Annotated in this window: 42 protein-coding genes, 3 tRNA genes and 2 pseudogenes (1 of these 47 running past the window's edge); 26 read left to right on the top strand and 21 right to left on the bottom strand. The window is 74.7% G+C overall.

The window, feature by feature from the left end:
* Positions 1 to 348: 348 nt before the first annotated feature.
* From ACFWIC_RS30845 to ACFWIC_RS30860, 4 genes are all read right to left on the bottom strand, one after another.
* Positions 349 to 1,038: a nucleoside/nucleotide kinase family protein gene (locus tag ACFWIC_RS30845; RefSeq protein ID WP_329883741.1), complete on the bottom strand. Its 690-nt coding sequence runs from the start codon at positions 1,036 to 1,038 to the stop codon at positions 349 to 351.
* A 50-nt stretch (positions 1,039 to 1,088) separates the two neighbouring features.
* Positions 1,089 to 2,060, bottom strand: a complete 972-nt coding sequence (locus ACFWIC_RS30850; RefSeq protein WP_380520534.1) for an LD-carboxypeptidase — start codon at positions 2,058 to 2,060, stop codon at positions 1,089 to 1,091.
* A 93-nt stretch (positions 2,061 to 2,153) separates the two neighbouring features.
* On the bottom strand, positions 2,154 to 3,305 hold the full coding sequence (gene trpS, locus ACFWIC_RS30855) for a tryptophan--tRNA ligase (RefSeq protein ID WP_380520535.1): 1,152 nt from the start codon (positions 3,303 to 3,305) through the stop codon (positions 2,154 to 2,156).
* A 92-nt stretch (positions 3,306 to 3,397) separates the two neighbouring features.
* Positions 3,398 to 5,014, bottom strand: a complete 1,617-nt coding sequence (locus tag ACFWIC_RS30860) for an APC family permease (RefSeq protein ID WP_380520536.1) — start codon at positions 5,012 to 5,014, stop codon at positions 3,398 to 3,400.
* 279 nt (positions 5,015 to 5,293) lie between these two features.
* Between ACFWIC_RS30860 and ACFWIC_RS30865 the strand changes: the two genes are divergently transcribed.
* Positions 5,294 to 6,415 carry an iron-siderophore ABC transporter substrate-binding protein gene (locus tag ACFWIC_RS30865; protein WP_355409170.1) on the top strand — a complete coding sequence of 374 codons (1,122 nt, stop codon included), beginning with the start codon at positions 5,294 to 5,296 and terminating at the stop codon, positions 6,413 to 6,415.
* Between the two features lie 203 nt (positions 6,416 to 6,618).
* Positions 6,619 to 7,842, top strand: coding sequence for a hypothetical protein (locus ACFWIC_RS30870; protein WP_380520537.1), 1,224 nt, complete (start codon positions 6,619 to 6,621; stop codon positions 7,840 to 7,842).
* 16 nt (positions 7,843 to 7,858) lie between these two features.
* Here ACFWIC_RS30870 and ACFWIC_RS30875 read toward each other — a convergent pair whose 3' ends face one another.
* Positions 7,859 to 8,395, bottom strand: coding sequence for an NUDIX domain-containing protein (locus ACFWIC_RS30875; RefSeq protein WP_329883735.1), 537 nt, complete (start codon positions 8,393 to 8,395; stop codon positions 7,859 to 7,861).
* Between the two features lie 159 nt (positions 8,396 to 8,554).
* Between ACFWIC_RS30875 and ACFWIC_RS30880 the strand changes: the two genes are divergently transcribed.
* Positions 8,555 to 9,565, top strand: coding sequence for an ATP-grasp domain-containing protein (locus tag ACFWIC_RS30880; protein ID WP_380520538.1), 1,011 nt, complete (start codon positions 8,555 to 8,557; stop codon positions 9,563 to 9,565).
* A 95-nt stretch (positions 9,566 to 9,660) separates the two neighbouring features.
* On the opposite strand, the gene ACFWIC_RS30885 is transcribed toward ACFWIC_RS30880, so the two are convergent.
* Positions 9,661 to 13,578, bottom strand: a complete 3,918-nt coding sequence (locus ACFWIC_RS30885) for an ABC transporter transmembrane domain-containing protein (RefSeq protein ID WP_380520560.1) — start codon at positions 13,576 to 13,578, stop codon at positions 9,661 to 9,663.
* Positions 13,579 to 14,220: 642 nt separating this feature from the next.
* Positions 14,221 to 14,856, bottom strand: a pseudogene (locus ACFWIC_RS30890) (TetR/AcrR family transcriptional regulator); the annotation flags it as partial.
* Positions 14,857 to 14,991: 135 nt separating this feature from the next.
* Between ACFWIC_RS30890 and ACFWIC_RS30895 the strand changes: the two are divergent.
* The 4 genes from ACFWIC_RS30895 to ACFWIC_RS30910 all read left to right on the top strand — a co-directional run bounded on the left by ACFWIC_RS30895 (position 14,992) and on the right by ACFWIC_RS30910 (position 21,617).
* Entirely contained in the window at positions 14,992 to 16,713 is a 1,722-nt protein-coding gene (locus ACFWIC_RS30895) for a carboxyl transferase domain-containing protein (protein WP_380520539.1), read from the top strand.
* Between the two features lie 188 nt (positions 16,714 to 16,901).
* Positions 16,902 to 19,286 carry an acetyl/propionyl/methylcrotonyl-CoA carboxylase subunit alpha gene (locus tag ACFWIC_RS30900; protein ID WP_380520540.1) on the top strand — a complete coding sequence of 795 codons (2,385 nt, stop codon included), beginning with the start codon at positions 16,902 to 16,904 and terminating at the stop codon, positions 19,284 to 19,286.
* The gene (locus ACFWIC_RS30905) at positions 19,283 to 20,281 is read left to right on the top strand and encodes a hydroxymethylglutaryl-CoA lyase (RefSeq protein WP_380520541.1); all 999 of its coding nucleotides are present in this window, start codon (positions 19,283 to 19,285) and stop codon (positions 20,279 to 20,281) included. Before ACFWIC_RS30900 ends, ACFWIC_RS30905 begins: the two co-directional genes overlap by 4 nt.
* A gap of 148 nt (positions 20,282 to 20,429) precedes the next feature.
* Positions 20,430 to 21,617 (top strand): acyl-CoA dehydrogenase family protein, encoded by a 1,188-nt coding sequence (locus tag ACFWIC_RS30910; RefSeq protein WP_329883726.1) that lies wholly within the window; start codon positions 20,430 to 20,432, stop codon positions 21,615 to 21,617.
* 105 nt (positions 21,618 to 21,722) lie between these two features.
* Here the strand turns inward: ACFWIC_RS30910 and ACFWIC_RS30915 are convergent, their stop codons facing one another.
* The 3 genes from ACFWIC_RS30915 to ACFWIC_RS30925 form a co-directional block, all read right to left on the bottom strand.
* Positions 21,723 to 22,514 (bottom strand): hypothetical protein, encoded by a 792-nt coding sequence (locus ACFWIC_RS30915; protein WP_380520542.1) that lies wholly within the window; start codon positions 22,512 to 22,514, stop codon positions 21,723 to 21,725.
* 22 nt (positions 22,515 to 22,536) lie between these two features.
* Complete coding sequence (locus ACFWIC_RS30920) at positions 22,537 to 24,339, bottom strand: hypothetical protein (RefSeq protein ID WP_380520543.1); 1,803 nt, start codon at positions 24,337 to 24,339, stop codon at positions 22,537 to 22,539.
* A 214-nt stretch (positions 24,340 to 24,553) separates the two neighbouring features.
* Positions 24,554 to 25,081 (bottom strand): universal stress protein, encoded by a 528-nt coding sequence (locus tag ACFWIC_RS30925; protein WP_380364626.1) that lies wholly within the window; start codon positions 25,079 to 25,081, stop codon positions 24,554 to 24,556.
* 685 nt (positions 25,082 to 25,766) lie between these two features.
* Here ACFWIC_RS30925 and ACFWIC_RS30930 point away from each other — a divergent pair.
* Positions 25,767 to 27,077 carry an HAD-IA family hydrolase gene (locus tag ACFWIC_RS30930; protein WP_380520544.1) on the top strand — a complete coding sequence of 437 codons (1,311 nt, stop codon included), beginning with the start codon at positions 25,767 to 25,769 and terminating at the stop codon, positions 27,075 to 27,077.
* 133 nt (positions 27,078 to 27,210) lie between these two features.
* On the opposite strand, the gene ACFWIC_RS30935 is transcribed toward ACFWIC_RS30930, so the two are convergent.
* The gene (locus tag ACFWIC_RS30935) at positions 27,211 to 27,990 is read right to left on the bottom strand and encodes a GNAT family N-acetyltransferase (RefSeq protein ID WP_380520545.1); all 780 of its coding nucleotides are present in this window, start codon (positions 27,988 to 27,990) and stop codon (positions 27,211 to 27,213) included.
* Positions 27,991 to 29,000: 1,010 nt separating this feature from the next.
* Here ACFWIC_RS30935 and ACFWIC_RS30940 point away from each other — a divergent pair.
* From ACFWIC_RS30940 to ACFWIC_RS30960, 5 genes and pseudogenes are all read left to right on the top strand, one after another.
* Positions 29,001 to 30,191, top strand: a pseudogene (locus ACFWIC_RS30940) (helix-turn-helix domain-containing protein); the annotation flags it as partial.
* A 587-nt stretch (positions 30,192 to 30,778) separates the two neighbouring features.
* Positions 30,779 to 31,381, top strand: coding sequence for an oligoribonuclease (gene orn, locus ACFWIC_RS30945; RefSeq protein ID WP_329951056.1), 603 nt, complete (start codon positions 30,779 to 30,781; stop codon positions 31,379 to 31,381).
* 121 nt (positions 31,382 to 31,502) lie between these two features.
* Positions 31,503 to 31,578, top strand: a tRNA-His gene (locus ACFWIC_RS30950).
* A gap of 189 nt (positions 31,579 to 31,767) precedes the next feature.
* Positions 31,768 to 32,214 carry a DUF4442 domain-containing protein gene (locus ACFWIC_RS30955; protein WP_380364193.1) on the top strand — a complete coding sequence of 149 codons (447 nt, stop codon included), beginning with the start codon at positions 31,768 to 31,770 and terminating at the stop codon, positions 32,212 to 32,214.
* A 173-nt stretch (positions 32,215 to 32,387) separates the two neighbouring features.
* On the top strand, positions 32,388 to 33,449 hold the full coding sequence (locus tag ACFWIC_RS30960) for a hypothetical protein (RefSeq protein WP_380520546.1): 1,062 nt from the start codon (positions 32,388 to 32,390) through the stop codon (positions 33,447 to 33,449).
* A 225-nt stretch (positions 33,450 to 33,674) separates the two neighbouring features.
* Here the strand turns inward: ACFWIC_RS30960 and ACFWIC_RS30965 are convergent, their stop codons facing one another.
* From ACFWIC_RS30965 to ACFWIC_RS30975, 3 genes are all read right to left on the bottom strand, one after another.
* Positions 33,675 to 34,139, bottom strand: coding sequence for a GNAT family N-acetyltransferase (locus tag ACFWIC_RS30965; protein WP_329951054.1), 465 nt, complete (start codon positions 34,137 to 34,139; stop codon positions 33,675 to 33,677).
* A gap of 112 nt (positions 34,140 to 34,251) precedes the next feature.
* Positions 34,252 to 35,190 carry a fused MFS/spermidine synthase gene (locus tag ACFWIC_RS30970; protein WP_329883717.1) on the bottom strand — a complete coding sequence of 313 codons (939 nt, stop codon included), beginning with the start codon at positions 35,188 to 35,190 and terminating at the stop codon, positions 34,252 to 34,254.
* 91 nt (positions 35,191 to 35,281) lie between these two features.
* Entirely contained in the window at positions 35,282 to 35,794 is a 513-nt protein-coding gene (locus ACFWIC_RS30975; protein WP_380520547.1) for a hypothetical protein, read from the bottom strand.
* Between the two features lie 376 nt (positions 35,795 to 36,170).
* Here ACFWIC_RS30975 and ACFWIC_RS30980 point away from each other — a divergent pair, with 376 nt between their 5' ends.
* Entirely contained in the window at positions 36,171 to 37,715 is a 1,545-nt protein-coding gene (locus tag ACFWIC_RS30980) for a tetratricopeptide repeat protein (protein WP_380520548.1), read from the top strand.
* 24 nt (positions 37,716 to 37,739) lie between these two features.
* Here the strand turns inward: ACFWIC_RS30980 and ACFWIC_RS30985 are convergent, their stop codons facing one another.
* Positions 37,740 to 38,390, bottom strand: a complete 651-nt coding sequence (locus ACFWIC_RS30985) for a histidine phosphatase family protein (protein ID WP_329883713.1) — start codon at positions 38,388 to 38,390, stop codon at positions 37,740 to 37,742.
* Between the two features lie 200 nt (positions 38,391 to 38,590).
* Between ACFWIC_RS30985 and ACFWIC_RS30990 the strand changes: the two genes are divergently transcribed.
* The 6 genes from ACFWIC_RS30990 to ACFWIC_RS31015 all read left to right on the top strand — a co-directional run bounded on the left by ACFWIC_RS30990 (position 38,591) and on the right by ACFWIC_RS31015 (position 44,488).
* A complete protein-coding gene (locus tag ACFWIC_RS30990) occupies positions 38,591 to 39,892 on the top strand; it encodes a hypothetical protein (RefSeq protein WP_380520549.1) in 1,302 nt (433 codons plus the stop codon).
* Positions 39,889 to 41,556: a hypothetical protein gene (locus tag ACFWIC_RS30995; protein ID WP_380520550.1), complete on the top strand. Its 1,668-nt coding sequence runs from the start codon at positions 39,889 to 39,891 to the stop codon at positions 41,554 to 41,556. The genes ACFWIC_RS30990 and ACFWIC_RS30995 overlap by 4 nt, the downstream gene beginning before the upstream one ends.
* Before the next feature lie 8 nt (positions 41,557 to 41,564).
* On the top strand, positions 41,565 to 42,920 hold the full coding sequence (locus ACFWIC_RS31000; protein WP_380520551.1) for an AAA family ATPase: 1,356 nt from the start codon (positions 41,565 to 41,567) through the stop codon (positions 42,918 to 42,920).
* 214 nt (positions 42,921 to 43,134) lie between these two features.
* A complete protein-coding gene (locus ACFWIC_RS31005) occupies positions 43,135 to 43,542 on the top strand; it encodes a hypothetical protein (protein ID WP_329883709.1) in 408 nt (135 codons plus the stop codon).
* Positions 43,543 to 43,763: 221 nt separating this feature from the next.
* Entirely contained in the window at positions 43,764 to 44,294 is a 531-nt protein-coding gene (locus tag ACFWIC_RS31010) for a bifunctional DNA primase/polymerase (RefSeq protein ID WP_329883708.1), read from the top strand.
* Between the two features lie 120 nt (positions 44,295 to 44,414).
* Positions 44,415 to 44,488: transfer RNA gene (locus tag ACFWIC_RS31015), tRNA-Lys, on the top strand.
* 129 nt (positions 44,489 to 44,617) lie between these two features.
* Here ACFWIC_RS31015 and pgi read toward each other — a convergent pair.
* Positions 44,618 to 46,279: a glucose-6-phosphate isomerase gene (gene pgi, locus ACFWIC_RS31020; RefSeq protein ID WP_355399280.1), complete on the bottom strand. Its 1,662-nt coding sequence runs from the start codon at positions 46,277 to 46,279 to the stop codon at positions 44,618 to 44,620.
* 323 nt (positions 46,280 to 46,602) lie between these two features.
* Positions 46,603 to 48,186 (bottom strand): Na+/H+ antiporter, encoded by a 1,584-nt coding sequence (locus tag ACFWIC_RS31025; protein WP_329883706.1) that lies wholly within the window; start codon positions 48,184 to 48,186, stop codon positions 46,603 to 46,605.
* 176 nt (positions 48,187 to 48,362) lie between these two features.
* Here ACFWIC_RS31025 and ACFWIC_RS31030 point away from each other — a divergent pair, with 176 nt between their 5' ends.
* Both ACFWIC_RS31030 and ACFWIC_RS31035 read left to right on the top strand, forming a co-directional pair.
* Positions 48,363 to 49,271 carry an NADP-dependent oxidoreductase gene (locus tag ACFWIC_RS31030; protein ID WP_380520552.1) on the top strand — a complete coding sequence of 303 codons (909 nt, stop codon included), beginning with the start codon at positions 48,363 to 48,365 and terminating at the stop codon, positions 49,269 to 49,271.
* A gap of 123 nt (positions 49,272 to 49,394) precedes the next feature.
* Positions 49,395 to 49,468, top strand: a tRNA-Lys gene (locus ACFWIC_RS31035).
* Between the two features lie 96 nt (positions 49,469 to 49,564).
* On the opposite strand, the gene hemC is transcribed toward ACFWIC_RS31035, so the two are convergent.
* On the bottom strand, positions 49,565 to 50,500 hold the full coding sequence (gene hemC / locus ACFWIC_RS31040; protein ID WP_355399274.1) for a hydroxymethylbilane synthase: 936 nt from the start codon (positions 50,498 to 50,500) through the stop codon (positions 49,565 to 49,567).
* 17 nt (positions 50,501 to 50,517) lie between these two features.
* Entirely contained in the window at positions 50,518 to 51,288 is a 771-nt protein-coding gene (locus ACFWIC_RS31045) for a DUF2306 domain-containing protein (RefSeq protein ID WP_380520553.1), read from the bottom strand.
* Positions 51,289 to 51,527: 239 nt separating this feature from the next.
* On the opposite strand from ACFWIC_RS31045, the gene ACFWIC_RS31050 reads away from it, so the two are divergent.
* Entirely contained in the window at positions 51,528 to 52,751 is a 1,224-nt protein-coding gene (locus ACFWIC_RS31050; protein WP_380520554.1) for a sensor histidine kinase, read from the top strand.
* Between the two features lie 14 nt (positions 52,752 to 52,765).
* Complete coding sequence (locus tag ACFWIC_RS31055; RefSeq protein ID WP_380520555.1) at positions 52,766 to 53,431, top strand: response regulator; 666 nt, start codon at positions 52,766 to 52,768, stop codon at positions 53,429 to 53,431.
* Positions 53,432 to 53,512: 81 nt separating this feature from the next.
* On the opposite strand, the gene ACFWIC_RS31060 is transcribed toward ACFWIC_RS31055, so the two are convergent.
* Entirely contained in the window at positions 53,513 to 54,712 is a 1,200-nt protein-coding gene (locus ACFWIC_RS31060) for an MFS transporter (protein WP_329883700.1), read from the bottom strand.
* A 65-nt stretch (positions 54,713 to 54,777) separates the two neighbouring features.
* Between ACFWIC_RS31060 and ACFWIC_RS31065 the strand changes: the two genes are divergently transcribed.
* Complete coding sequence (locus ACFWIC_RS31065) at positions 54,778 to 55,140, top strand: MerR family transcriptional regulator (RefSeq protein WP_329883699.1); 363 nt, start codon at positions 54,778 to 54,780, stop codon at positions 55,138 to 55,140.
* 37 nt (positions 55,141 to 55,177) lie between these two features.
* On the opposite strand, the gene ACFWIC_RS31070 is transcribed toward ACFWIC_RS31065, so the two are convergent.
* The gene (locus ACFWIC_RS31070) at positions 55,178 to 56,848 is read right to left on the bottom strand and encodes a chitinase (RefSeq protein WP_380520556.1); all 1,671 of its coding nucleotides are present in this window, start codon (positions 56,846 to 56,848) and stop codon (positions 55,178 to 55,180) included.
* A gap of 140 nt (positions 56,849 to 56,988) precedes the next feature.
* Between ACFWIC_RS31070 and ACFWIC_RS31075 the strand changes: the two genes are divergently transcribed.
* A protein-coding gene (locus ACFWIC_RS31075; protein WP_380520557.1) for a S41 family peptidase crosses the window boundary here: on the top strand, positions 56,989 to 57,671 show its 5' portion. It continues 2,698 nt past the right edge of the window; only the first 683 of its 3,381 coding nucleotides appear in the window; it begins with the start codon at positions 56,989 to 56,991; its stop codon lies beyond the right edge, outside the window.

Genomic DNA, 57,671 nt, shown 5'->3' on the forward strand with positions numbered 1-57,671 from the left:
CTTCCTTCAGGCGGCTTTCACACCGGCCCTCCGGGCGCTTCGTTCTTTCGTGTTTCCAGCTTACCAGACGTTTTCCGCTCCGTTTCCGGCGCTTCGTTCATCCAACTCGCTGGTGTCTTCTGCGGCTTGACGCCCCGTCCGACGTTTCAAACTCTAGCCGAACCCCGCTCCGAAAAGCGAATCCGGCCGCAATCCCCAGAAATGGGCACGCCTAATAAACCCTGGCCGGAACGCATCGAAACAAAGACGACACGACTCGGCCCGAATCAGGAAGAGGTGGTGTTTCAGAGGATTGGCCACTCCGGGACCGTCCGCGCTGATGCGTGTCCGGTTCTCCCTGCCGAGCGACTAGAGAACACTACGCCCGATCTGCTCCGAAGGCAAACCCGTCCCCCGGACGACGCGTGTGCAGAGCGGACGCCCGGTCTTTACGTACTCGCCGTTGGGGTGGTCGTTGGTGGTGACCCAGTGGCGGGCGGCGGCCTCGTCGCGGCCGGCGTCGCGGTGGCGGTCGAGGAGACGCCGCTCGCGCTCGGCGTCGTCGGTGTCCACGTACCAGAGTTCGTGGAGCAGCCCGCGGGCCTCCGGCCAGGGGTGGTCGCCGGCGGCGAGGTAGTTCCCCTCGGTGACGACCAGGCGGGTGTGCGGTCGGACGACGTGGCGGGCCGCCACCGGCTCGTCCAGGCCGCGGTCGAAGTCGGGGACGTAGATGTCCTGGAAGCGCTCGGTGGTGACCCGGCGCAGCAGGGCGACGTACCCGTGGGCGTCGAAGGTGGCCGGCGCACCCTTGCGGTGGCCCAGGCCCAGGCGGTCGAGCTGGGCACCGGAGAGGTGGAACCCGTCGAGCGGGAGGTAGGCCGCGCTGCCCGGACCCTCACGGCGTTCGACCTCGGCGACCAGGTGCCGGGCCAGGGTGGACTTGCCGGCACCGGGCGGGCCGGACAGTCCGAGGATGGCGCGCGGGTGACTGCCCGGACCGTGCAGGAGGCCGAGGGCGAGAGCGGTGAGGCTGTCCGCTGTGGGGCTGTCCGCGTTCATGGGCGCACCCTACTCACCCGTCCGTGGCGCAGTCTCCGCCTTCCTCGGCGTCAGCGGTCGAGGGGCGGCCGTTCGGCGAGGGCGGGCAGTTCCAGGGTGAGCGTGCCGGTATCGGCGTCGAGCAGCGCGGGCACGCCGAGGGGGACCGTCAGGGTCGACGGGCAGTGGCCGAAGCCCAGCTCCCAGAGGACCGGTACGCCCAGCGGGCCGAGCCGGTCGAGCATGACGTCGCGGACGCGGTCGAGCGGTCCGCAGCCCTCCCAGGAGCCGAGGGCGATTCCGGCGACGCCCTCGAAGGCACCCGAGCGCAGGAACTGGGTGAGGATCCGGTCCAGCTGGTAGGGGTGCTCGTTGACGTCCTCCAGGATCAGGATGTTCCCGGCGAACGAGGGGCGGGCGGCGGGCGTGCCGCGCTCGGCGGCGAGCACGTGGGTGCAGCCGCCCGCGGTGATGCCGCGGGCCCGGCCCGGAACGAGCGGACCGGCGCCGGGGGCGGTGACGACCGTGGTGGCCGCGGGGTCGAAGAGGGTGCGGCGCAGGTGCTCGGCGGTCGGGCCGTCGGTGATGAAGGAGGCCGTGGCGCTCATCGGACCGTAGAGGGTGGCGAGGCCGAGGCGCCGGGCGAAGGCCTCGTGCAGGGAGGTGACGTCGCTGAAGCCGATCAGCACCTTGGGCCGGACGGCCCGCATGGCCTCCCAGTCCAGCAGGTCGACGATGCGGTGGACCCCGTAGCCGCCTCGGGCGCAGATGACGGCGTCGACGGTGGGGTCGAGCCAGGCGTTCTGCAGGTCGGCGGCGCGGTCGGCGTCGGTGCCGGCCAGGTGACCGAGGACGGGGTGGGTGTCGAGGACGTGCGGCGCGACGGTGACCCGCAGCCCCCAGGACCGCAGGAGTGCGCTGCCGGCGGTGAGCCGCTGCGGATCGACGGGGCCGCTGGGGGCGACCACCACGACGTGGTCCCCGGGGCGGAGCTGCGGCGGACGGGTCAGGCCTCGGCCCGGCGTGGTCGGGAACTGGTCCATGGCCTGGCTCCTTCCGGGGTGGGGGCGGGGAGGGTGTCGTGCTCTCGGGGCGGCCCCGGCGGAGCCACCCCGAGAGGTTATGCCCTCACGCCTTCACACCGACCCCATCACGGTCCTGACCTCGTCGAGGGTGGCGTCGGCGACGGCATTGGCGCGCTCGGCGCCGTCACGCAGGACCTGCCGGAGGTGGCCGCGGTCGGCGGCGAGCGCGGCGCGGCGGGCGCGGATCGGGCGGAGGTGTTCGTTGACGGCCTCGGTCACGGTGCGCTTGAGCGCGGCGGCGCCGCCGTCGCCGATCTCCTCGGCGATCTCCTCCGGCGCCCGGTCCCGGCAGAGGGCGGCGAGCAGGACGAGGCCCGAGACCCCGGGGCGGGTGACCGGGTCGTAGGTGATCCGGCGGTCGGCGTCGGTCCGGGCTCCCTTGATCAGGCGGGCGGTGGTGTCCTCGTCGGCGGAGAGCGGGACGGCGTTGCCGCGGCTCTTGCTCATCTTGCCGCCGTCGGTGCCGAGCAGCAGCGGGGTGTCGGAGAGGAGGGGGCGGGGCGTGGGGAAGACGGCGCTGCCGTCGGCGTGCGGGTAGCGCTCGTTGAAGCGGCGGGCGACGGTGCGGGCGACCTCCAGGTGGGGCAGCTGGTCCTGTCCGACGGGGACGAGGTCGGCCTTGCAGAAGAGGATGTCGGCGGCCTGGTGGACGGGGTAGGTGAACATGAGCCCGTTGACGGCGGACTGGTCGGAGTGTGCGATCTCGTCCTTGACCGTGGGGTTGCGGCTCAGCTCGGCGACGCTGACCAGGCTGAGGAACGGCAGCAGCAGTTGGTTGAGGGCGGGGACCGCGCTGTGCGCGAAGATCGTGGCGCGCTCGGGGTCGAGGCCGGTGGCGAGGTAGTCGAGGACGAGGTTCTCGGTGTGCTCGGCGAGCCGGTCGGCGGTGTCCCGGTCGGTGATGACCTGGTAGTCGGCGATGACGACGAACATCTCGGCGCCCCGGCGCTGGAGGCGGACCCGGTTGCGCAGGGTGCCGAAGTAGTGGCCGAGGTGGAGCGGGCCGGTGGGGCGGTCACCGGTCAGGACGCGGTGGGCGCCCGGTTCGGGGGCGGTGCTCCCGTCGAGGGCGGGAGCGGGGCCGGGGGCGGCGGAACCGGTGGTGGGAACTGCGGTGGTCACGGGTTTCTCCTCGGTGCGGCGTGATGCGGCCGTCCGGGGCTCCGGGCCCGTCCCGTCGAGAAACGCGACAGGGCCGTCCATCCCGGACGGCCCTGGTCAGGCGTGGCTGGTGGCCGTCCTAGGACGGCCACCAGTCGAGACCTGCGAAGCGCTTCATGCGTTCGAGGATAGCGTCAGTCCTCCACGACGAGGGCGGGCGTGTCCTTGCGCAGCGTCTCGCCGCGGAAGAACTCCGGCCGGTACGCGCCGTACGAGAACATCAGCACCGCGCCGAGCAGCAGGATGCCGACGCCGATGACGAACACCGAGCCGATGCCGAACACGGCGCCGCTGCCGTACTCCGGGTCCCAGGCGTCGGTGAGGGTCTGCAGGAAGACGGCGGCGAGCAGCACGCCGCCGAGCAGCGGGGCGACTCCCTTGACCAGGAGGTCGCGCGGACCGTTGCGGAGCGAGCGGCGGAAGTACCAGACGCAGGCGAAGGCGGTCAGCGCGTAGTAGAAGCAGATCATCAGGCCGAGGGCCAGGATGGTGTCCTGGACGACGTTCTCGCTGATCACGCTCATGCCGACGTAGAAGGCGGCGGTGGCGACGCCGGCCGCGACCGTGGCGTAGCCGGGGGTGCGGAAGCGCGGGTGGACGGTGCCGAAGCGCGGCGGGACGGCCCGGTAGGCGCTCATGGCCAGCAGGGTGCGGGCGACCGGGATGAACGTGGTCTGCAGGCTCGCGGCCGCACTGGCGACGACGGCGAGGAACAGCAGGATGCTCCACGGCGAGCCGAGCACCGGGCGGGCCAGGGCGGCGAAGACGTTGTCGGCGGTGTCCGGGTTGCCCAGACCGGTACCGGCGGCGCCGACGCCGGCGAACATCTGGGAGGCGATCGCGACCAGCAGGTACGAGCCGACCAGGGTCACCATCGAGATCATCGCGGCCCGGCCCGGGGTCTTGGCGCTGCCGCTGGTCTCCTCGTTCATGGTGAGGCAGGTGTCCCAGCCCCAGTACATGAAGATCGACAGCGAGAGGCCCGCGGTGAACGCGCTGAACGAGCTGACTTCCAGCGGGTTGAGCCAGGAGGCGGAGAAGCCGATCGAGTCCGGCAGGTCACCGGCCGCGGCCTTGGCGACGGCGATGCCGGCGAAGAGGAGCAGCACCGCGAGCTGGAGGCCGACCAGGCTGTACTGGAACCACTTGGTGGCGGTCATGCCCCGGTAGCTCATCGCGGTGGCGGCGGCGATCAGGACGACCACCGTGAGCAGGTGGGCGGCCTTGTTGTCGTTCAGCTCCGCGACCGCGCTGTTGCCGGTCATCTCGCCGAGCATCAGGTAGAGGAAGTCGGTCGCCACGCCGGCCAGGTTGGAGAGCACGATGATGGTGGCCACCGTCAGGCCCCAGCCGGCCATCCAGCCGACCCGCGGGCCGAAGGCCTTGACCGTCCAGGTGAAGGACGTTCCGCAGTCCGGGAAGTCCTTGTTCAGCTCCTTGTACGCGAACGCGACGAGCAGCATCGGCAGGAAGCCGGCCAGGAACACCGCGGGCATCTGGACGCCGACGGCGGTCACGGTGGGACCGAGCGTCGCCGTGAGGCAGTAGACCGGGGCGACCGTCGAGATGCCCAGGACCACGCTGCCCAGCAGGCCGACCGAGTTGCCCCGTAGGCCCTTGTCCCCCGTTGCCCCCGCCGCCCCCGGGTCGGGGGCTCCACCACTGGCGCCACTGACCGGGGCACCCTGCGGAGCGGTGGGCGCCGTTGCCCGTCCGCTGCTTCCGTGCTCTGAGAGCTGCTGATCGACCACCAGCGCACCCTAGGTGGGGGTACCGAAGGTTGAGTAGGCCAACCCCTGGTGATCTGAGCCACTCCCTTCGATTCACCAGGGCGTGGCATCCGATGCCGCCCGATACATGGGACACAGGGGCGTGTACCTTTATTTCTAAGGGTTGTTACCGAATTGATTTGCCTCTTATGTCACGGTTTGAGATGTTCTTCCGCCGCCCGAAAGGGGTTCGGGCGGGAGGAATCGGGGCCTTCGGATAGGTTTGCCTCACCTAATCCCCCGACCTCGAAGGAGCGCCGCGTGGCCCCCACCTCCGGCAACCAGACCGTCGTCCCCCGCCCCTCCCGCCGGAAGCTGCTCACCGTGGGCCTCACCGGCAGCGCCGTGCTCGGCCTCGGCGGGCTGCTCACCGCCTGCGGCAGCTCCGGGGGCTCCGGAGACGGCTCGGGCGGCGGCGCGGCAGGGGGCGGCGCGAAGCCGTCCGGCGGCTCCTCCCCGGACCAGAAGTCGGTCAAGCAGGGCGGCGACGACTACGCCACCGTGATCGAGAAGATGAAGAGCTTCGGCACCGACGCCGCCCCCGGCGTCTACCCGCGGACCGTCCGCCACGCGATGGGCGAGACGGTCGTCCCCGCCAAGCCCGTCCGGGTCGTCGTACTGGACACCGGCGAGCTCGACAACGTCGTCTCGCTCGGCATCCAGCCGGTCGGCGTGGTCCACACCGACGGTTCCAAGACCATGCCGTCCTACCTCAAGGCCAAGGCCGGCAGCCCCGCCGCCGTGGGCACCATCAACAGCCTCAACCTGGAGGCCATCGCCGAGCTCAAGCCCGACCTGATCCTCGGCAGCCAGCTGCGCGCCCAGGACCAGTACGCACAGCTCTCGAAGATCGCCCCGACCGTCTTCTCGCTGCGCCCCGGCTACCCCTGGAAGCAGAACTTCCTGCTCAACGCGAGCCCGTTCGGCCTGGAGGCGGAGGCCAGGGCCCAGCTGGACGCCTACCAGGCCGCCGCCGCCGCGATCGGCTCCGGTCTCGGCGACAAGCGGCCCACGATCACGCCGCTGCGCTTCATGCCGGGCAAGATCCGGCTGTACGCGGAGCTGTCCTTCATCGGCACCATCCTCGGTGACATCGGGCTGCCGCAGCCCGGGATCGAGCAGGTCAAGGAACTCGCGGTGGAGATCAGCCCCGAGCAGATCGACAAGGCCGACGCCGACTGGATCTTCTACGGCGTCTACGGCTCGCCCAGCTCCACCAACCAGGACGCGGTCCTCGGCGGCGCGCTCTGGAAGACCCTCGGCGCGGTCAAGTCCGGCCAGGCCCGGCCGGTCTCCGACGAGACCTGGTTCCTCGGCCTCGGTGTGGCCGCGGCCAACGTCGTCCTGACCGAGCTGAAGGGCTTCGTCGCACCCGGGGCCTGAGCCCCGGACCCCGCTTCCGGCGGCCGACGGCAGGGGCCGGCCCCTGCCGTCCCGGCCCGTCCGACCGGCGCCTGACGTGCCGTCATGGTGCCGTGCGGGCGGGCCGGGACGGCGTCCTCGCCCGCAGCGGACGGAAAGGCGCTTGGAGCTGGTCGCAGGGTGCGGGAGGATCATCCGGACCGTACCCCGAAGGGCCCGTGCCGATGACCACGCTCGACCAGACCACCGCCGACCGCTCCCCGACCGACGCGCCAGCGCGTACGGCCGGCGAGCGGCCCCTGACCGCAGCACCGGCATCGCCGCGACCCACCGTGGAGGGCGGTGCCACGCGCTGCTCGATCGCGGCGGCGGGCACGGACTGCGCACCGGTCGGTGGCACCGGGGCCGGAGCCGCCCGGGACGGCTCGGTGCCGCGGCCGCGCGGCGGGGCGGCCGACGACGACGGGTCCGGCGCCGGCGGCTCCGGCCGGGGCGGCCCCGCCGGTGAGGGGGCGCCGGCGACCCGGGTCCGGACCGGACCGGGCGAGCGTCCGCAGGCCGCGCAGGGGCAGGTGCCCGCGCCGGACGGCCCCGCCGTCACCCACCGCCGACCGGCGGAGGCGGACCGCACGCCGCCGGCCGAGGAGTACGGCCACGACCGCACCGGCGCGGGTCACCCGGACGTTCCCCACCCGGACGTTCCCCATCCGGACATTCCCCACCCGGCCGGGACGGACGCGACCGGGACGGAAGCCGTCACCGCGGAAGGCGTCGGGAGGGGCGCCTCCGGGACGGGTACCTCCGGGACGGACCGGACCGGGGCGCAGCCCGTCGGGACGGGCGGCGTGGTGTTCGTCCGGCTCCAGCAGCCGCCGACGGTCGAGGACCGGACCGTCCCCGTGCTGCGCGCGGCCCAGGAGGAGCTGCGGACCGCCGTCACCCGGCGCCCTTCGCCCTCCCGCCGGCTGCGTCGGATGCACCCGCAGACAGCCGGTGCGGGCCCGGCGCGGACGAACCGCGCGAGGGCCCGGCAGGCGACGGACCTCCCGACCGCCACCGGCGACGCCGGGTCCACCGGTGAGTCCGCTCCACCGGCGCCCGCCGCCGAAACGCCGCTGGGCATCCTGATCGGCGGCACCCCGAACCTGCCGGAGACCGCCGGCCGCCCCGAGGAACGGCCGACCCTCCGGGCCTCGGCGGAACTGGTCCGTCTCGGTCGCGGGACCTGCCTGGTGATCCTGCCCGCGTGGCGGCCCGCCATCGCCGTCTCGGTACCGACCGAGCACCTGCTGGCGGCCACCGGGCTCGCCTACGAGCAGCTGGCCGACACGCCGCTCTCCGTCGTGATCAACCCCGGTGCCCTCCACGACCGGGAGCTGGAACTCCGGGAGTGGCAAGCCGGTCCGACCGGGCGGCAGGGCCGACGCGGCGGGCGTCGACAGCCCTGACCGGAGCCCCGCAGGCTCAGCTGACGACCGACCCGGCGTTCGGGACGTAGCCGAGGTCGACCGGCTCCGGTTCCCGCCGGTCGGCGAGCCAGCCCTCCCGCACGGCCGACAGCAGCTCGGGAAGCCGCGGCGGCCAGAGCGCGTCGGCGTTCTCGTCGGCGAGATCGGCCGGGGTCCACCAGCGCCAGTCGAGGATCATGTCGGCGGCGTGCATCGCGCTGACGTCACCGACGGGGCCCCGGTGCGGGCCGCTCGTGAGGTAGATGTGCTCGTGCTGGCGGACGGGAGTGCCGTGCCAGGTGAAGTCGTGCTCCCAGGTGCAGAGCAGCGGGCCGGGTTCGAGGTCGGTCCAGCCGGTCTCCTCCCACAGCTCGCGCCGCGCGCCCGTGTGCGGCGTCTCACCGGGCTCGATGCCGCCGCCCGGCATGGTCCAGTGCACGCCGACCTCGCTGTTGTCCGAGCGGAGGAGGAAGACCGAACCCTGCTCGTCCAGGACCACCGTACGGGCCGCGCGTCGCGGGGTCCTTCTCACGTTTCGCCACAGGTTTCGCATCGGGTCACTCTCGCAGCGGGCCCGGTCGGCCGTCGAGCGGATTGTCCGGCGCCGGCCCGACGCCGGCCCGGCCCGGGACGAGCCCGTTCGGCCCGTCGACCGGGCGGCGGTGGGGTGTTGACGGGCCGACGAACAGTCGGCGCACGTAGCCTGGCGCCCATGCCCGCACCCGCGTTCCTCCTCCCGGCCGACCCGCTCGACCCGCGCCGCCCCGATCCGCACTTCGCCTGGGAGGCGCGGCTGCTGCGCGGGCTGGGCGGCGAGCACCATCTCGTCGACCACGACGCCCTGCTCGCCGGTGACGCCCGGGCGGCGGTGGGCCGGGTGCCCGGAGGCCTCGGCCCGTTCTGGTACCGGGGGTGGATGCTGCCCGCCGACCGCTACGCCACCTTCGCCACCGCCCTGGCCGAGCGCGGCGCCCATCTGCTGACCAGCCCGCCCGGGTACGCCTCTGCGCACGAACTTCCGGGCTGGTACCGCGTGTTCGAGGGAGCGACGCCGACCAGCGTCTGGCTGCCTGCCTCGGCGTCGGTGCCGCCGGGGCCCGAGCAGTTGGCGGCGGCCGTCGCACGGCTCGGCGGGCGCGGTCCGGCGATCGTCAAGGACTACGTGAAGTCACGCAAGCACGAGTGGCACGAAGCCTGCTACGTCCCCGAGTTGGCGGACCTTCCGGGGGTGGCCCGGGTGGTGGACCGGTTCGTGGAGCTGCAGGGCGAGTTCCTGGCCGGGGGTGTGGTGCTGCGGCGGTACGAGGAGTTCGCCCGGGCCTCGACGGACCGACCGGACGACCGGGATGACGGACCGTCGGGCGGGGGCGGCGACGGCGCGGATCCGGTCGGGGACGCGGGTGCCGTCGGGGACGCGGATGCGGACGGCCCGCGTGGCGAGGGCGGCAGGGGCCGCGCGGTGGAGGCCCGGGTGTGGTGGCTGGACGGAGAGCCCGTACTGGTCGGGCCGCATCCCGACACGCCCGGCTGCGCGGCCGACCCTGACCTCGACGTGGTCCGGCCCCTGGTGCGGGCCCTCGGCTGCCGTTTCGTCACCACCGACCTCGCCCACCGGGCCGACGGTTCCGGCTGGCGCGTGGTCGAGGTCGGTGACGGGCAGGTGAGCGACCTGCCCCGGGGGGTCGACGCGTCCGGGCTGCTGGTCGCGCTGCTCGCGGCCTGAGGACGGCGCGGACGCCGCCCGGACGCGCCCCGCCCGGACCGGGCGGCAGGGCCCCGGTCCGGGCGATGGCCCTGCCTCCCGTCCGGACCGGACTGCTAGCCGACGGCCGTACCGGGCACCGGCGCCGGACGGCCCTCCTGAAGGCCGTCTCGAAGGCCCTCCTGAAGGCCGTCGTGAAGGTCCTGCCCGTGGTGCCTGTCGGCGACGAACGCCTGCCAGAGCCGGGTGTACACGCCGCCGAGGGCGAGCAGCTCGGCGTGCGTGCCGTCCTCGACCACCCGGCCGTGGTCCAGCACGACGACCCGGTCGGCGCGTTCGGCGGTGGTCAGGCGGTGCGCGATGACGAGCGCGGTACGGCCGCCGCTGAGCCGGTCCGCGGCGTGGTTCACCGCGGCCTCGGTGGCCAGGTCGAGCGCCGCGGTCGCCTCGTCCAGCAGCAGGATGTCCGGGCCGACCAGCTCCGCCCGGGCCAGCGCGATCAGCTGGCGCTGCCCCGCCGAGAGGTTCCGTCCGCGGCCGGTGACCTCGTGGTCGTAGCCGTCCGTCAACCGGAGGATCATCTCGTGCGCGCCGACGGCCCGGGCCGCCGCCTCCACCTCGGACGCCGGGGCCGTGGGCCGGCCGTACGCGATCGCCTCGCGCACCGTCCCGGCGAAGAGGTACGCCTCCTGCGGCACCACGCCGAGCCGGTGGCGGTACTGCGCCAGGTCGTACCGGGTCAGGTCGACGCCGTCCACCCGGACCGTGCCGGCCGTCGCGTCGTAGAACCGGGCGACCAGCTTGACCAGGGTCGACTTGCCGGCCCCCGTCTCGCCGACGAGCGCCACCGTCTGGCCGGCGGGGATCCGCAGATTCACGCCGGAGAGGACGTCCGGGGCACCGTCCGCGCCGCCGTTGTAGGCGAAGCCGACGCCGTCGAACTCGATCTCGCCGCGGAGCCCGTCCGGGACCGGCACCGGGTCGGCCGCCTGCGCGGTGCTGGTCGGGGTGCGCAGCAGCTCGCGGATCCGGCCCAGGCCCACGGCCGCCTGCTGGTAGCCGTCGAACACCTGGGAGAGCTGGTTGACCGGCGCGAAGAAGAGGTCGATGTAGAGCAGGTACGCCACCAGGGCGCCGACGGTCAGCGTCCCCGACTCGACCCGCGACGCACCGACGATCAGCACCAGCGCGGCGGCCACGCTGGAGAGGAACTGGACGAACGGGAAGTACAGCGAGATGTAGAACTGGGCCCGCACCCGGGCCTCCCGGTAGGCCATGCCCCGGGCGACGAACCGGTCGGTGTTGGTGTCCAGCCGGCGGAACGCCTGGACGATCCGCATGCCCGCCACGTTCTCCTGGAGATCAGCGTTGACGGTGCTGATCAGGTCCCGGGAGATCTCGTACTGGGCCTTGGACTTCCTGCGGAAGACCAGGGTCGCGACGATCAGCAGCGGCAGCACCGCGAAGACCACCAGGGCCAGCCCGGCGTCGATGACCAGCAGGGCGGCGAAGATGCCGAGGAACGTCAGCAGGCTGACCACGGCCGTGACCACGCCGGTCTGGAGGAACGAGGTGAGCGAGTCGAGGTCGGTGGTCATCCGGGTCATGATCCGGCCGGAGAGCTCGCGCTCGTAGTAGTCCAGGCCGAGCCGGTTGAGGTGGGCGAAGATCTTGAGCCGCAGGGTGTAGAGCACCCGCTCGCCGGTCCGGCCGCTGACCCGGCTCTCGGCGCCCTGGACCAGCCAGTCCAGCAGGACGATCGCCAGCGCGGTGAGTGCGGCGACCGCGACGCCGGACAGCATCGCCTTGCTGACGCCGTCGTCGATGCCGTGGCGGATCAGGATCGGCAGGACCAGCCCGGCCCCCGCGTCCAGGGTGACCAGCAGCAGGGCGAGGGCGAGCGGGGCGCGGAAGGGGCGGAGCAGGCGGCGGAGGGAGAAGTCCGGGTCGCCGGTCTCGGCCTCGCTCCGGGACACCGCAGGGGTGTCGGTGGCCGGCGGGAGGGCGGCGACCCGGGCCACCAGATCGGGGGCCGCGGTGCGGGCCGCCTTGGTCAGGGCCGGGGTGGGCATCGCGGGGGCCTCGGTCCGAGGCCGGTCGTCGGCGTCGGCGTCGGGTACGGCTTCGGCTCGCGTCCCGGCCTCGGTCCGGGCCTCGGCAGGCTCAGCCACGGCGCTGGTACCGACGGCCTCGGCGGTCTGCGGTGTTCCGGGAGCCTCCGGTGCGGCGGTCGCGGTCGCGGACGCGGACGCGGTCCGGCCGGCCTCGGGGTCGGAGATCAGGGCTCGGTACTGGGGACATCGGGCGTCGAGTTCCTCGTGCGTCCCGATGTCCAGCAGACGGCCGTGCTCCAGGATCGCGATCCGGTCGGCCAGCTGGAGGGTGGAGCGTCGGTGGGCGATCAGCAGGGTGGTCCGGCCCGCCATCACCGAACGCAGCGCGTCGTGGATCTCGGCCTCGATCTGCGGATCGACCGCCGAGGTGGCGTCGTCCAGCAGCAGGATGCGCGGGTCGGTGAGGATCGCGCGGGCCAGGGCGATCCGCTGGCGCTGGCCGCCGGAGAGGGTGAGCCCCTGCTCGCCGACCTTGGTCTCGTAACCGGCGGGCAGCTGTCGGACGAACTCGTCCGCCTGGGCCGCCCGGGCGGCGGCCACGACCTGCTCGTCGGTGGCGTCCGGCCGGCCGTAGGCGATGTTGGTACGGACCGTCTCGGAGAAGAGGAAGCTCTCCTCGGGCACGATGCCGACGGCCGCCCGGACCGAGTCGAGCGTCAGGTCCCGCAGGTCGTGGCCGTAGAGGCGGACGGCGCCGGCCGCCGGGTCGTAGAACCTCGGCACCAGCTGCGCCACCGTGGACTTGCCGGAGCCCGACGCGCCGACCAGCGCCAGCGTCTCGCCGGGGGCGAGCCTGAGGCTGAGCCCGTGCAGGACGGGTGCCGGGTGCTCGGGGTCGTAACGGAACTCGACCCCGTCGAACTCCAGAGCCACGTCGGCGGCGCGGGGGCCGACGGCGGGCGGGCCGCCGGCCGTCCCTGCGACGGCGCTCCCGGGGGCCGCGGCCTCCGCGGTGAGGTCGAGGGTGACCGCGTCCGGCCGCTCGCGGACCAGCGGGCGCTCGTCGACCAGCTGGAGCACCCGCTCGACGCCCGCCCTGGCCTGCTGGCCGACCGTGATGACCATGGTCAGCATCCGCACCGGACCGGTCATCTGCGCCACGTACGTGGAGAAGGCGACGAAGGTGCCGAGCGTGACACGGCCGTCGACCGCCAGCCAGCCGCCGAAGGCCAGCACGGCGACCTGGGCCAGCGCCGGGATCGCCTGCATCGCCGGGTTGTAGCGGCTGTTCAGTCGGATCGAGCGCAGCCGGGCCGCGAAGAGGCGGCGCGAGGCCGTCTCCAGCTTGTCCAGCTCCTGGGCCTCCTGCCCGAAGCCCTTGACCACCCGCACGCCGCCGATCGCCTCGTCGACCACGCCCGCGACGGCGGCCGCCTCCTGCTGGGCGGCCCAGGTGGACGGGAACAGCCGCTTCCGGCTGAGCACCGAGATCCACCAGAGCAACGGGCCCATCACCAGGGCGATCAGGGTGAGCGGAGGCGAGAGCCAGATCATCACGCCCAACGACATGACGAACATGACCAGGTAGCCGGTCATCATGGGCAGCATCGAGAGCAGCCCGTTGATCAGCTGGAGGTCGGAGGTGGCGCGGCCGACCACCTGCCCGGTGTCCAGCCGGTCCTGCCGGTGGCCGTCCAGCCGGCCGAGCGAGCGGAAGAGGTCGCTGCGCATGTCGTGCTGGACGTCCAGGGCCAGCTGCCCGCCGTAGTAGCGGCGCACCTGTGTGCAGCCGAACACCACGGCGGCGGCCAGCAGCAGGACGCCCGCCCACGGTGCCAGCGAGCGGGTGTGCGAGGTGATGACGTCGTCGATGATCAGCTTGGTGACCAGCGGCACCAGGGCGGTGACGGCCATGCCGACGAGCGAGGCGCCGAAGGCCAGCAGCACGCTGCGCCGCGACCGCCAGCAGTAGCCGAGCAGCCGCCGGAGCCAACCCTGCCCCTCGGCGTGCTCCGCGCCGGCGGGGCGGTCGGGACCGCCCGGTCCTTCGTCCGGGCCGGGGGCCGGGTTCGGCCCGGCGTTCCCGGTGCCGTTCGACGTGCTCGTGTCGCCCCGTGCGCCGCCGGTCGTGCCGGCCGCGCCCCGGGAGCCGGTTCGGGTGCCGCTCGGGGAAAGCTCCACCGTAGATCCGTGAGTCTCAGGCATATTTAGGGATGCTAACCATTCCGTCGGGTGGCCGCCATGGATTTCAGGCCGGGGCGAGCCGGGATTCCCGGCCCGGCGGAGGAACCAACAGCCCGCAACCTGCGGTGATTCCCGCGTCGGCCCGCCCTCCGCGCCCTCTACCAGGGTCGCCGACCGCGCGCGGAATGCCCACCTCCCGCCGACGCAGCGGGCGCACCGCCATTGGTCCTAGGGCTGTCGGCCGACCCCGACGACACGAGTCGGAGCTCAGTCCTGCGGCACGACGGTGTCGGCGACGGGCGCGGCGGCGGCAACGGGAGCGGTGTCGGCGACGGGCGCGGCGGCGGTGGTCGTGGCGGCGTCGGCGGGCGTGTCCGCCGATGCGGGCGCGACGACGGCGGAATCGGCACTCTCGTGGCCGCCGGTGGCCGCGACGGCGCCTGCGGCGACCGCTCCGGCGGCGGCCGCGAAGGCGCCGTGCGCGAGGCTGTGCAGCAGCGCGGCCATCGCGTCGCGCTGGAGTCCGGCCCGCTCGTCCTGGGCGGGGTTCGGGCCGAGGCTGTGCGGGGTCGAGTTGATCAGCCCGAAGACGGCGTGCACGGCCGCGCGGGCGACCGGCTCCGCCGCCGGGGCCGCGAGCGACGGGTAGGCCTGGCGGACCACGTCCACCCAGAGCTCCACGTAGCCGCGCTGGAGCCGGCGGACCGTCCGGCGGTCCTCCGTCCGGAGGTTCAGCAGCTCCCGGTCGTGCAGGGTGATCAGGTCGCGGTCGTCGAGCGCGAAGTCCACGTGCCTGCCGATCAGCGCGTCCAGTGCCGCGGCCGGACCGTCACTGCCACCCGCTCGGCGGCGCCCTTCCTCAAGGAGTCGCTCGCTGATGCCGATCAGCAGGTCGGCGAGCATCGCGTCCTTGCCCGCGAAGTGCCGGTAGAGCCCGGGGCCGCTGATGCCGACGGCCCTGCCGATCTCGTCCACCCCGACACCGAGGAAGCCGCGGGCGGCGAACAGCCTCGCGGCCTCCTTCCGGATCTGGTCGCGGCGCGGGAGCCCTGAGGCGGATGGGGCGTTCGACATGAGGCCCATCGTAGACAGTGGGGTTATCGGTCGTTAACCTGGGCGACAGAAGTTAACGTTCATTAACGTGTGGGGGCCGCAGGCTCACCAGGCTCTGCCGGCCCACCTGCCACCGAGGGCAAGGGAGCTCTTGGAATGGTCATCTCCACCGCCGGAGCAGCTGCCGGCGTCAACGGCAGCTCCGCGACCGGCACCCCGGCGACCGGCGCAGCCTTCGGGTCCGTCGCCCCTGGTGGCGCCGCACCGGCACCACGGCTGGACACCGCCGCCGACCCCGGGTCGGAGGCCTACCGGAGCAACACCGCCGCCCACCGGGCGCTGGTCGCCGAGCTCCGCGAGAAGCTCGGCGCCGCCTCGCTCGGCGGAGGCGCCAAGGCCAGGGCCCGGCACACCTCGCGCGGCAAGCTGCTCCCCCGCGACCGTGTGGACACCCTGCTCGACCCGGCCTCCCCCTTCCTCGAACTGGCCCCGCTGGCGGCCGACGGGATGTACGACGGCGCCGCACCGGCCGCCGGGGTGATCGCGGGCATCGGCCGGGTCGCCGGACGGGAGGTCGTCGTGGTCGCCAACGACGCCACCGTCAAGGGCGGCACCTACTACCCGATGACGGTCAAGAAGCACCTGCGCGCGCAGGAGGTCGCGCTGGAGAACCGGCTCCCCTGCATCTATCTGGTCGACTCCGGCGGTGCCTTCCTCCCGATGCAGGACGAGGTCTTCCCGGACCGCGACCACTTCGGCCGGATCTTCTACAACCAGGCCCGCCTCTCGGCGGCCGGGATCCCGCAGATCGCCGCCGTGCTCGGCTCGTGCACGGCGGGCGGCGCGTACGTCCCGGCGATGAGCGACCAGGCCGTCATCGTCCGCAACCAGGGCACGATCTTCCTCGGCGGGCCGCCGCTGGTGAAGGCCGCGACCGGCGAGGTGGTGACCGCCGAGGAGCTGGGCGGCGGCGACCTGCACTCCCGGACCTCCGGCGTCACGGACCACCTCGCCGAGGACGACGCCCACGCCCTCTCGATCGTCCGCACCATCGTCGCGGGACTCGGGCCGCGCGCGGCCCGGCCGTGGCCGCTCGCCCCGGCCGAACCGCCGGCCGTCGACCCGGCCGGCCTGTACGGGGCCGTGCCGGTCGACCCGCGCACGCCCTACGACGTGCGCGAGGTGATCGCGCGGCTCGTCGACGGCAGCCGGTTCGCCGAGTTCAAGGCCGAGTACGGCGCGACCCTGGTGACCGGCTTCGCCCGGATCCACGGCCACCCGGTCGGCATCGTCGCCAACAACGGCGTGCTGTTCGCCGAGTCCGCCCTCAAGGGCGCCCACTTCATCGAGCTGTGCGACCAGCGGGGCATCCCCCTCCTCTTCCTGCAGAACATCACCGGGTTCATGGTCGGCCGGCAGTACGAGGCGGGCGGCATCGCCAAGCACGGCGCCAAGATGGTCAACGCCGTCGCCTGCACCCGCGTCCCGAAGCTGACGGTGGTGATCGGCGGCTCGTACGGAGCCGGCAACTACTCGATGTGCGGCCGGGCGTACTCACCCCGCTTCCTGTGGATGTGGCCGGGCGCCAAGATCTCCGTGATGGGCGGCGAGCAGGCCGCTTCGGTGCTGGCCACCGTCCGCCGTGACCAGCTAGAGGCGCACGGCGAGGAGTGGCCGGCCGAGGCGGAGGACGAGTTCAAGCGCCCCGTCCGCGAGCAGTACGACCGCCAGGGCAACGCCTACTACGCCACCGCCCGGCTCTGGGACGACGGAGTGATCGACCCGATGGACACCCGGACCATCCTCGGCCTGGCCCTGACGGCCTGCGCCAACGCCCCGCTGCCGCCGCCCGGCCCGTTCGGCGTCTTCCGCATGTAGGTCGTCCGCCGAAGGCCCTCCACCGGCGGGCCTTCGGCAGGCGGCCCCGTGCGCGGACGCGCGGGCCGTCGACCCGCCGGACGCCCCCGTCCGACGGCGCCGCAGCGCCGCCACCGCGGTCCGACCGCCGCTCCCGCTCGACCACCTCCTCACGTACGGCTCCCCCTCGACCCGGAGGAACGCCTCCCATGTTCGACACAGTTCTGGTCGCCAACCGCGGCGAGATCGCCGTCCGGGTGATCCGCACCCTGCGGCGTCTCGGCGTGCGCTCGGTCGCCGTGTTCAGCGATGCCGACGCGGACGCCCCGCACGTCCGCGAGGCCGACGTCGCGGTCCGGCTCGGCCCTGCCGACCGCAGCGACAGCTCGGCCGCCGAAACCTACCTGCGGACCGACCAGATCCTCGCCGCCGCCCGCCGGACCGGCGCCCAGGCCGTCCACCCCGGCTACGGCTTCCTCGCCGAGAACGCCTCCTTCGCCCGCGCCTGCGCAGAAGCGGGCCTCGTCTTCATCGGTCCTCCTCCCGCCGCGGTCGAGCTGATGGGTGACAAGATCAACGCCAAGGAGGCCGTACGGGCCGCCGGCGTGCCGGTGGTGCCCGGCAGCCGTGCCACCGCGCCCAGCGACGACGCACTCGTCGCGGCCGCCGACGAGATCGGCTACCCGGTCCTGCTGAAGCCGTCCGCCGGTGGCGGCGGCAAGGGCATGCGGCTGGTCCGCGACCCGGCCGACCTGCCCTCCGAGATCGCCGCCGCCCGGCGCGTCGCCCGCACCGCCTTCGGCGACGACACCCTGCTGCTGGAGCGCTGGATCGACCGGCCGCGCCACATCGAGGTCCAGGTGCTCGCCGATGCCCACGGCACCACCGTCCACCTCGGCGAACGCGAGTGCAGCCTTCAGCGCCGCCACCAGAAGCTGATCGAAGAGGCTCCCTCCGTCCTGCTCAATGCCGAGACCCGCGCCGCGATGGGCGCCGCCGCCGTCCGGGCCGCCGAGTCCTGCGGCTACACCGGCGCCGGCACCGTGGAGTTCATCGTCCCCGGCGTCGACCCGGACTCCCCCACCCCCACCGAGGGGGTGCGGGACTTCTTCTTCATGGAGATGAACACCCGCCTCCAGGTGGAACACCCCGTCACCGAGCTGGCCGTCTCCGTGGGCGGCTCGCGCTCCCGGGGTTCGTCTGCGTCAGGTTCGACCGCGGGTGATCCGGACACGGACGGTCGGGACGCCGACGATCCGGCCGTCACCGACCCGGGAGCGGACCGGCCCCGGCGGCTCGACCTGGTCGAGTGGCAGCTGCGGATCGCCGCGGACGAACACCTCGCCTTCACCCAGTCCGACATCTCCTTCCTGGGCCACGCCATCGAGGCCCGGATCTGCGCCGAGGACCCGGAACGGGACTTCCTGCCCACCGGCGGACGCATCCTGCTCCTCGACGAACCACGGGGCGAAGGCATCCGGGTGGACTCCGGGGTCGCCCCGGGGACCGTCATCACCAGCTCCTACGACCCCATGCTCGCCAAGGTCATCGCCTACGGACCCGACCGGCCGACCGCGCTGCGACGCCTCCGCGCCGCACTGGCCGACACCCGGATCCTCGGCGTCACCACCAACACCGGCTTCCTGCGGCGACTGCTCGCCCACCCCGAGGTCGCCGCCGGACGGCTCGACACCGGCCTGGTGGAGCAGACCGCGCAGCAGCAGCCCGGGCTGCTCGCCTCGCCCTACTCCCCGGCCGCCGCGCCCGCACCGGACACCGAAGCCCCGGAAGCCCCGGCCTCCGGAGCCCCGGAGGCCGCGGCACCCGACGCGCTGCCGCCCGGGTCACCGACACCCGCCCACCTCCTCTACTACGCCGCCGCGCTCGCACGGCACCTGGACCTGACCCCCGCCGCCGACCACGACGGCTGGACCGACCCCTTCTCCCTTCCCTCCGGCTGGCGCCTGGGCGGCGCCCCCGCCTGGACCACCCACCGACTCCGTACCCCCGGCCAGGACCCGGTGTCGGTGCGCATCCGTTCGATCACTGCGGGCAACGTATCCGAGGCCACCGACAATCCGCCCGGCGGCGCCCCCGAGGTGGAGATCCGGCTCGGCGCCGGGCCGGTCCACCGCGCCCGGGCCACCCGGTCCGGCGACCGGCTCCGCCTCACCGTGGACGGCCTGCGGACGACCTTCGCGCTGGCCGCCGACCGGGCCCCCGGCACCGCGGCCGGTCCGGTGACGTGGCTCGGGATCGACGGCGACGCCTGGCCGGTGCACGGCCACGACGCCGTCGGCGGGAACGCCGCCGCCGGCGCGGCCCACCACGGCGCCCTGACCGCACCGATGCCCGGCACCGTCACGGTCGTGAAGACCACGGCCGGCGAGACCGTCCGCAAGGGCCAGCCCCTGCTCGTCCTGGAGGCCATGAAGATGGAACACGTGATCGCCGCCCCGCACGACGGGACGGTGAGCGAGCTGCGGGCCACCGCGGGCGCCACCGTCGCGATGGAGGAACTGCTGGTCGTGGTCACCCCCGCCGGGGCCGCACCGGCCCCCGCCGAGGGCGCCGGAGCCGAGGTGCGGCCGTGACCGCCGCCACCCCCGCGCACGAGCCCGACGCGCTCGACCTGGGCCTGCCGGCCCCGGTCCGGGCGCCCGGCCTGCCCGCGGAGGTCCGGATCCACGAGGTCGGACCGCGAGACGGGCTGCAGAACGAGAGCGCCCTCGTCCCGGTCGAGGTCAAGGCCGAGTTCATCGCCCGGCTCGCCGACGCCGGCCTGCGGACCGTCGAGGCCACCAGCTTCGTTCACCCGAAGTGGGTACCCCAGCTCGCCGACGCCGAGGAGCTGATGCCCCGGCTCGCCGGTCTGCCGAGCGGGCGTCCCGGGCTGCGCCTGCCGGTCCTGGTGCCCAACGAGCGCGGGCTGGACCGTGCGCTGGCCCACCGCGCCGAGGACGTCGCGGTCTTCGCCAGCGCCACCGAGACGTTCGCCCGACGCAACCTCAACCGGTCGGCGGACGGGGCGATGGAGATGTTCCGGCCCGTGGTGGAGCGCGCCACGGCCGCCGGGGTCCGGGTCCGCGGCTACCTGTCGATGTGCTTCGGCGACCCCTGGGAGGGCCCGGTCCCGCCCGCCCAGGTGATCGGTTTCGGGGTGCGGCTGCTGGAGATGGGCTGCACCGAGCTGAGCCTCGGCGACACCATCGGCGTGGCCACCCCGGGCCAGGTCACCGCCCTGCTGGACGGGTTCGCCGAGGCAGGGGTGCCGGCGGGACGGCTCGCGGTGCACTTCCACGACACCTACGGCCAGGCGCTCAGCAACACGCTGGCCGCGCTGCGCTCCGGGATCACGGTGGTCGACGCCTCGGCGGGCGGCCTGGGCGGCTGCCCGTACGCCAAGAGCGCCACCGGGAACCTGGCCACCGAGGACCTGGTGTGGATGCTGCACGGACTCGGCATCCGCACCGGTGTCGACCTCCGCGCCCTGGTCGCCACCAGCGGCTGGATGGCGAGACGGCTCGGTCGCCCGAGCCCGTCCCGGACGGTCCGGGCCCTGCTGGGCCCCGGCGCCGGCCAGGACTGACGCCGGCGGGGGTCCCCGGCCGCCCATCCGCTCGTCCGGGCCCCGCCCTTCCCCCCTCATCACACCGCGCGTCCGCCACACCACCGAACGGACGGCGGTCGTCCCGATCAAGCCCGCGCCCACCCGGCGGGGCCTCAGGAGGATCATCATGCTCGACCACCGGTTGAACACCGAGCACGAGGAACTGCGGCGCACCGTGGCCGAATTCGCCCAGGACGTGGTCGCCCCGAAGATCGGCGAGTACTACGAGCAGGGCGAGTTCCCCTACGAGATCGTCCGGGAGATGGGACGGATGGGCCTGTTCGGCCTGCCCTTCCCCGAGGAGTACGGCGGCATGGGCGGCGACTACTTCGCGCTCTGCCTGACGCTGGAGGAGCTCGCCCGGGTCGACTCCTCGGTCGCCATCACCCTGGAGGCGGCGGTCTCGCTCGGAGCGATGCCGATCTACCGCTTCGGGACGGAGGAGCAGAAGCGCGAGTGGCTGCCCCGCCTGACCTCCGGCGAGCTGCTCGGCGCGTTCGGACTGACCGAGCCCGAGGGCGGTTCCGACGCGGGCGCCACCCGCACCACCGCCCGGTACGACGAGGCCACCGACGAGTGGGTGATCAACGGCACCAAGTGCTTCATCACCAACTCCGGCACCGACATCACCGGTCTGGTCACCGTCACCGCGCTCACCGAACCGCTCGCTCGTTCGAGTGAAGGGGGCGAATTCTCCTCGCCACGGCGCGAGATCTCCTCCATCATCGTGCCCAGCGGCACCCCCGGGTTCCAGGTGTCGAAGAAGTACTCGAAGGTCGGATGGAACGCATCCGACACCCGCGAACTGTCCTTTACCGACTGCCGCGTCCCCGCGGCCAACCTGCTGGGTGAGCGCGGCCGCGGCTACGCCCAGTTCCTGCGGATCCTCGACGAGGGCCGCATCGCGATCGCCGCCCTGGCCACCGGCCTGGCCCAGGGCTGCGTGGACCAGTCCGTCTCCTACGCCGGTACGCGCCGGGCCTTCGGCCGGACGATCGGCACCAACCAGGCGATCCAGTTCAAGCTCGCCGACATGGAGCTGCGCGCCCACACCTCCCGCCTCGCCTGGCGGGACGCCGCGTCCCGGCTGCTGCACTCGGAACCGTTCAAGAAGGAGGCCGCGATCGCCAAGCTGTACTCGTCGGAGGCCGCCGTCGACAACGCCCGCGAGGCGACCCAGATCCACGGCGGGTACGGCTTCATGAACGAGTTCCCGGTCGCCCGCTTCTGGCGCGACTGCAAGATCCTTGAAATCGGCGAGGGCACCTCGGAGGTCCAGCGCATGCTCATCGCCCGCGAGCTCGGCGTCTCCTGAGAGAGCGCCCGCAAGCCCTGTCCGCACACGACGACACGTCCCCGTCCGTCGATCCTCCCGCCCCGTCCGCCGCGCACCGGCCGGCCGGTGGGCGGGGCCGGAGGGTCACGGGAGGGGCGGCCCGACCGCACCGCGGTCGCCGACGTCGATCTGCTCGTACCGGGTGAGCGCGAGTTCGAACGCCGCCGGTTCGACCTTCACCGTGCCGTCGAACGGGCCGCTGAGCTGGAACACCAGACCGACCGCGAACGCCACCGCAGCGCCCATGAACCCCATCAGCACCAGATTGCGCCCGCCGGCGGTCAGCCCGATCAGCGGCGGCACGGCCAGCACGACCACCGCTCCCACCACCAGACCCCACAACTCCAGTGTCGGCGCCCGCGAGCCGACGTCGGCCAGCCGGGCCGTCCGCCGTGCGTAGGCATCCTCCAGCCCTCTCAACGTGTCCGCCTTGGCACCGAGTTCGACCGGGTCCTCGGTCCGTACCGCGTCCGCCGCGATCCGGACCCGGTCGATCGACACCCACGCCTCGGCACTGCCGTGTCCCTGCCCCAGCTGCACCCACTCCTCGTCGATCACCTGCCGGGTGTACGCCCGCAGCCGCTGCCGTACCACCGGACGGTCCGGTCCCGGCAGCAGCCGCGCGGACCAGTACACCTCGGTGAGCGCGCGGGACTCCTCGTAGGTGTGCCGACGCGCGTCGCTGAGCTCCTGCCAGGCGCCGGCGACGGCGAAGCCCGTGAAGAGGGCGAAGAACCCGAGCACGGCCGCACTCACGAAGCCGACCGCGGACGAGTTCCCCTCGTCGTCCGGGGAGGAGCGAAGCCGCCCGATACCGAGACCGATCACTACGGCGAGAGCCGCACCGGCCAGCACCGCGACGACGTTGACCCACATCTACGGGCTCTCCCTCAGAGGTTCATGATCCACTACGGCCTCCGGGGCCACCACCGGGGCGCTTGCGCACCATCGTGGCGGCGGCCAGGACCACAAGGACCGGAAGCATGATCGCCATCAGCAGCATCAGCACTTCGCCGGTGCCCCATCCGCTCTCCCAGTCGAACGGCGAGCCGTCCGGCCCCTGGGCGGCCGCAGCCACTCCTCCACCCGAACTGCCGGAACCCACGCCCGTATCGCCCGCACCGGGGTTCCGGGCGTCGGCGCCCGCACCGGGGTTCCGGGCGTCGGCGCCCGCGCCACCCGCCCCACCATTCGCGGCACCACCCGGGGCACCCGCCGCGCCGCTCCCGGCCGCGCCTGCCGCCCCGGCCGCCGCCGGGGCGGGCACGGCCTGGAAGGGGCTCGCCGGAAGTCCGAAGAGCGCGGTACCCGGACGGAAGGGCACTGCCGACCCGGTTGCCGCCGCCACGGCAGCGGAAGCGGCAGCAGCAGCGGCGGCCTGGGCAGCGGCGCTCTGGCCGGCGGCAGCGGCAGCCGCTGCGGCTGCCGCCCCCGCGACGGCTGCCGCGTTGGCGGGCGCGGCTGCCCCGGGGGCCGCGGCTGCTGCTGCGGCTGCCGCGGCGTTCGGAGCGGCAGCCGAACCGGCCGGCGGCGCGGCCGGGTTGGGCGGCGGAGCGTTCGCGGCGGCAGCGGCTGCCGCTGCGGCACCGGCCGCCGGGGGCGCGACCGCCGGGTTGACCGCCCCGGGGGCCGCTGCCCCGGCCACCGCTCCACCGGGAACGGCTGGAGCACCTGGAGCAGCGGGAGCGCCGCCGGTACCCGGCGGCGCCGGATTGCCGGCCGTGCCGGGCGGGGCTGCCGCCCCGGGCTGGGCGGGCGTACCCGGTTGGGCGGCTGGAGCCGGGCCCTCGCCCTCGTATTCCCCCGGTGCCTCCGCCGCGAGCGGGCGGGGAGCCAGCGGGCGCCCGTCCTGGCCGACCGCCCCGTCCGCTGCCAGGCCCTCGGCCCGGGCCACGGCGGAGTGCCTGCCGGGCCGGGCCTCGCCCGAGGCGGTGCAGTCCAACGGCCGGCCCGGCTCCAGCAGACCGGCCGCGGACTGGCCGAGACAGCTGACCTGCCCCACCCCGGGGAGGAGGTCCACCACGCTGACCGCGCTGACCGGCGAGTCCCCGACCGCGTCCACCCGGTACCTCAGCAGGACGTCTCCGCCCACCCGTGCCACGGTGACGCGACGCCCGGGAAGCCGCTCGGGAGAGGAGGCCGGACCAGCCGGCGGGAGGGCTCCGTCGGCCACCGCATCCCGGTCCCCGGGCGGCACGACGGAACGGGCGACGGAACGGGCTGCGGAACGGGTCACCACACCCGTGCCCGCCGGAACGCCGACCCGGGCCAGCGTCAGCCCGGCGACCAGTCCGAGATAGCCGGCCTCCGCGGTCACGACGGCCTTGGGGAGGCCCTTCGGAGCGTCCGCCTCGACGCGGACGACGGCCCGCTGTTGACCGCTCTGCGCCGGCAGGGTGGCCGAGCACTCGACGACACCGAGGGCGGGGAGCACGAACGGCTGCTGCCCGCCGCAGACCACCGCGGCCCCGGAGACCTGGGCGTCCTTCAGGACCGAGACGGTCAGCGGGTACTCCGCCTGGTTCGCCAGCCGGTAGACCCGGAGCAGCTGTTCGCCGGACCGGACCCGGACCCCGGTGCCGGTGGCCCCGTTGGTGCGGACCTCCAGCCGCACCGCGCCACGGGCTTCTCCGCCCGCCGGGCTGAGCGCCGACGCCCCGGGGGCGTCGGCGAGGAGCGCGAGCGGCAGGAGTGCCGGCACAGCGGCCGACAGGACGAGGAGGGCGGTGACACGGCGGGGAGCACGACGGAGAGGACGTCCGGGCGGCCCGGAATCGGGCGGAGTGGGCCGATTGATCACCTTGTCATTCTTCGCACCGCGCTTCCCGGCCGGGCGGGAGCGCGGTACCGACCCACCGGCAGGGGTGACACGTTCGGCCCAGCGGCAGGCCCGCCACGCCGTAGCCGGCGAATCGTCAGGGGATCACGATCACCGGACGGTTGGCCCGGCGGGCGAGGCGACCCGACACGGATCCGAAGATCTTGCCGAGCAGGCCGTGCGTGCTGCCGACCACGATGGCGTCGGCGGCGTACTCACGGCCGACCTCCTCGATCTCGTGGCAGATGTCGCCGCCCCGTTCGACCAGGACCCAGGGGACGCCGGCGAGGAAGTCCGCGCAGGCGAGCTCCAGGCCGAGCACCTCGGTCCGGTGGTCGGGGAGGTCGACGAAGACCGGCGGTTCACAGCCCGCCCAGACGGTGGCCGGCAGGCGGTTGGCCACGTGCACGATCACCAGTCCGCACTGGGAGCGGCGGGCCATGCCCACCGCGTAGGCGAGAGCGCGCTCGCTCGACAGCGAACCGTCGAAACCCACCACCACACCGTGACGGAAGGCGGGGTCGCAGGAACGCGAGGACGCCGGCCGGACCGCCGGTTCTCCGACGGCGCGGGTGGGGCCGGAGGCGCTCGGCCGGTCGGCGCCCGGACCGGGGCGGCCCGTCACCGGGGGCTCCGCGCGGTCGTCGCGGTGCTCGTCCCGCCGGTGGCGGGAACCCGAGCCGGGGCGGCCTCGGCGCACGATGTTGCGGAGGGGCCGGGTGAGGCCACTGCTCCGGACGTCCGCATCCGGCTCCACCGGTCGGAAGGACTCAGAACCAGCCATGGCACAAGGCTCTTCGAAGGGGATGGGCTGACAGGAGAGGACATCGCTGCCCGAGCAGCAGGCCCGCCCAGGGGACGACGTCGGTCTGCGCCGCGCACCACCGTTGGTGACCTGTTCCTTTCAGAGTACGACGGGCCGGGGACTCGGCCCAGCCACAAGACCTCGGGGCGACACTGTTCCCGCGAACGGGGGATGTAACCCCCGTCGGCCGTACGCCCCCGGGCACGCTGACGCGCCCCTCCGGCGACAGAGGTTCCCTGGAGCTTGACGGAGCGGGCCGGGCGGCGCAACAGGCCACCGGGACACCGTGACCGGACTGTCATGGATCGATGACGATCCGTTGCCGCCCGATCACCGCGCGGCGGGCCCGCGGCGGGTCGTCCGGGGCCCGTAGGGCGAGCCCCACCTGACGCAGCCGCCCCCGGAGTGTGGCACCGAGCCCCCGTTTCGGCCATTTCGCACGGGTTCGCGACGCCGTCTGGCATTTGCCAGGTGCATAGGCACGGCCGCTGGCACCATGCTCGGCATGCCCCTGCTCCTGCTCGACCTCGACAACACGCTGCTCCCCAGGGACGCCGCTTTCCGGGCCTGGGCTCAGGAATTCCTGACCGAACGAGGGCTGCCGCCCGGCGACGTCGACTGGCTCTCCACCATCGACGGCGGCGGCTACGTACCGCGCAGCACCGTACTGTCCGCCGCCCGCCGCCGCTACGGACTGGACGAGTCACTCGACCGCCTTCTCGCCCACTACCGGCGCGGCATCAACTCCCACATCCACTGCCCGTCCCGCAACATCGACGCGCTGCGGGCGGCGCGGGCCGCCGGGTGGACGCTCGGGATCGTCAGCAACGGCGGCACGGGGCCGCAGCTGGAGAAGATCCGCCGGACCGGACTCGGTCCGCTGGTCGACGGCTGGGTGATCTCCGAGGAGGCGGACTGCCTCAAACCGGACCCGCTGATCTTCGAGATCGCCGCGCAGCGGTGCGGCATCGCACCGATCGGCGACTGGGCCAGCCACACCTGGATGATCGGGGACCACGCCCCCGCCGACATCGCCGGGGCCGAGCTGGCCGGCCTGCACAGCGTCTGGCTGCACCACGGCCGTCCGTGGGCCGAGCCCGGCTACCGGCCCACGCTGAAGGCGGCCGGGCTGCCGGAGGCCGTCGGGCAGGTGCTGTCGGCCCGCGTCGCTCCGTCACCCCGGCCGGGGATCCGGGCGGGCGGATCGCTCGGGCGGCGGGCCGGCGACTCCGAGGGCGTCCCCCGTTCCCGGGACCGGGGAATCCCCGGTGCCAGGGCTCTCGCCCTGGCACCGACCGGGACGGTCACGGCGTCCGCCGGCGCCGCGGTCCCGATCGGAACCGGCATCACGGCCGGCGGCACCCCGGCGGCCGGGACCGTCGTCACGACCGGAAGCGTGACCGCGACCGGGGTCGCCGTGGTGCCGATCGGCCCGAGGTCCTCGGGGCCGGGCATGAGGGCGCAGACCGGCGTGCGGTCAGGCGCACAGTTCTCGCCGTCCGCCCTGGACGACGGGCACGCGCCTGTTGCCGCGAACGCCACGAACTGTGCCACCCCGCATCCGGGGGCAGGGTCCGTTGTCCGAAACCGACCCGGCGGGTTTGCCGCCGACGGCGCGGAGCACTCCGCGTCTGGGGGCACCGCCGACGTGGTGGAACCGCCGGTCGGGCTCCCGTCGACGACGGGCGGGCCGCCCGCCCGGACGAGGTTCGCGGCGCCGCCGGCCCGCAGGGTTCCGCGTCCGGGCACCGCCGCCTCCCCGCGAACCGCCGGAGCCCCGGCGGCCCCGGCGCACCGCGCCGCCCGGACCGGATAGCGGGCGACTCGCGCCGTGGTCGCCGGGCGAAGCACCGGAGCGTCCTCGCCCGAGACGCACCCGGGCGCCCGGGTGCCCGGGTGGGTCCGGGCGGCACAGGCCGCGCCGCCGGGCGGCTACGCCGGGAGCCTGCTCAGCGCGTCCACCAGCGGGTGCGGGCCAGTTCGGTGAAGCCGAGCCGGCGGTAGAGCGGCTCGCCGAGTTCGGTGGCCACCAGAGTGGCCGGACGGTCGGGGTGTGCGGCGGCCAGCGCCGTCCGCAGCACCGCCCGGGCCACTCCGCGTGAGCGCTGGGCAGGCAGGGTGGCGACCCAGTAGACGCCGGTGGCGTGGCCGTCGTCGTAGGTCAGGCAGGCACCGGCGGTCACGCCGTCGACCCGGCCGATCCAGGCCCGGCAGCCGGGTTCGCCCAGGAGCCGCACCGGCAGCTGGGCACCCTCGGTCCAGGGCTGCCGGGGCAGGATCGGGAAGCCGTCGACGATCGCGCGCTCGGCCTCGGCGAGGGCTTCCGCCTCCAGGACCTCACCCGCCGTCAGCACCTCTGCGGCGAACCCTCCCGAGCCAGTCGCCGGCCGTTCCGGCGGCAGCGGACCGGGCTCGCGCACCATCACCGCCATCCGCCGCCCGTGGCCGCAGCCCTGGCGGGTCAGGTCCAGCCCGCCGTACGGGTCCTCCACGGTGAGCCGTACGGTGTGCCAGGCGGCGAGCAGGTCCGTCAGTTCCGCTTCCACCGCTCCCGGTTCGCCGGTGGGGCGGGTGACCACCACGCGGTGGGCGTCGTCCGGGGTACGGGCGCAGCGGACCGCGGTGAAGCCGGGGCGCGTGAGGTACTGCCAGCCGTGCGCACGCGCCTGGGCCAGCCAGAGTGCGGCGGCGTTGTCGTTGGCCTGTTCGAGCCGGCTGAGGATCTCCACTCCAGGACGGTAGCCTTGACGGCCCGTCCGCGCTGTCCGGCCCCGGCCCTGGCCGGATGAAGCCAGGGAGGCGCACACATATCGGCCGTGCGCCCTCGCGTGCACCGCCGATTTTCGGTCAATCTCGCGCGACTCCCCCGCCCTTGGGCAAATCCGCAGCCCAGACGCGCCGGCCGGGTGCGCCGAAGCCGGACGTCCCAGGACCCGTCCCGCGACAACCAGCCACCGTTGCACCGGCCCCCTTCCCAGAAGGGTCGACGGGTGCCACGCTTCGTGATCGAATGCATCACGCCAAATTGCCATGTCGACATAGCGTCGGATGGTGAACTTGTCACAACGGCAATGGTCCACCCGATAGATTCGATCTTGGCCAGCAGTGCCGCACCACCACACCACACCACCGAGGGGGCTTGAGCGCCTTGAGCAGGGTGAGCAGGAGCGACGCGGGTCCTGACAGCGGCCAGACCGCGGCCGGCATCGCGGGTCGTTCCGCGAGAGGCACCGGCAACAAGGCCCCCGCCGTCAACACCCGCACCTCCGGCACAGCCTCGTACCCCTCCTATTCCGCTGCGGCCACACCCGCCCCAGGAACCACTTCCGCACCAGCCGCCCCCGGCGGCCCCGGTGCCTCCGGCTCCCCGGGCACCCCACCCTTCCCGGCCTCCCCGGAGCACGGCGGACGCACCGTCAGCCGATCCGGAGTCAGCCACGGGACCGGGTACGGCATCGGCTCGGACGGCCGGCACGGGCAGTCGGTTACCGGCCAACCTGGCGGCCACCCCGGCGGCGGTCACCCGGGCGGCCACCCGGGCGGACAGGAGAGCGGATTCACGACCTTCGCCGCCGCTCCGACCGGCGCGCTCTCCGGCCCGGCCCTGGCCGGCGCCGGAACGTCCGGCGGGATCCCGCCGGGATCGCTCGGGCTCGGGGTGTCCGGCCACGGCGCGGGCGGACACGGCGCGGGCGGCCACGGCGGACCGGGCTCCGGCCTCAACGGATCCTCGACTCCGGTGATAGCGGTCTCGCCGCGCAAGCTCTCCGGCCGGCGCAGGCGCGAGACCGTCGCCGTGCTGATCTTCGGCGGCGCACCGATCTTCGAGAGCTCGATCCCGCTCTCCGTCTTCGGTGTCGACCGCCAGGACGCCGGGGTGCCGCGCTACCGCCTCCTGGTCTGCGCCGGCGAGGAGGGGCCGCTCGCCACCACCGGCGGCCTCACCCTCTCCGCCCCCTACGGGCTGGAGGCACTCGCCCGGGCCGGGACGATCGTCGTACCGGCCTGGCGCTCGATCTCGCAGCCGCCGCCGGTCGAGGCGATCACGGCGCTCCGCAAGGCGCACCACGAGGGCGCCAGGATCATCGGCCTCTGCACCGGCGCGTTCGTGCTCGCCGCCGCCGGTCTGCTGGACGGCCGCCCGGCGACCACCCACTGGATGTACGCCCCGACCCTGGCCAAGCGCTACCCGCGGGTCCACGTCGACCCGCGCGAGCTCTTCGTGGACGACGGCGACGTGCTGACCTCGGCGGGCACCGCCGCCGGGATCGACCTCTGCCTGCACGTGGTCCGCAGCGACCACGGCGCCGAGGCGGCCAACGCGCTCGCCCGGCGGCTGGTGGTGCCGAGCCGTCGCAGCGGTGGCGGACAGGCCCAGTACATCGACCAGTCTTTACCTGAGGAGATCGGCAACGACCCGCTTGCCGAGGTGGTCACCTGGGCGCTGGAGAACCTCAACCAGCAGTTCGACGTCGAGGTGCTGGCGGCTCGCGCCTACATGAGCCGACGGACCTTCGACCGGCGTTTCCGCACGCTCACCGGCAGCGCGCCGTTGCAGTGGCTGATCACCCAGCGGGTGCTCCAGGCCCAGCGGCTGCTGGAGACCTCGGAGCTGTCGGTGGACGACGTCGCGCGCCGCTGCGGCTTCCGGTCGCCGGTGGCGCTGCGCGGGCACTTCCGGCGCCAGCTCGGGGTCTCGCCGGCCGCCTACCGGACCAGTTACCGGGCCCGTCGGCCGGGCAGCGTCTCGGCCGCCCAGGCCGCGGCGCAGGGCAACGACCTCCGGATGACCGGGGCCGTGCCGCAGCCCGCCACGGCCGCCGCCCCGGCGGGCGGGACGGTCCCGGGTCAGCACGGTGCGCACGGGCAGGCGTCGGTGCCGGGCTTCCCGGGCGGCGCCGCGACGCACCCGGGGCAGCACGGTCAGCCGTCCGGCCAGGGCGTCCACGCCCGGGCCGGGCAGCCGTACCCGCACCAGCCGGCGGGGCACCAGCAGCATCCCGGCCAGCCCGGAACCGGACGCGGCCCGGCACGGCCGCCGATGGTCCCGGCGCAGCCCGGTCCGAACGCGGGCCGGCCGCCCCGGACGGCGGAGCACGCCGCGGCCGAGGACGGGCACCCGCAACCGGGCGCCCGCGGCCAGGGACAGGGGCACCGGACCGCGGCCGACCGGCCGCAGGACGAGTCCCCGGCGGCCGGACGCGGTCACGGCGCGGCCGGAGGCCGGCTGCCGGCGCCCGCACCGGCCGGGACCCCCGAGGCGCGGGCCCGGCAGGCCCGGGCCGGTCAGGTCCGCCCGCAGGGCGGCCGGGCCGCCGCGCCGGATGGTGTCCGGGAGCCCCGCGACGCCCGGGCCGCGCGGGACGGCCGTCCCACGCATCCGGCCCACCCCGGCCGGGAGAACCGTGAACCGGACGGTCACGCCCAGGAGGAACACGGCTCCGAGGCCTGCGCCCCGGCGCCCCGCTCGGCTCCATCGGTGCCCGTGGCGCGTGATCGCGCCGTAGGGTGAGTGGCGTGAATGACCGTTTGGTATGGATCGACTGTGAAATGACAGGCCTCGACCTCGACCGGGACGCCCTGGTCGAGGTCGCGGCGCTGGTGACCGACTCCGAGCTGAACATCCTCGGCGAGGGTGTCGACGTCATCATCCGCCCGCCGGCGGAGGCGGTGGCGCACATGCCCGAGGTGGTGCGGACCATGCACACCTCCTCCGGGCTGCTCGACGAGCTGGAGCACGGCGTGACGCTCGCCGAGGCGGAGGCGCTGGTCCTCGCGTACGTGCGCGAGCACGCGCCGGAGGCCGGCCGGACGCCGCTCTGCGGGAACTCGGTCGCGACCGACCGCGGCTTCCTGAGCCGGGACATGCCGGCCCTGGAGAGTCACCTGCACTACCGGATCGTGGACGTCTCCTCGATCAAGGAGCTGGCCCGCCGCTGGTACCCGAAGGCGTACTACAACAGTCCGCAGAAGGGCGGCAACCACCGGGCGCTCGCCGACATCCGGGAGAGCATCGACGAACTGCGGTACTACCGCGAGGCGGTGTTCGTCGCCCAGCCCGGCCCGGACACCGACACCGCGCGCGCGATCGCCGAGAAGTACCAGCCGCCGGCCGGCTGACCCGGGGACCCGGGAGGTGCCCGCTCCCTGCTGAAACCCTGGCGCGAGCACCCTCCCGGATCCTGTATTGTTCTTCCTGTCGGAACGGGAACGCGAAGAGCGGGACCGGGCCGGACAGATGGTGGGTGTAGCTCAGTTGGTAGAGCACCTGGTTGTGGTCCAGGTGGCCGCGGGTTCGAGTCCCGTCACTCACCCCAGAGCCTGAGGGGCCGGTTTCTTCAAGAGACCGGCCCCTCAGGCGTTTTCGCGCTCCCGGCCGCGGACCTCCCCGCCCTCCACCCCCCTGCGCCCACGTGGGCCCACGTGGGCCCACGTGGCCTCCGTCTCACCTTTTTCTCCCCCGGCGGAGCTGCCGCCGAAAGCTACCGGCTAGTAACGTTGCGGCCATGACCACACCTTCGATCGGCCAGCTGCTCGACTCCACCGTGCCGATGGCACGGACCCTCAAGCTGGAGTACCTGGAGACCACCCCCGAGCGTGCCGTGCTCCGGCTGCCCGACCAGCCCGAGTACCACAACCACGTCGGCGGGCCGCACGCCGGCGCGATGTTCACCCTCGCCGAATCGGCCAGCGGCTGCATCGTCCTGAGCGCCTTCGGCGACCAGCTCTCCCGCGCGGTGCCGCTCGCGGTGAGCGCCGAGATCTCGTACAGGAAGCTCGCCATGGGCGTCGTCACGGCCACCGCCGCACTCGGCCGGCCGGTCGCCGAGATCGTCGCCGAGCTGGACAAGGGCGAGCGGCCGGAGTTCCCGGTCACCGTCGAGATCACCCGTGCCGACGGTGCGGTGACCGGCGTGATGACCGTGATCTGGACGCTTCGCCCCAACTCCTGAGCCACCGGCGGACAGCGGCCCGGGGTGCCGACCGGAGCGCGTCCGGCGGACCTCGGGCGGTCGGGCGAGCCGGCAGTCGGGCGAGCGGTCGGGCCGCCGCCCGATGACTGTCCGTGACGGTGGCCGTGACGGCGGCCGTGACCTCATGGTCCGTCCGCTCGTTCTCGATTCACGTGCGAGCCAAACACCCGACCAAGGACCTGTCGTCAGAGTCCCGTCGTCCGCCCGGAGGGCGGGCCGGGCGGTGGCTCTCCCGGCTGCCGCGGGCCGTCGCGGCGGGCGGAGCGCTCCTCGCGCAGCTCTGGGGGCTCGGCGCTCCGGGCGCCCACGCGGCCGGCGCCGAACCGCTCCCGGAACCGGCGAGCCGGACGGCCGTCGGCCGGGCCCTGACCGGCGAGTCCGTACTCGGCGGCTCCCCGCCCGACGGGACCGTGACCGGTGGGCCGTCAGCGGAGCGGACCGCCGGACAGGCGGGCGAGGAGGCGGCCGGGGACGCAGCCGCCCCGCAGCCCCCCGTGCCGCAGGACCCGCCGCCGGACAGGCCGCAGGAGCCGCCACGGTCCCCCGCGCGGCAGGACGGTCCGGTCGTCGCTCCCGGCCGGACCACGGCCCCCGGGGTGCTCGATCACCTCGCCGGCCCCACCGCCGCGATTGTCCCGGTACCGGAGCTGGACGCCGCGACCACCTCCGTCAGCAGTGCGCTCCAGGACCGGATCAGGGCCGGCGGCCTCCCGCTGCCCGGACAGCGGGCCGCCCTTCCGGACGCCTTCGCCATCGCCTCCGGGCTGCTGGGCACCGTACCCGCCCAGTCCCGCCCGGCCGGGGCGCGCGCCTCCCGGGAGGGTGCGCCCGACGGGCCGTCCGCCCCGGTCGGCCGGAACGGCGCCGGTCCCCGGGCCACCCGGCCCGGCGGGGAGCAGCGCGGGCCGGCGGCCCCGCCACCCGCCCCCGGGGAGCCGGGTGACCGGCCGCACCACACCGCCGCCGACCGTCCGGGCACGGGAGCCGCCGGGAGCGGCCGGAGCGCGGCGGAACCGGACCGGCCGACGATCGCGGAGGGCTCCCCCGCCGCCGGTCCGGCCGGCTCGACGGCGGGCTCCACCACGACGGCCGCCGTCACCGTCGCGCACGGCGCCCCGGGGACCGCGACCGCCGTCCTCGCCCCGATCGCGGCCGGGCTGGCCCTGACGGGCGCCGCGATGTACAAGCACCGAGGTCTGCCCAAGGGGCACTGACCCGGACGCACACCGGCGGGGACACGCAGCACGGCCCGGAGGACCGGCCCGGCGCAGGTCCGGTAGCGGTGCCGGGCCGGGGTCCGGACCGCGCCGGGCCGGGCCGACCGGGGCCACCGCCCGGGCCGGGACGGCGAGGCATGCCGTCCCGCCGGTGGACGGTGCACCCGGTGGACGGTGAGGTGAGAACGGTGGCCGACGGGCGGGGGCGGGGTGCCCGGGCGGTCAGTCGCCCGACGGCCCCGTCGCCAGGGCCAGCAGCGGGAGTTCGCGGCCCGGTATCGAGCCGGAGGGTACGGTGCCGATCCGGACCGCGCCCATGGCCGCGTAGAAGGACTCGGCGTTCGGGTCCGCCGCGACGAGGACCCGGCGGAAGCCCGACTCCGCGGCGCGGCGCCGCAGATGGGCCAACAGGAACCGGCCGACACCCCGGCCGATCACGTCCGGTTCGACGAAGAGCATGTCCAACTCGCCCTCCGGCGGCGCCCCGACGAGGGTGACGAAGCCCAGCACCCGGCCGTCGGCCTCGGCCACCGCCGTCCGGTCGGCCTCGATCCGCTCCGGGTCAAGGGTGAGGTCGACCCGGCAGGCCTCCATGAACTCCGCGTCGTAGCCCCAGTGGGCCTTGGAACGCAGGGCCAGGGCGCTGAGCAGCGCCGCCTCGTCCGGTCGGGCCGGTCTGATCCGCATGGCGCCACCTCTCCCGGTCGGCCCCGTCCGGATTCCGGACGCCGGGGCCCATTGTCGGCAGGACGGGCGGCGCTGCCAACCGGTTTTCCGGGAGCCGGACGCCGCCGCCGGATCAGCGGAAGACGCCCGGGGGCGGGGCCGGGGAGGGGGCCGCGGTGGCGTCCGTGGCCGGGGTGGCGCCGGCGGCGAAGTCGGCGAGGGCGCGGCCGTGTTCGACGCGGCCGAGGGCGGCGTCCGAAGCCACCTTGCGGGTCAGTTCGGCGAGCGGGAGCCCGGTGTGGGCGGCGGCCAGGACCAGGTTGCCGAAGCGCTTGCCGCGCAGCACCGCCGGGTCGGCGACCAGGCAGAGCTCGGGGAAGACCGCCCCGAGGGTGGCCACCTGCGAGCGGGCGAACGACAGCGCCGAGCCGTCGGCGATGTTGACCGCGTACCAGCCGCCGGGGGCCAGCGCGCGGGCGGCCAGGGCGGTGAACTCGACGGTGGTGCAGTGGGCGGGCACCCGGGCGCCGGAGAAGACGTCGGCGATCACCAGGTCGACGGTGCCCTCGGGGGTCCGCTCCAGCACGCTGCGGGCGTCCGCGCCGCGCACCTTGACCTGCCAGCCGCGCTCCAGCGGGAGTTCGGCGCGGACGAGCTCCGTGAGGGCGGTGTCGATCTCGGCGACCTGCTGGCGCGAGCGGGGGCGGGTCGCGGCGACGTAGCGGGCCAGGGTGAGGGCGCCGCCGCCGAGGTGGAGGACGGTGAGCGGGCGGCCGGGCGGGGCGACCAGGTCGATGAGGTGGCCGAGCCGGCGCTGGTACTCGAACCCGAGGTGGGTCGGGTCGGCGAGGTCGACGAGCGACTGCGGCGCGCCGTCGACCAGCAGCGACCAGGCGGCGGGGCGGTCCCGGTCGGGGCGGAGTTCGGCGAGGCCGGAGTCGACGGGCCGGGTGAGCGGGCCCTGGGCGTGCGCGCGACCGCCGGGGCCGGTGGCGGCCGGTCGGACGTCCGGCTCGGTACGGCTCCGGTCCGTGCTGCGCCCGGCTCTGCTGCTTCGTCCCATACCGGCCATTATCGCCGCCGTGCGGGGAGTCGCCGCAGCTCGGGGCCGGGCGGGCGGCCGTTGCGGGCCGGAACGGCGCGGACGTGGCAGGGCGGGGCGGTCAGAACGGGCCGAGGCCGCCGGCGGTGAGGGTGCAGGCGGCCTCGCAGAGCGCCGAGCGCAGGACCCAGGCGTCGGTGGGGCGGGCGGCGCAGTCGGCGCCGGCCGGGGGCATCACCCAGCGCGGGTCGGTGGGCGGCGGCAGGAAGGCGCCCGCCGAACAGGAGCTCCCGGGCAGGTGCCAGGTCGCCGAGGTGCCGGCCGGGACGAGGAAGGTGACGGTCGCGCCGCTGCGACTCTGCAGCACCGCGCCGCAGGCCCGGCGCAGCCGCAGGATGTCGACCGTCTCCAGGCCGTGCCGCAGGGCGACCGTCACGGTGTCGTACGCGGTGGCGACGGTGCCGCCGGCGTCGGCGCCTGGGCCGGGGCCGGGGCGGCGGGACGGTCCGCCGCCGCACGGGGCGCGTCCGGGTCCGCGCTCGTCGGCCGACTCGGGGAGCAGCGCGGGGGCGGCGGCGGCGAGCACCCCGCCGGCGACCAGGCGGTGGTACTGCGGCACTCCGGTGGCCGACATGGGCCCTCCTGTCACCTCGTCGGGATGGAAGCCGCGCCGTCCGGGGTGGGGGTGCCGCCGGGGGGCGGCGGGGACGGCGGGCAGCGGCCGGGGCTTCCACGTATCAGGACAACGCCGAGGAGGCTCCTCAGGCCACGGGGCGCCTTACAGCAAGGCATGGCATTTCATGGCGGATCCGGGCAACAGTGCCCGCTTTGGCACGAATTGACCGCACATCAGCCACAAACTCGCTGTGTCCGCACGGTGACTCCCGGTACTGTCGGTGGCGCCCGACAGCCGTCGGGCCCCACCGGACCCACCCGTGGCCGGGCGCCCCCGACGCCCCACCGCCGCCCGACCCCTCGCACCACCACCCCGCACGACCACGGAGCGCACCATGGCAGCCACCCCACCGGCCAAGCCGAACCGCCCGTCGCCCAACGCCGTGATGCGCGCCCTGCGCGGCGACCGCTCGCCGGGCGAGTTCGCCATGGCCGTACGCCGGGCCGCCCGCGAGATCGGCGAGCACGTCTCCTGCGACGCGCGCTACGTCGGACGGGTCGAGTCCGGCGAGATCCGCTGTCCCAACTACGCGTACGAGCGGGTGTTCCGGCACATGTGGCCGGACCGCTCGCTCGCCGACCTCGGGTTCGTCCCCCGCGCCGCCGTCCGCCGCCGTCCGGCGGACGGCGGGGGCGGCGGCGAGGACGAGGCCTGGACGCCACCTCCGCTCCGCCCACCGTTCCTCCAGGTGCCCGCCCCGCGACTGCCGCTCGCCGCCCGACTCCCGTACGCTGCCTCGCCGTACGCGGAATCGCCCCCACCGGTCGGGGCCCCGATGCCGAGGTTCGCGGCGGCGCCCCGGGGGCCCGACGAACCGCACCATTCCGACGAGGAGAACGACGACGTGCGTCGCCGTACGTTCCTGGCCGGCGGCCCGGCCGCGCTGGCCACCGCGGCAGGCATCGACCGCCCCGGCACCCCCACGGCCGACAACGCCTTCGTACCGGGCCGCCCCGGAGCGGTTCCGCCGCCCCGCAAGGTCGGCGCGGCCGAGGTGCTCGGCGTCGAACAGGCGGTCCGGGAGATCCGGTTGGCGGACGACGCGCACGGCGCCGACGCCCTGTTCGAGCTGGCCGGGCGGTCGCTGCGGACGGCCTACCTGCTGCTCGACGCGTGCGAGTACTCCACCGAGACCGAGCGGAGGCTCCAGGCCGGCGCGGGTGAACTCGCCGTCTCGGTCGGCTGGTTGGCGCACGACTCGAACCGACTGGCGGACGCCCGGTCGTTCTACGCGGAGGCGCTCGCCACCGCGCGGATGGCCGGCGACGCCGCGCTGGAGGCGCACGTCTTCTGCAACAGCGCCTTCCTGGCCCGGGACGCCGGACGCCCCCGCGAGGCGTTGCGGGCCGCCCAGGCCGGGCAGTCCGCCGCCCGGCGGCTCGACTCCGACCGGCTGCTCGCCCTGCTCGCCATGCGCGAGGCCGGCGGGTGGGCGCTGCTGCAGGACCGCGGTGCCTGCGAGCGCGCGATCGCCCGCGCCTGCCTGCTGTTCGACGGCGGCCCATCGGAGACCGACCCGGAGTGGATGTCCTTCTTCGGCGAGGCCGAGCTCGCCGGACTGCGGTCCCAGTGCTGGTCCGCCCTCGGGGACTGGGACCGCGCCAGCGAGCAGGCGGGGCTGGCCATAGCGCTCCAGAAGCCGCACTTCGTCCGCAACCGGGTGCTGTACACGGCCGAGCTGGCCCACGACCGGCTCGGCGGGGGCGATCTGGCCGGCGCCGCCCAGCACGGGTCGGCCGCCGTCGCACTGTTCGACGAGGTCCGCTCGGCCCGGATCCGCTCCATGCTGGCGGACACCGCGCAGCGGCTGCGCCCGCACCGGCGGGTGCCGGAGGTGGGGCGATTCCTGACCGAGTACGACGTGGCGGCGGCGGCCTGACCGGGCGTCGGCCGGCCGGCGGCGTCAGTGCTTCAGGCCCTCCAGGTGCCCGAGGTCGTTCCAGACCTCGACGGCCGGGGCGCCGTACTCCCAGGAGAGGACGCAGAGCGCGGCGGTGCCGAGCTTGAACCGCTGGGCGTACTCGGGCGGCAGGCCCAGCCAGCGCGCGGTCAGGATGCGCAGCAGGTGGCCGTGGGCGAAGAGCACCACATCGCGGTCGGCGCAGTGCATGACGGTGGTGTCCGGCTCCGGGACACCGTGCGTGTCGTTGAGATCGGCGAGGAGGGCGTCCACCCGCGCGGCGACGTCGGAGAGCTTCTCGCCGCCGGGCACACCGTCGCGCCAGATCAGCCAGCCGGGGTGGTCGGCGGCGCGGATGTCGGCGCCGGTCCGGCCCTCGTACTGGCCGTAGTCCCACTCCAGCAGCTCGGGCCGCTCGACGGCCCGGTCGCCGAGGCCGGCCAGCGCGCAGGTCTCCTTGGCCCGGTCCAGCGGGCTGGTGTAGACGAGGGCGTCGGGCAGGCCGTTCCAGGGGGCTCCGGCCAACCGGGTGCCGAGCGCCCGGGCCATCGCGCGGCCCTCGTCGGTCAGCGGGATGTCGGTGCGGCCGGTGTGGCGGCCGGTGGCGGACCACTCGGTCTCGCCGTGGCGGACCAGCAGGATTCGAGCGGGCATGGCAGGCTCCTCGCGCACAGGACGGCGTCAACGATCGGCCTCACCATTGAGCACCGGTCTCCATGATCCCTCACCTGCGCGGCGCCCACGATCCAGGCCGCCCCCCACGGAGGTCCGGGGCGGTGGCGACCACCGCCGAGGACCGTCAACGGCCGGTCCCGGCCACTCTGTCGGACCCGGATGCGACACTGGGCCGCACCATGAACGTCTCGACGAACGCCCCGTCCGGCGGGCCCGCGGAGCCGCTCGCCCAGCGGCTCGCCACGCTGCGCGGACCGGCGCCGCAGCGCAGTCTGAACGCCCGCGCCCTCGCCGCGCTGGCCGCCAATCCCGGGTGTCACCGCCGGGCCGTGCTGGACGCGGCCGGGGTGGACAAGTCCGCACTGGCCGCCCGGCTCGGCCACGCCGCTCCGTTCGGGCAGTCGCCGTTCGCCCTCGCGCGCGGCGTCATCTTCGAGTCCCGGCTGAAGGAGGACGGCTACGCGGCGTTGCTGGAGCCGCTCCGCCACCGGCTGGGCCTCCCACCCGACGGGGACACCCCGCTCGCCGTACCGGACCTGCTGCGCTCCTCCGGTCCCGCGGTCCGGGCCGACCGGACGAGGGCCGCGCTGGCGGAGGCCGCCGCGGACCCGGACGCCTGGACCCTGCTCGACCACCCGCTGCTGCGGCTCACCGTCGCCGGCTCCACCGCCTACCTGGAGCCGGACGCCGTCGTGGTGCACGGCGGGCGGTGCACCGTCGTCGAGATCAAGTCCTTCCCGGTGCTGGACGGCAGCGCGGACCCGGCCAAGGTGGGCGCCGCCGCCCGGCAGGCCGCCGTCTACGTGCTGGCGCTCCAGGAGACCGCGGCCGCGCTGGCCGGGCTGGACACGGATCCGGACCCGTACGCCGAGCAGCAGCTGCCGGGAAGCCCTCGGTCGACCGTGCTGCTGGTCTGTCCCAAGGACTTCGGCAACCGGCCGACCGCCGTCCCGGTGGACGTCCGGCGGGAACTGGCCACCACCCGCCGCCAGCTGGACCGGATGACCGGCATCGGGCGGCTGCTGGACGCGCTGCCGCCCGGGGCCGACTTCGACCTCTCCCCCGACGCGAGCGGCGCCCCGGTCCGTTCGACCGAGGAACTGACCGGGTCGGTCGAGGCGGTGCCCGCGGCCTACAGCCCGGACTGCCTCTCCACGTGTGAGCTGGGGTTCCACTGCCGCGCCCGGACCCGTTGCGACGACCGGGTCGAACAGCTCGGCCGGAGCGTCCGCGGCGAGCTGGGCACCATCCGGACGGTGACCGAGGCGCTGGCCGTGGCCCACGACGGCCCGGCCGCCCGGAGCCTCGCCGACTCCGACTCCGACCCCGGCGACAGCGACAGCGACAGCGAGAACGACGGTCACGACGGGCACCCCGACGCCGCGGCCGACGAGGCCGCCGCCCGGCTCGTCCACGCCGCCGCGCTGCGCGCCGAGGCCCTGGGCCGCCCCGTCCCGGCCCCCGCCGGAGGCCCCCGGTGAGCCTGCTGACCACCCTCGCCCGGCTGGAGGCCGTCCGCAGCGGCCGGGCCGAGCCCCTGGCGACCGTCCGCCACCGGCACCTGTCCGACCGCCCGATGGTGGTCGTCCCGCTCACGGCGGCCGGCGAGGCCGGTGCCCCGCTGGCCGTGCTGCTCGGCACCGACCGGGACGCACCGAGGCTGCACTTCGTCCCGCAGCCGCTGAACCGCACGCTGCGCTTCGACTTCCTGGCCGAACTGGCCGCCGACCTGCTGCCCTACCTGGAGTCCTTCGGCGACGACGTGGAGCAGATCGAGGGCTCCGAGAAGGACCCGGAGACCGGCGAGAAGACGCAGGTCCTCCGCGAGCTGTGCGCGGACGCACCGCAGGTGATCGTGCCGAACACCGGTGGGATCCGGCACCTGGCGCTGCTCGGCCGGTCGACCCGGTTCCGCCGCACCGCCGAGGACGACGAACCCGGCCCCTACCCGGCGCCGGCCCGGGTGCCGCTGCTCGGCCGCTGGCTCACCCAGCTCACCGACCGCGCGATGGTGCCCGGCTCCAGCCTGCTGCTGCCGATGACCGGCCTGCTCGCCCGGCACTGGGCGACCGGCCAGAGCCACCTGGAGGACCAGCACCTGGCCGCGCTGCTCGCCTGGCACGCGCCGCCGGCCGGGCTGACCGGCGCCGAGGCCGCCGAGCGGGCCGAGACCGCGCGGGACCCCGAGGGCCGGCTGCTCCACCCGCCGGCCGGGCCGGCCACCGACCCGGCCTTCGACGCGAAGGTGCTCGCCCCGGCGATCACGCGCTACGACGCCGCCGCGGCTGCCCTGGCGGCCCTGACGGACGGCGCGGGGACCGCCGAGCGGACCGCCGCCGACCCGGCCGCCGCCGAGCGGGCCCGGGAGGCCGTCCGGGTCTCGGTCGAACGGCTGCGCGCGGTGCACGCGGACCAGCTGCTGCCCACCTGGCACGACGTCTGGCACGGCTTGGACCTGCTGCGCGCCCTGCCCCCGGGCGGACACCTGGCGGAGCGCTGGACCGGAGACCGCTGGTCCTACACCGGCCACCGGGACCGGCTGGCGGCGGGCGAGCCTCCGCAGCCCCGGGTCGACGACGCCGTGACGGCCGCCCGCAAGCTCGCCCAGCGCGAGCGCGAGCAGACCCGGCTGGACGTCCAGGAGGCGCTGGACGACCCGCTGGCGATGGCCGAGCACCGGCTGGCCGGCGAGGCGTTCACCGGCGTGGTGACCGAGGTGGTGCCGGACTACGACACCTCGGGCCGGTCACCCAAGCCGCGTCCGCTGGTGACGGTCCGCACCGACGACCGCCCGCACGCCGACCTCGGCCGGGACGCGCACCGGGTGTGGGGGTCCCCCGACCCCGGGTCCGGGAGCGCTCCGGCCGGGCAGAAGGCCCAGAAGGCGCAGATCGCCGCGGTCGACCGGACGGCGGGCACCATCACCGTGCGGGTGCTCTCCGGGATGGGGCGGAAGAAGGAGCCCGAGCCGGGGAGCCTGCCCGAGCCGGGCGAGCGGGTCACCTTCACCCTGTTCGAACTGACGGCCCGGCAGGCCGCGCCGCTGCCCGAGCCGGACGACACCCCGTGGACGCACGGCGGTCCGCCCGGTGCGACCGTCACCCTGACGGCGACCGTCCCCGCGGCCTCCGAGGATTGGGAGTGATCCGGCCGATGAGCACCGAGCAGACCCCCGGTGACGCCGCCGACGCGGCGGTGGCGCGGATCCTGGCGGCGACCGTCCACCCGGCCGTCGGCGCGCCGCGCGGGGTGGTCGTGGACTCGCCGCCCGGCGCCGGCAAGTCGACCCTGGTGGTGCGCGCCGCGCGGGAGCTGGTGGACGCGGGCGAGCGGCTGATGATCGTCGCCCAGACCAACGGCCAGGTGGACGACCTCGTGGACCGGCTGGCCGCGAAGGCGCCCGACCTGACGATCGGCCGGCTGCACGCGGCCGACGCCCGGCCGGCGCCCGAGGTGCTGCGGCACCCCAACGTCACGCCCTCCGACAAGGTGACCGACCTCGCCGAGCTGGACGTGGTGATCTCCACCTCCGCCAAGTGGCAGTGGGTACGGACCGAGCAGCCCTGGCGGCACGCGATCGTCGACGAGGCGTACCAGATGCGCTCGGACGCGCTGCTCGCCGTGGCCCGCCTGTTCGAGCGGGCGCTGTTCGTCGGCGACCCTGGTCAGCTGGACCCGTTCACGGTGGTCGGCACCGAGCAGTGGGCCGGCCTGTCGTACGACCCGTCGAGCAGCGCGGTGGTCACCCTGCTCGCCCACAACCCGCAGATCGAGCCGCACCGGCTGCCGGTCTCCTGGCGGCTGCCGGCCAGCGCGGCGCCGCTGATCTCCGGCGCGTTCTACCCGTACACGCCGTTCCGCTCGGGCACCGGCCCGGAGGACCGCCGGCTGACGGCGCCGGTGCGCCCGGACGGCTCCGCGCTGGACGCGGCGATCGACCGCGCCGCCGAGCACGGCTGGGCGCTGCTGGAGCTGCCGCCCCGGCACACCGTCCGGACCGATCCGCAGGCGGTCGCCGCCGTCGCGGCGACCGTCCGCAGGCTGCTGGAGCGCGGGCTGACGGCCCACTCCGAGCAGGGCTCCGTGCCCTTGACCCCCGGCCGGGTCGCGGTCGGCACCGCCCACCGGGACCAGGCGGCGGCCGTCCGGGCGGCGCTGGTCGGGGCCGGGGTCCCGGTCGATCCGACGGCCGGACCCGCGGTGACGGTGGACACCGCCAACCGGCTGCAGGGGCGCGAGTACGACGTCACCGTGGTGCTGCACCCGCTCTCCGGACGGCCCGACGCGACGGCGTTCCACCTGGAGACCGGCCGGCTCTGCGTGCTCGCCTCCCGCCACCGACACGCCTGCATCGTGGTGGCCCGGGCCGGGATCGCCGAGCTGCTGGACGAGCATCCGGCCACCGAACCGGTGCAGTTGGGCGTCCCGGTCACCTTCCCGGACGGCTGGGAGGCCAATCACCGGGTGCTGCACCACCTCTCCGGGCACCGGGTGCGGCTGGACCGCTGAGCCGCCCGCCTCGGCCGCCCGGGCCGCCGCACCCGGCCACCGGGGCCGGCCCGGGCGGTGCACGCCCCCGGCGCGCCCGGCGGGAATAGCGCCCGAACTCGCACCGTTCCGTTACCGGCCGCCGCCGCGAGACAATGGACGGCGGCCACGACCGGGCGGCGCCCGTCCCAGCCGTCGCCGCCCGCCCCTACCGAGCACCCGGAGGTGTCCTTCCATGCCCGACTCCCATGCGCAGGCGTCCGACCCGAGCGGCCCGGCCGCGGCGGCCGGTCCCGGCGAGGGCGCCGGTGCGGCGCCCGGCCGCCGGAAGCGCCCGGTGCAGCTGCTGTTCGAGCCGCAGGCCGACGAACCGGAGCCGGAACGCTTCTTCGATCTGGAGTCGATAGACGACCCGGCCGAGCTGCTGCGCCGCTCCACCGAGCTGGCGCTGGCGTTCCGCGCGGCCGCCGAGCGGGCCACCGACTTCCAGGCGGTCGCCGCGGCCCAGCTGGCGGATCCGCGCCGGTTCGACGCGCTCTCGGAGACCGAGATCGCGGGACGGGCCGACTGGACGCCGGACTACGCGGCCAAGATGATCGAGTACGGCCGCAGCCTGCTCCTGCCCCGCCGCCACGAGGACTGAGGCACGCCGGACCCGGCCGGCCGGCGGCCCGTTCCGACGCGGCCCGGCCCGACCCGTGCCCCGGCCCGACCCGGCCCGGGCCCGTTCCGGGCACCCGGAACCCTCCGCCGCCGCTGGCATATGCCGGGGGGAAGCGGAAGGGTACGCCGTCGGCCGCTCCACTGTCCGGCAAACCACGCTTTCCCTCCCGGCCACGCCCCGGACACCCCACCCTGCTGTGCGTGGACATCTGGACGTATCAGTCGGTGGAGTACGTGACCGTGGCCGGGGAGGCCTGGCTCGCCTCCGCCAGCGAGTACCCGCGCAGCATGCGCGCCCTCTGGGAGTCCCGCCCGTGGGCGCCCTCGGTGCTGCCCTGCGGACGTGCCTTCGACGTGATCAGCATGCCCGCGCTGTTCGGGCGCCGCGTGCTGGACGAGCTGTGGGCCTCCGGGCCGGGCTGCGGGCCGGTGGCCGCCTACCGCGGGCGGACGCTGCTGTTCGTACGGCCGGGGGCGGCGCCCCGGCTGCGCCGGCTGCTGGCCTGGGAGGAGTGGGCCCGGGACGTACCGCCGCTGCTCTGCCACGGGCAGGGGGACGCGGTCACCGTCCCGCCGGTGCAGCGGATGGTGAACGGCCCGGACTCCCCCGGTCTGGGCGCGGGGCGGTGGATCGTCGCCCCGGACAGCCGGGAGCCGTGGCTGCCGGGCGCCTCGGTCGTGCTCTGGGCCTGCGTCCGGGCGGCCCGGGAACCGGCCGCCGCCCTCCGCTGACGGCACCCGGCGGGGGAGCCCGGCGCGGGGCCGGAGCGGCGGTCCCGGGCGCGGCGCCGGGGGCGGATATTCGATTTTGGCCGGGCCGCGACCCGCTGCTAAAGTCTTCCCTGTCAGCAGGCGCCGCTAGCTCAGTTGGTTAGAGCAGCTGACTCTTAATCAGCGGGTCCGGGGTTCGAGTCCCTGGCGGCGCACAGACAGCCGGAAGGCCCTTCGCGAGAGCGGAGGGCCTTCCGGCGTTTCGGCGACCGGAGCCGGAGACAGGCCCGGAAAGCAGGCCCGGGGCCGGCCGGGGAGAGCTCCCCGGCCGGCCCCGGCCGGTCTCAGCGCCCGCGCAGCGCGCGGTAGCGGGCGACCAGCTCGGCGGTGGAGCTGTCCAGCTCCTCCGTGCCCTCACCGGTCAGCAGCACCGGCTCGATCCGCTTGGCGAGCACCTTGCCCAGCTCGACGCCCCACTGGTCGAAGGAGTCGATGTTCCAGACCGCGCCCTGGACGAACACCTTGTGCTCGTAGAGCGCGATCAGCTGGCCGAGCACCGACGGGGTCAGCTCGCCCGCCAGGATCGTGGTGGTCGGGTGGTTGCCGCGGAAGGTCTTGTGCGGGACGAGCTCGGCGGGCACGCCCTCCGCCGCGACCTCCTCCGGCGTCTTGCCGAACGCCAGCGCCTGCGTCTGGGCGAAGAAGTTGGCGAGCAGCAGGTCGTGCTGGGCGACCAGGCCGGGCAGCAGGTCGGCGACCGGCCGGGCGAAGCCGATGAAGTCGGCCGGGATCAGCTTGGTGCCCTGGTGGAGCAGCTGGTAGTAGGCGTGCTGGCCGTTGGTGCCGGGGGTGCCCCAGACCACCGGGCCGGTCTGCCAGCTCACCGGGTTGCCGTCGCGGTCCACCGACTTGCCGTTGGACTCCATGTCCAGCTGCTGGAGGTAGGCGGTGAACTTCGACAGGTAGTGCGAGTACGGCAGCACCGCGTGCGCCTGGGCGTCGAAGAAGGCGCCGTACCAGACCCCGAGCAGGCCGAGCAGCAGTGGGACGTTCTCCTCGGGCGGCGCGGTGCGGAAGTGCTCGTCGACCAGGTGGAAGCCGTCCAGCATCTCGCGGAAGGCGTCCGGCCCGATCGCGATCATCAGCGAGAGGCCGATCGCCGAGTCGTAGGAGTAGCGGCCGCCGACCCAGTCCCAGAACTCGAACATGTTGGCGGTGTCGATACCGAAGTCGGCCACGCCCTCCGCGTTGGTGGAGAGGGCGACGAAGTGCTTGGCCACCGCGTCGGTGTCGGCCTGCAGGCCGGTGAGCAGCCAGTTCCGGGCGGAGACCGCGTTGGTGATGGTCTCGATGGTGGTGAAGGTCTTGGACGCGACGACGAAGAGCGTCTCGGCCGGGTCGAGGTCGCGGACGGCCTCGTGCAGGTCGGCGCCGTCCACGTTGGAGACGAAGCGGACGTCGATGCCGCGGTCGGTGTAGGAGCGCAGCACCTCGTAGGCCATGGCGGGGCCGAGGTCGGATCCGCCGATGCCGATGTTGACGACGGCGCGGATCCGCCGGCCGGTGTGGCCGCGCCAGGCGCCGCTGCGGACCTGCTCGGCGAAGGCGGCCATCTTGTCGAGCACGGCGTGGACGCCGGGCACCACGTTCTCGCCGTCGACCTCGATCACGGCGTCGCGCGGGGCGCGCAGCGCGGTGTGCAGGACGGCGCGGTGCTCGGTGGTGTTGATCTTCTCGCCGCGGAACATGGCGTCCCGCAGGGCGGCGACGCCGGTGGCCCCGGCCAGCTCGCGCAGCAGGGCCAGCGTCTCGTCGGTGACGAGCTGCTTGGCGTAGTCGACGTGCAGATCGCCGACCTGGAGGGTGTAGCGGCGGCCTCGCTCCGGGTCGGCGGCGAACAGGTCGCGCAGGTGCGTCGCGCCGAACTCCTCCCGGTGCTTGGCGAGAGCGGCCCACTGCGGGGTGCGGTCCAGCGGGGTTCGGGCGTCGGCGCGGGTCTCCGACATCGGTTGCTCCTCGTTTCATCTGGGTGCAGACACCGGCGGGGCCAGGCGGGAGGGTTTCGCGAGGTCGTACCGGTTCTGGGGGTGCGCCGACTCCGTTGGCGGCCTTGCCCGGGACCAGCCTATGCAACGCCGGGACCGGGGGTGCGCATTCCGTTCGTCGGCGTCCGGTCGGCGGTCGCCGCTGTTCAGGCGCGCGTCGCGGTACGGCCGCCGGGATGTCACGGACCGTCCGGCCGGGTGCGGAGCCGCCCCGCGCGGGGCGGGACGGCCGGGCCCGCCCCGCGCGGGGAGGGCGCGGGACGGGGCCCTTCCCGGAGGGTCCGTCACTTCCGTTCGGAGCGCAGGTCCAGGCCGCGGAGGACCTGGTCGACCAGCTCCGGGTCTGCGCCGGTCTCGGCGCGGGCGACCAGCATCTCGCGCCGGGAGGCGGCGATCATCTCCTGCTCGACGCTGTGGGCGGCGCGCCACTGGGAGAGACGCTGCTTGGCCTCGGTGGCCTCCTCCTCGGCGTAGTTCTCGGGGCAGAGCCGGGCCAGCCGGTCGTGCTGACGGTCCCGCAGCCGGTCGGCGACCTCGGCGGGCAGCTTGTCCTGCTCCTCCAGCTCGCCGAGCCGGTCGAGGCCGGCGCGGGCGGCGCGCCACCAGAGCTGGCGGACCGCCTGCTCGTGCCGGTCGTGGTCGAGGTCGAGGTGGAGCCACTTGGCCAGCAAGGGCAGGGTGAGCCCCTGGACCAGCAGGGTGAAGAGCACCACGCTGAAGGCGATGAAGACCAGCCGGCCGCGTTCCGGGAAGGCGTCACCGGAGTCGACGGTGAGCGGGACGGCCAGGGCCAGCGCCACGGTCGCCACCCCGCGCATCCCGGACCACCAGAGCACCACGCTCTCCTGCCAGCTGATCGGGGTGTCCTCCTCGGAGCCGGAGCGCAGTTTCTGGGAGAGCCAGCCGGCCGGCAGCAGCCAGAGCAGCCGGACCACGACGACCACGGCGATCACCACGGCGGCGTCGCCGAGCATGCTGGTCCAGCCGGAGCCGGCCTCCTTGAGGACGGTGGCCAGTTCGAGCCCGATCAGGCCGAAGGCGACACCGGTGATCAGGATCTCGACGATCTCCCAGAAGGCGTTGCCGACCAGCCGGAAGGAGACGGCGTCGGCGTCGGCGGCCCGCTCGGCCAGGTAGAGCCCGCAGACCACGACGGCGAGGACGCCGGAGCCGTGGATCTCCTCGGCCAGGCTGTAGGCGGCGAACGGCACCAGCAGGTTGAGCGCGACCTGCTGGGTCGGGTCCTCCAGGTAGGAGGCGAGCTTGGTGTTGGCCCAGCCGAGGGCGACGCCGATGACGACGGCGAGCACCGCCGAGAGGACGAAGCGGAGCACGGCGTGGCTGGGCGAGAAGTCGCCGCCGACCACCGCGTCGATGGCCAGCGAGTAGATGACGATCGCGGTGACGTCGTTGAACAGGCCCTCGCTCTCCAGGATCGACACCAGTCGGCGGGGCAGTCCGACGCTGCCGGCCACCGCGACGGCGGCGACCGGGTCGGGCGGGGAGACGAGGGCGCCGACGGCGATGGCGGCGGCGAGCGGGAGGGCGGGCAGCAGCCAGTGCACGGTGCCGGCGACCGCGACGGTGGTGACCACCACCAGGGCGACGGCGAGCAGCAGGATGGAGCGGATGTTGGCCTTGAAGTAGCGGACCGAGGAGCGCCGCGCGACGGCGAAGATCAGCGGTGGCAGGACCAGCGGCAGGATCAGGTCGGGGTCGATGGCGATGTCCGGGATCTGCGGGACCACCGCCATGACGATGCCGAGCAGGGTCATCAGCACCGGTTGCGGCACGCCCGTGCGGCGGGCCAGCGGCATGGTCACCACGGAGGCGAGCAGCACCAGGAAGAGCAGGGGCAGCTGGCCCACGGGGAGGTTCCTCTCGGCGACGGACGGGTACGGCGCGGACGTGATCCGGGCCGCCGTCGAGGATAAATCTGACAATGCACTCAACTGTGGCAACGCGCCGAGGACAGGGGTTGACCTCAAGCAGGCTTCACGTCTGATGATCGAGCCCCGACGGTCGACCAGACAGGAGTTCCCCCATGAAGGCAGTCACCGTGCCCCGGTTCGGCGGCCCCGAAGTGCTGCGGGTGGCCGAGGTGCCCGACCCCGTCCCCGGGCCGGGCGAGGTGCGGGTCACGGTCTACGCGGCCGGGGTGCAGCCGGTCGACCTCTCCGTCCGTGCGGGCCTGGCCCCGGCCGGCGTCGAGATAGCGCCCGGGCTGGTGCCCGGCAACGAGTTCGCCGGGGTGGTCGACCGTCTCGGGCCCGGCACCGAGGGCTGGGCGGTCGGTGACGAGGTCCTGGGCTTCCGGCTGCTCGGCTGCAGTGCCGAGCGGGTCGTCGCGGACGGCGCCCGCCTGGTGCGCAAGCCGGCCGGGATGCCCTGGGAGCAGGCCGGGGCGCTCTCCGCCTCCGGGCAGACCGCGCACCTCGCGTTCGAACAGCTGAAGGTCGACCGGGGCGAGACCGTCCTGGTGCACGGCGCCGCCGGCGGGGTGGGCACGATCGCCGTCCAGCTGGCCCGGGCCCGGGGCGTGACCGTGATCGGCACCGCGGGCGAGCGCAACCACGACTACCTGCGGGAGCTCGGCGCGATCCCGGTCGCGTACGGCGACGGGCTGGTCGAACGGGTCCGGGCGGTCGCGCCGCAGGGCGTGGACGCGGCCTTCGACGCGGCCGGGCGCGGGGCGTTGGAGGCCTCCGTCGAGCTGGTCGCCGACCGGGACCGGATCGGCACCGTGGTCGACTACCCGGGCGCCGGACGGCTCGGCGTCCGGGGGATCCGGGGGGAGCGGACGGCGGCCCGGCTGGCCGAGCTGGTCGGCCTGTGGGAGGCGGGCGCCCTGCGGGTGGAGATCGCCGACACCTTCCCGCTGCAGCGGGCGGCCGACGCCCACCGGCTGGTCGGCACCGGGCACGTCCGGGGGAAGGTCGTCCTCGTGCCGTGACGGCGTGCGACGGGCCCCGGGCGCGGGGCGTCTCGCGCCGGGTGCCGCCCCGGGCACCGGACCGCCGCCCCGGCCGATTGTGCGTTCCGGCTGCTGACCAGGTAATGTTCCTGCCGTCAGCAGGCGCCGCTAGCTCAGTTGGTTAGAGCAGCTGACTCTTAATCAGCGGGTCCGGGGTTCGAGTCCCTGGCGGCGCACAGACAGCCGGAAGGCCCTTCGCGAGAGCGAAGGGCCTTCCGGCGTTTCCGGGTCCGCAGGCGCGCGCCGGGCGCGGCGCGACGGGCCCGTAGCGGTCAGTGCGGGATGGCGGAGATCAGCTCGGAGGCGCCCTGCCGCTTGAGGGCGAGGGCGGTCGCCGTGCCGAGGTCCTCCGGGCTCAGCGAGCCGGCCCACTCGTGGGCGTCCAGGATCTGCTTGCCGTCCGGGGTGAAGACCCGCCCGCGCAGCGAGAGGCGGCCGTCCGGCTCGGCCTTGGCGTAGCCGGCGATCGGCGAGTTGCAGTGGCCCTGCAGCACGTGCAGGAACATCCGCTCGGCGCTCGCCTCGCGCCAGGTCGGGTGGTCACCGAGGCCGGCGACGGCGTCGATGGTGGCGGTGTCCTCGACGCGGCACTGGAGGGCCAGGATGCCGGCGCCGATCGGCGGGCACATCGTCTCGATCGGCAGGACCTCGCTGATCCGGGCCTCCTCGCCGATCCGCTCCAGGCCGGAGAGCGCGAGCAGCAGCGCGTCCGCCTCCCCCGCCTCCAGCTTGGCCAGCCGGCTGTTGGCGTTGCCGCGGATCGGCACGCACGCCAGGTGCGGGTGCGAGGCGGCGAGCTGGGCCCGGCGGCGGACCGAGGAGGTGCCGATCCGGGTGCCGGGCGGCAGCTCGTCCAGGGTGAGGCCGCCGGGGTGGACGAGCGCGTCGCGGATGTCGTCGCGCCGCAGGTAGGCGGCGAACACCGTGCCGGCCGGCAGTGGGCGGTCGGCCGGCACGTCCTTCAGGCAGTGCACGGCGAGATCCGCCTCGCCGGCGAGCAGTGCCTCGTCCACCTCCTTGGTGAACGCGCCCTTGCCGCCGAGCCGGGCCAGGTCGCCCATCCACCGGTCGCCGGAGGTGGTCACCGGCACCACCTCGGTACGCAGCCCCGGGTGCAGGACGGCGAGTTCGGCCCGGACCCGCTCGACCTGGGCGAGCGCCATGGGCGAGGAGCGGGAGACGATGCGGATCAACTCTGCGGTGGTCATGGTCGGATGATAGGTCGTCAGACCGGAAGGGCCGGCGACGGGTCACCCGGACGGCGGCCACCCGCCGTGGCGGGGGCGGGCGCCCGGGTGATGAGGTACTCGGCCACCACCAGGTTGATCAGCCAGCACGTCCAGGAGGCGGCCGCGTACGCCTGGTCGAACGGGACGCCGAGGGCGTCCATCACGACGAGCCAGACCCGCAGGGTCGCCCCGGCGAAGATCAGCGCGTAGGAGCGGGTCATCCAGGCACGGTGGCGGGCTATCTCGCCGCGCCGGACGGCCCGCCAGGCGATGGCCGTGGAGAGCAGCAGCAGGGCGTCCAGCATCCCGAAGCCGATCGGCGCGATCGGGCCGACCAGGGCCTTCGGCACCAGCACGAGACCCCCCGCGGCGGTCACCAGGACGGTGACCAGGTAGACCCGGCCGATCGTCCGGTGCAGGCCGGGGCGGCGGGCCCGCAGCCGGGGCAGGAACTGCCAGGGGCCGAGCAGGATCGCCAGCACGCCGCCGCCGACGTGCAGGGCGAGCGGGAGCCGGTTGGCCAGGTAGACCGCCCGCTGCTCCTCCAGGAAGACCTCGGGGTCGAGGGTGAGGTAGCGGGAGGTGAGGAGGGCGGTGGCGGCGGCCAGCGCGGTGACCGCGAACCAGCCGGCCCGGCGGGCCCGGCCGGTGGAGGCGCGGCGCGAGGTCCGGGTGGCGGCGGGCGCACCGGCGGGAGCGGGCGGCGCGACCGTCGGTGCGGACGGCGCGGAGGTGCCGGTCGGGGCACGGGAGTCCGGATCGTTCATGCCCCGGACGGTACGGAGCCGGGGCGGTCGGGCGCGTCCACCCCTCGGGGTGGCCCGGCCTGCTCCGGGCGGGTGACCGGCGCGCCCCCGGAGGTGGTACCGGCGGGCGCCGCACCGCCGGACGGTCGGCGCCGGAATACCCCAGCAGGGCGATGCGCGGGCCGACCGGCCACCGCTACCGTACGGCCCGTGCGCCCGCACCCCCGCGCGGCGGTCACCGCCCTCACCCGGGAGCCGCCATGAGCCCTCCGTCCGCGATCCGGCCGATCAGGATGATCCGGACGAGCCCGCTGAAGCGGATGAGCCGACTGGTCCCGCCGGTGTGGACGGGCCCGGCCGACCGGGCGGGCCGGGCGGGCCCGCTGGGCCGGACGAACTTGACCAGCCCCCGGGACGCCGTCCTGGCGGGCGTGTTCCTGATCGCCATGGCCGTCGACCGGATCGAGGCGGCCGACGGACTGCACACCGGTCTGCCCCTCGCGCTGGCGCTGAGCGCGGTCGCGGCCGGCGCGCTGGCCGTCCGGCGGACCCTGCCGCTGGCCGGCTACCTGGTGGGCTCGGCGGCGCTCTCGGCGGAGGCGCTGTTCGTCCTGCCCAGCGCCGTCTCGCCGTACGCCAACCTGGTCGGCCTCTACTCGATCGGCCTGTACGCGACGCGCCGCCGCGCCTGGTTCGGCCCCTTCGCCGCCCTGCTCGGCATGGCCGCCTACTTCGCGGACCTCGCCCACACCTACCCCGTCATCCCGACCGGCGTCCTGTTCCTGTGGCTGCTCGGCTGGGCCGTCGGCTACGGCACGGCCCGGCGGGTCGAGGAGCGGGGCGCCGCCCGGCTGCGGCTGCGCCAGCAGGTCGTGGCCGAGGAGCGGGCCCGGCTCGCCCGCGAACTGCACGACCTGGTCGGCCACACCCTGAACGTCCTCCTGATCCAGGCCGGCGCCGCCCGACGGCTGCTCGACCGGGAGCCGGAGCGCACCCGCGAGCTGCTGTCCGGGATGGAGCACAGCGGCCGCGAGGCGCTGGACGACCTCGACCGGGTCCTCGGGCTGCTGCGGCGCGGTGCCGAGGCGCCCGGGGGCCCCGCCCTGCAGCCGGGCCTGGCCGACCTGGACCGGCTCACCGGGCGGCTCGAACAGGCCGGCCTGCGGGTGAGCGTGCGGGTCGACCGGGGCGCCGACCGGGTGCCGCGGAGCCTCGACGTGTCGGCGTACCGGATCGTCCAGGAGGCGCTCACCAACACCGTCAAGCACGCCCGGGCCCGGACCGCCTCGGTCACCGTCCGGTGCACCGGTGGCTCGCTCGACATCGAGGTGAGCGACGACGGCCGGGGCTCCGACGCCGGGTACACACCCGGCCGGGGGCTGCTGGGCATCGCCGAGCGGGTCTCGATGCTCGGCGGCAGCGTGGAGCACGAGCGCGGCGAGCAGGGCGGCTTCCGGCTCCGCGCCGTGCTCCCGATCCCGTGAACATCCGGGTCGTCGTGGCGGACGACGACGCACTGCTGCGCGCGGGGGTGGCCCTCGTGCTGGAGACCGACGACCGGATCGAGGTGGTCGGCCACGCCGCGGACGGCCTGCGGGCGGTGGAGCTCTGCCGCGAACTGGTGCCGGACGTCGTCCTGATGGACGTCCGGATGCCCGGCATCGACGGGGTGGAGGCGACCCGGCGGATCACCGCCGCCGGACTGTCGACCCGGGTGCTGGTGCTGACCACCTTCCACCACGACGACTACGTGTGGGGCGCGCTGCGGGCGGGAGCGGGCGGCTTCCTCCTCAAGCGGGCCTCGGCCGAGCGGCTCATCGACGCGGTGCACACGCTCGCCGGGGGCGAGTCGGTGCTCGACCCCGCGGTCACCCGGGACCTGGTGGCGCAGGTGGTCGGCCGTGTCGCGGACCGGCCTCCGCCGTCGCCGGAGGACACCCGGCTCGCCCAGCTGACGGCGCGCGAGCGGGAGGTGCTGCGGCTGGCGGCGGAGGGGCGGTCCAACCGGGAGATCGCCACGCTGCTCGTCCTCGCCGAGTCGACGGTGAAGACGCACATGAAGCGGATCCTCACGAAGATCGACGCCCGGGACCGCGCCCAGGCGGTCGCCATCTCGTACCGGAGCGGACTGATGCCGCCCCGGGACGCGCTGGGCGGGTACTGACCCCGGGCCGGGCCCCGGCCCGGGTCCGTACGGCCCGGGGCGCGGTCAGGCCCGGCGGCGCGGTCAGGCCCTGTGGCTCGGTCAGGCCGGCGTGGTCCGGCGCGACGGGAAGGCGTGGGTGCGGGCGGCGAGGACGACCGCGAGGACGGGGAGCAGCAGGAGCAGCACGGCCCACGGGAAGGAGTCCGCGCCGAGCCCGTCGAGCAGCAGCCCGCCGGCCACGCCGCCGCCCGCCATGGCCGCGTTCCAGAGGGTGACCAGCATCGCCTGCGCGGCGTCCGCCTGCTCGCCGCCCGCGTCGCCCGCGGCGGTCTGCAGCAGGGTCGGGATGCCGCCCCAGCCGAGGCCCCACAGCACGGCCGCGGCGTAGACCGGGACGGCGCTGCCGGCCAGCACGCCGAGGACCGCCGCCGCGGCGGCGACCAGCAGGGTGGACGCGACGGTCAGGGCACGCAGTCGTCGGTGGATGTGCGCGCCGGTGAACCAGATGCTCACCAGCGAGGCGACGCCGAAGGCGAGCAGCACGGTGTCGGTGGCGCCGCCCATGCCGCGCCGGTCGAGGTAGGGGGCGACGTAGGTGTAGAGGACGGTGTGCGCGAGGACGAAGACGAAGGTCACGGCCAGGACCGGCGCCACCCCGGGGACGGCCAGGGCGCGCAGCACCGGGGCCCGTTCCGTCCGGGCCAGGCCGGGCCGCTCGGGGACGGTCGCGGCGATCCAGCCGGTCACGCCGACCGCGATCACGGTCATGACCAGGAACGACACCCACCAGCCGAGCACCCTGCCGAGGAAGGTCCCGGCAGGCACGCCCAGCGACAGGGCGAGCGGGACGCCCGTCATCGCCACGGCGATGGCCCGGCCCTGGAGTTCGGGCGGCGCGAGCCGGCGGGCGTACCCGGCGAGCAGCGCCCAGGCGAGGCCGGCGGCGACCCCGGCGAGGAACCGGGCGGCCATGGTGAGCAGGTAGTCGGTGGAGAGGGCGGTGACGGTGTTGGCCACCGCGAACCCGGCCATGGCGGTGAGCAGCAGCCGGCGGCGCGGCCGGCCGGCGGTGGCCGCGGTCAGCGGGACGGCGGTGACGGCGGTCCCGAGGGCGTAGACGGTGACGGCCTGGCCCATGGCGGATTCGCCGACGCCGAGGTCGGCGCTCATCGCGGGCAGGACGCCCGCGGGCAGGGTTTCGGTGAGGGCCGTGACGAAGACGGCGGTGGCGAGGGCCAGCAGGGCGGGCAGGGGGAGTTTCCGCTGCTCAACGGCGGTGGGTCGGTCGGTGGTCCGCATGGCGGCTATGCTCGAACGCTCACACTGGTGTGAGGGTCAATCAGTCCCGGGGTGAGGTGGGGCACATGCGGATCGGCGAGCTGTCCGAGCGGACCGGGGCGTCCCGGCGGCTGCTGCGGTACTACGAGGAGCAGGGCCTGATCCTGGCCGAACGCTGCGCCAACGGCTACCGCGCCTACGACGAGCCGACCGTGGACCGGGTGCTGCAGATCCGGGGACTGCTCGACTCGGGGCTGCCGACCAGGATCATCAAGCAGATCCTGCCGTGCCTCGACAAGCCCCGGGCCATCCACTTCCCGGACGCCACGCCGGAGATGATCGCCACCCTGGAGCAGGAGCGGGACGGCATGAGCGAGCGGATCCGGTGCCTCACCCGCAACCGGGACGCGATCGCGGAGTACCTGGAGGCGGTCCGGGTGGACCGCTGAGCGGCGGGGGTGTCCCCGCCGCCCGGCGGCCGTCCGGTCAGCGGCGGAAGTAGGAGTCGAAGTTCTTCGAGAACTCCCGGCCCGCGAACTGGTCCCAGTTGATCGACCAGGTCATCAGGCCGCGCAGGCCGGGCTGGGCGCCGGCCTTCGGGACGTAGCTGCCGCAGTTGGTGAGCTTGGTGAGGCAGTCCAGCGCCTTGTTGACCTCGGCGGGGGCGACGTAGCCGTTGCCCGCGTTGGTGGTGGCCGGCATGCCGATGGCGATCTTGGAGGCCGGCAGCGGCGGGAAGACGTTGTTCGCGTTGCCCGCCACCGGGAAGCCCTTGAGCAGCAGGTCGGTCATCGCGACGTGGAAGTCCGCGCCGCCCATCGAGTGGTACTGGTTGTCCAGGCCCATGATGGAGCCGGAGTTGTAGTCCTGGACGTGGAGCAGGGTGAGGTCGTCGCGCAGGGCGTGGATCACCGGCAGGTAGGCGCCGGCGCGCGGGTCCTGGCCGCCCCAGGGGCCCGATCCGTAGTACTGGTAGCCGAGCTGGACGAAGAACGTCTCCGGGGCCATGGTCAGCACGAAGTTCGGACCGTACTTGGCCTTCAGCGTCTTGATCGCGGAGATCAGGTTGACGACGACCGGGCTGGTCGGGTTCTTGAAGTCGGTGTCGCCGGTCTGGAGCGACAGCGAGTGGCCCTCGAAGTCGATGTCCAGGCCGTCCAGGCCCCACTTGTCGATGATCGCCGAGACGGAGCTGACGAAGGTGTCCCGGGCGGCCGCGGTGGTGAGCTGGACCTGGCCGTTCTGGCCGCCGATCGAGATCAGCACCTTCTTGCCCTTGGCGCGCTTCGCGGCGATGGCGGCCTTGAAGTCGGCGTCGGACTCGACGGTCGGGCAGTCGGCGACCGAGCACCGGTTGAACCGGATGTCGCCGGAGGTGACGGAGGTCGGCTCGCCGAAGGAGAGGTTGATGAAGTCCCACGAGTCCGGGATGTCGGCGACCTTCGTGTAGCCGGCGCCGTTGGCGAAGCTGGCGTGCAGGTAGCCGACCAGGGCCTTGCCGCCGGGCTGCGTGGTCGGCGTGACCGTGGGCGTCACGGTCGGGGTGACGGTGGGCGTCACGGTCGGCGTCACGGTCGGGGTGACGGTCGGTGTCGCGGTGGGCGTGACGGTCGGGCTGGGAGCGCCCGGGCCGTCCAGCGACACGTCGTCGGCGTAGTACGTGCCCTGCCCGTACCAGCCGTGCGTGTAGACGGTGGCGCTGGTCTGGTTGGCGCCGGTGGTGAAGCTGACGCTGAGCTTCTGGTACGCGCCGCCGGTGGCGGGCGTCCAGGTGGAGGTGCCGCCGTCCACGCCGAGGTAGACGTACGAGCCCTTCAGGTACGCGCTGAGCGTGTAGGTGGTGTTGGGCGCGACCGTGACGGTCTGCGCGCAGCGGGCGGTGTCGCTCGCCGAGGCGGCTGCCGACAGGGCGTAACTGCCGCCGTGGGACTGGCCGGTGACGACGCTGCCGGAGGCCGCGGAGCAGCTCCACGGGCCGACGGCGCCGCTCTCGAAGCCGCCGTTGACCAGGAACTCGCCGGCGGAGGCGGAGGGCGCGAGGCCCAGGGTGAGGCCGACCATGGTGGCGGCGGCGACGGCGGACGCGGTACCGGCGGCCAGCAGCGTGCGCGGGCGGCGGCGGACGGCGGGCACGACGGGTACGGGGGATCTGCGCATGGGGGGGACTCTCCTCGCGGAGGCGCGGGCGTGGGGGTCGTCCGGGGCAGGCCGGAACGCGCGCAGACGGTGGGGGAACGGCGCGGCCAGGCATACCAGTTGGACTAGACCACTGAAGTGGATGCGGCGGTTCGGTGTCAATGGTCCAGACCGGTTCCGGCCCCCGCCACGGCCCGGACACCGGCCCGGAGAGGGCCCCGGCACCGGCCCGGAGAGGGCCCCGCCACGGCCCCGTCACCGGCCCGCCCGGACCGCCCCCGGTTGCCGGACGTGACACCCCGTCGAAGCATGGAGGAGTGACGTCACCCGGTTACCTCCGCCACCCCCACCTGCGCGGGAACCTGCTGACCTTCACCGCCGAGGACGACGTCTGGCTCGCACCGCTCGGCGACGACGCCGCCACCGGCCGCGCCTGGCGGGTCAGCTGCGACCGCACCCGGGTCAGCCACCCCCGCCTCTCCCCCGACGGCCGCACCCTCGCCTGGACCGGCTGGTACAGCCTGACCCCCGAGGTGTGGACCGCACCCGTCGACGGCGGCGAGGCCCACCGGCTCACCCACTGGGGCAGCCAGGACACCCGGCTGCGCGGCTGGCTGCCGGACGGCGAGCTGCTCGCCGTCACCTCGTACCACGAACCCTTCGGCCACTACACCTGGGCGCACGCCCTGCCCGCCGACGGCGGACCCGGTCGCCGGATGCCCTGGGGGCCGGTCGGCGACGCCCAGGTCGGCCCCGCCCACACCGTGCTCCTCACCGGCTCCGCCCCGCACGAACCGGCCGCCTGGAAGCGCTACCGGGGCGGCGCCACCGGCCGGCTCTGGGT

The sequence above is a fragment of the Kitasatospora sp. NPDC127035 genome, assembly GCF_042726075.1.
Lineage (GTDB): Bacteria > Actinomycetota > Actinomycetes > Streptomycetales > Streptomycetaceae > Kitasatospora.

Coding starts and splice junctions, on each gene's coding strand:
- ACFWIC_RS30915 (WP_380520542.1), bottom strand. CDS start 22,514: ATGTGGGTCAACGTCGTCGCGGTGCTGGCCGGTGCGGCTCTCGCCGTA.
- ACFWIC_RS31005 (WP_329883709.1), top strand. CDS start 43,135: ATGCCCGACTCCCATGCGCAGGCGTCCGACCCGAGCGGCCCGGCCGCG.
- ACFWIC_RS31050 (WP_380520554.1), top strand. CDS start 51,528: ATGAGCCCTCCGTCCGCGATCCGGCCGATCAGGATGATCCGGACGAGC.
- ACFWIC_RS31065 (WP_329883699.1), top strand. CDS start 54,778: ATGCGGATCGGCGAGCTGTCCGAGCGGACCGGGGCGTCCCGGCGGCTG.
- ACFWIC_RS31060 (WP_329883700.1), bottom strand. CDS start 54,712: ATGCGGACCACCGACCGACCCACCGCCGTTGAGCAGCGGAAACTCCCC.
- ACFWIC_RS30985 (WP_329883713.1), bottom strand. CDS start 38,390: ATGCCCGCTCGAATCCTGCTGGTCCGCCACGGCGAGACCGAGTGGTCC.
- ACFWIC_RS30965 (WP_329951054.1), bottom strand. CDS start 34,139: ATGCGGATCAGACCGGCCCGACCGGACGAGGCGGCGCTGCTCAGCGCC.
- ACFWIC_RS31030 (WP_380520552.1), top strand. CDS start 48,363: ATGAAGGCAGTCACCGTGCCCCGGTTCGGCGGCCCCGAAGTGCTGCGG.
- hemC (WP_355399274.1), bottom strand. CDS start 50,500: ATGACCACCGCAGAGTTGATCCGCATCGTCTCCCGCTCCTCGCCCATG.
- ACFWIC_RS30850 (WP_380520534.1), bottom strand. CDS start 2,060: ATGGACCAGTTCCCGACCACGCCGGGCCGAGGCCTGACCCGTCCGCCG.
- ACFWIC_RS31045 (WP_380520553.1), bottom strand. CDS start 51,288: ATGAACGATCCGGACTCCCGTGCCCCGACCGGCACCTCCGCGCCGTCC.
- trpS (WP_380520535.1), bottom strand. CDS start 3,305: ATGGACGGCCCTGTCGCGTTTCTCGACGGGACGGGCCCGGAGCCCCGG.
- ACFWIC_RS30955 (WP_380364193.1), top strand. CDS start 31,768: ATGACCACACCTTCGATCGGCCAGCTGCTCGACTCCACCGTGCCGATG.
- ACFWIC_RS30980 (WP_380520548.1), top strand. CDS start 36,171: ATGGCAGCCACCCCACCGGCCAAGCCGAACCGCCCGTCGCCCAACGCC.
- ACFWIC_RS30875 (WP_329883735.1), bottom strand. CDS start 8,395: ATGCGAAACCTGTGGCGAAACGTGAGAAGGACCCCGCGACGCGCGGCC.
- ACFWIC_RS31000 (WP_380520551.1), top strand. CDS start 41,565: ATGAGCACCGAGCAGACCCCCGGTGACGCCGCCGACGCGGCGGTGGCG.
- ACFWIC_RS30845 (WP_329883741.1), bottom strand. CDS start 1,038: ATGAACGCGGACAGCCCCACAGCGGACAGCCTCACCGCTCTCGCCCTC.
- ACFWIC_RS30895 (WP_380520539.1), top strand. CDS start 14,992: ATGGTCATCTCCACCGCCGGAGCAGCTGCCGGCGTCAACGGCAGCTCC.
- ACFWIC_RS30990 (WP_380520549.1), top strand. CDS start 38,591: ATGAACGTCTCGACGAACGCCCCGTCCGGCGGGCCCGCGGAGCCGCTC.
- ACFWIC_RS30880 (WP_380520538.1), top strand. CDS start 8,555: ATGCCCGCACCCGCGTTCCTCCTCCCGGCCGACCCGCTCGACCCGCGC.
- pgi (WP_355399280.1), bottom strand. CDS start 46,279: ATGTCGGAGACCCGCGCCGACGCCCGAACCCCGCTGGACCGCACCCCG.
- ACFWIC_RS30900 (WP_380520540.1), top strand. CDS start 16,902: ATGTTCGACACAGTTCTGGTCGCCAACCGCGGCGAGATCGCCGTCCGG.
- ACFWIC_RS30910 (WP_329883726.1), top strand. CDS start 20,430: ATGCTCGACCACCGGTTGAACACCGAGCACGAGGAACTGCGGCGCACC.
- ACFWIC_RS30975 (WP_380520547.1), bottom strand. CDS start 35,794: ATGTCGGCCACCGGAGTGCCGCAGTACCACCGCCTGGTCGCCGGCGGG.
- ACFWIC_RS30870 (WP_380520537.1), top strand. CDS start 6,619: ATGACCACGCTCGACCAGACCACCGCCGACCGCTCCCCGACCGACGCG.
- ACFWIC_RS30970 (WP_329883717.1), bottom strand. CDS start 35,190: ATGGCCGGTATGGGACGAAGCAGCAGAGCCGGGCGCAGCACGGACCGG.
- ACFWIC_RS31070 (WP_380520556.1), bottom strand. CDS start 56,848: ATGCGCAGATCCCCCGTACCCGTCGTGCCCGCCGTCCGCCGCCGCCCG.
- ACFWIC_RS30930 (WP_380520544.1), top strand. CDS start 25,767: ATGCCCCTGCTCCTGCTCGACCTCGACAACACGCTGCTCCCCAGGGAC.